This is a genomic window from Spongiibacter marinus (assembly GCF_016906995.1).
Classification (GTDB): Bacteria; Pseudomonadota; Gammaproteobacteria; order Pseudomonadales; family Spongiibacteraceae; genus Spongiibacter; species Spongiibacter marinus.
On sequence record NZ_JAFBBD010000009.1, the window covers coordinates 57042 to 114509 of the forward strand.

Genomic DNA, 57468 nt, shown 5'->3' on the forward strand with positions numbered 1-57468 from the left:
CTTGCAGCAGTGCCCGGCCAACCGCGATCAGGTCGAACTCGCCGTCGCTCATGCGCTGCTCGAGTTCGTCCATGCGCTGGTGCTGGTCGCGCTCAGATGACATCCCTTTGGCCAGTGTGTCGAGGAAGTCGCCCTCAAGGCCAACCGAGCCGACGCTGATAGTGGGTTTGCCGGTCAGCTTCTTCGCCCAGCCGGCAAAATTCAGTGACGACCCCTCAAACTCCGGCTCCCAAAAGCGGCGCTGTGAACAGTGGAAAATATCGGCCCCGGCGTCGCTGAGCGCCTCAAGCCAGGCGGCCATTTCCTCGGGGGTGTCGGCGAGTCGGGCCTGATAGTCCTGCTGCTTCCACTGGGAAATTCGCAGGATCAGCGCAAAGTCTTCACCCACCACTGCCCGCGCCGCTCTGAGAATCTCCACCGCAAAGCGACTGCGCTCTACCAGGGTTTTGCCGCCATATTTGTCGTCGCGCTGGTTGGTCGGCCCCCAAAAGAATTCATCAATCAGGTAGCCGTGGGCGCCGTGAAACTCAGCGGCGTCGCAGCCGATTTGCTTTGCGGCGAGGGCCGCTTGGGCAAAGGCATCAATGGTGTCGGCAATGTCGCTGTCGGACATGACGCGGCCACGGGTTTTTCCGGGTGAGGGAATCCCTGACGGGCTTTCTAATAGCGCGTCGTCAATGCGCTCGGCGCCGCCCGCGGCCCGCATCGCGCCCACGTGCCAAAGCTGGGGGGCAAAGTGGCCACCAGCATCGTGTACCGCTTCGACAACCTGCTGCCACGCGGCGAGCTCGGCTTCGCCGTGAAAACGGGGAACCTTGGCGTCGTTGAGCGCGCCGGGGCGGCCAATGCCCGTTCCCTCGGAGATGATCAGGCCGACGCCGCCTTCGGCGCGACGCTGGTAGTAGCCGCGCATGGCATCGGAGACAATACCGCCGGGCGAGTGCGAGCGCGTCATCGGTGCCATGGCCAGGCGATTGGGTAGCTGCAATGACTTGCAGGAGAAGGGGGTAAACAGAGCGTCGCGTGACATAATCTGGGTGGCCTCCACGGGGCTGATTCTCAAAATGTGTGTGGGCGCGAATTTAGTCGCGCGCGATACAAATTTGAGCTTAACACGCAACTGGCAATGGCGATAGCGCCACATCTGCACCGCAATGCTGGTTTTTTCACCAGTTTCATTGATTAGGGGGGAGGCTTCTGGTATAAAGTCGCGCTCAATTTGGGTCTGACCGCTGCGCGGTGTCAAGCGAGCCTGATTCGGGCACTGGTTTTCCCGGTGCTGCGGCCCATATTTTTTAAAGCGAAAGTTTTGAAGCAGAATTCATCGGGCTTTTTTGCGTAAAAAGCTTAAAGAGGCGAAGGAAAATCATGTCCAGAGTATGTCAAGTTACTGGTAAGCGTCCGGTAACCGGTAACAATGTATCCCACGCAAAAAACCGCACCCGTCGTCGTTTTTTGCCAAACCTGCACAGCCACCGTTTCTGGGTTGAAGCAGAAAAACGTTTCGTAACCTTGCGCGTATCTGCCAAGGGCATGCGTATCATCGACAAAAAGGGCATCGATGCAGTTCTGGCTGATCTGCGCGCCCGTGGCGAAAAATACTAAGGAGAACCATCATGGCGAAGAAAGGCGCTAGCGATAAAATCCGTCTGGTCTCCAGCGCGGGCACTGGTCACTTCTACACGACCACTAAAAACAAGCGTAACACTCCGGACAAGTTCGAATTTAAAAAATACGACCCGGTTGTTCGCAAGCACGTGATCTACAAAGAAGCCAAAATCAAGTAAGGCCTCTTCGCGAGATTGCAAAAAGCCGCGCTGGTCGCGGCTTTTTTTATGCCTGACGTTTTTGCCTCGGACTTTTGCGATAATACTGGCTTTGGCCACACCCAGATTAGCAACACAAGGATGCTGAATGACGCCACTACACTTTGAAGAGCTGCTCAACCTCGACGGCAAAAGTGTGGTGCTTGTGCCCAGTGATGCCAGTGCCCGCCAGTTACGCGAGCGCATTGCGGTGGCGCGGGGCGAGCACGATCAGGCCTTTTTGGAAACCATGAGCGTTGTTCCTGTTGCGCAGTGGTTGGCTGAACTGTGGGACGAGAGCCTGCCCAGTCGCCAGGTGTTGCGGCCCATTCAGCTGTTGGCAATCGCGCAGAAGATCATCGAAAGCAGCGAGTTCTTCCCAGCCAACTGTCTCAACAGCCTCGCCATTGTTCGCCAGTTTGTCGATGCTTTCCAAATTCACGCCGCCTACTGCCTTGGCAGTAACCGTGAAGACTACCTGTTTTCCGCCGAGTACCAGGCTTTTTTCCATTGGCGCAGCGCCATGCAGGAGGCGCTGGACGAGCTGGACGCGATGAGTGCGGAGCAGTTACCAGCAGCGCTGAGTGCCGCGTTACCCGAGGGGCTATTGCAGTTGCCGGCGCGTTTAATTCTCTCGCCCTTGCTGCATTTAACACCCGCCACGCACGCATTTGTCGAGCAGTGTCGCGCGCAGGGTGTGCAGTGTTTTCAGCTCGACGACACGCCGCCTGATGCAGTGCCGAGCTTGTACGGCGCGACCCAGCTTGAGCAAGAGTGCGACGCCATTGCCAATTGGTTGGCCGGGCAGCTATTGCAGCAGCCCGAAGCGAATCTGGCGGTGTTGGTCGCCGACATGAATAATTACCGCGCCCCGCTTGAGCGCGCTCTGCAACGCCGGGTATTTCCGCAGTCGCTCTATGTCGAGGGCGAGGCGCAGGAAGCGCCCTGGGCCTTTGAGGGCAGCGAGAGCCTATATGCGTATCCCCTCATTCGGGCGGCTTGGGATGTGATCTCTTTGCGCCAGGGCGCACTGCCCTTGGAGCAGCTGAGTCGCGTGTTGCGCAGCCGCTTTGTGGCGGACTGGCCAGCCATGCGCCAGCCGCGCGCACAGTATGATCGTTTCTGTCGCGACCGTTTAGCGGTGCAATGTCAGCTTGGCGAGATGCTGGCCTTGGCGCCGTACTTTGGCGAGGACGCCGGGGTCGATGTATTGCAGGCCTTGCACTCGCACATTGGCGCGCAGCCGTCGCGGCAGCTGCCCTCGGCCTGGGTGCGCAGTTTCGACCAAATGCTGTTGGCGGCGGGGTGGCCGAATGCTGACAGCGATGACCCCGTGGTTGCAGACTGTCGCCGCGGTTTTAGCCAGGCCATGGATGTGTTTCGCGCCTTGGATCGCCAGTTGGGGGAGGTTGCTCATAGCGATGCCCTGCACTGGCTGCAGCATATTCTGACCACCAAGCGCTTTGCCGTCAGCCGGCGAAGCCCGGCCCGCATAAGGGTCTTGCAGTACGAGGAGGCACTCGGCCTGCACTTCGACGGCGCCTGGATCGCTGGGCTCGATGATGCAGCGCTGCCGCGCCGCGCTGAACCGTCACCGTTTTTACCGCTGCACCTGCAGCGCCAGGCGCAGGTTGATGGCTGTGAGCCCGGTTTGTGTTTACAGCGCGATCGCGCCCTGCTTGCAGAGATATTGCGCAGCGCCCCGGTGTTGGTGTGCAGCTATGCAGGCGAAGACCCCAGCGGCACACCCCGGGCGCCCTGTAGCTTGCTGCCGGCGATGACCGCGGCAGAGGCGGCCGATGGGGAGTTGCCGGTTCGCTGTCAGGGGCAGTTAACACATCCGCAGTCAGATGCGGTACGCCCGGTGGCCCCGGAGCAGCGGGCGCGGTTGCGCGGCGGCAGTGGTTTGTTTAAAGAATACGCTCAGAGCCCCTTTCTGGCCTTTTTAAAATACCGTTTGCGCCTCAAGGAATTTCCCCGGCCCGCGGAGGGCCTGGATCATCGCCTGCAGGGGATTTTGGTTCACGACAGCCTGGAAAAAGTGTGGCAGCGCTTGGGGGGCAAGGCCGCGCTGGACGCACTGGACTTTGCCGGGATAGAGCGGCTGGTGGCGCAGTGTGTGGACGAGGCCTTGCAGGGCTCGGAAATTAACCCGCAACGCTTTGGCGAGTCGCTGATGCAACTTGAAAAGACACGCGTGGTGGCGCTGATTAGCCATTGGCTGGAATACAAGGAGAAAGCGCGCCTGCAGGACTTTGACGTCGTTGCCCTGGAAACAGCGATGGATACCCAGTTAATGGGAATTCCGCTAAAGCTTCGCATTGACCGCATTGATCGCATCGGCGACAAGCGCCTTGTTATCGATTACAAAACCGGCGGCATTGATGGCAAGGCGCTCAATAGTGACTCGTTGACTGAGCCGCAACTGCCTATTTATGCGCTGGCCGCGAGCGAAGATAGCCCCGTCGATGGGGTGATGCTGGCCCAGCTGCGCAGCCCTGACGATTTGAAAGTGCATATGCGCAGCAACTGGGCCAACAGTGTTATTGCCAAACAGGCCCACGGCAATGATGTCGACAGCCCCGAAAAGTGGCAGGCCGAACTTCGCGCCTGGGAAGGCGCCCTGCAAAGCATGGCGGAGGGCATTTTGGCGGGCAATATCGCCCACGATTACAGCACGCAATTGGATCGCAGCTTTAGTGCGTATCTGCTGCCGCTGCTGCGCGATAGCGCCACTTCGGAGGACGAAAAATGAGCGAACTACTCAGTCCTCCCGATCAATCCCAGCGCGAGCAGGCGGTTGATCCCGCTCGTTCGGTGCTGCTCAGTGCGCCCGCAGGCTCGGGAAAAACCGGCGTGCTGCTGTTGCGTTATCTGCGCTGCCTGCTCTGTGTGGAACGCCCAGAGCAAGTGGTGGCCATCACCTTCACCAATAAAGCGGCGGGCGAGATTAAAGAGCGGGTGATGGCGGCTTTGCAGTCGGCAGAGGCAATGCCGATCAACAGTGTGTTCGACCGCGATATTCGCGACGCCGTATTGGCGGTGCGTGAGCACCAGGCCCGCTTGGGCTGGAACCTGCTGGAAAATAGCGCCCGCCTGCGTATTGCCACCTTCGACAGCTTTTGTGGCAGCCTGGTGCGGCGCTTGCCACTGCTGTCAGGCTTGGGCGCCGCCGCCCCGGTTAGCGACAGCGAGGCGCTTTACCGCGAGGCAATTCTTGAGCTATTTCGTCAACTCGACGATCCACAGTGTCCGGCGCCGCTGCGCGAGGCGCTGGAGAGTTTGCTGCGCTACGGCAGCAATCGCATCGAAACCTTGCAGCCGTTGCTGTCGGCCCTGTTGGCCAAGCGCGACCAATGGCAGGAAGATATCCTCAGCGCTGACCTCGATGTGATGGACGAGGCACTAACGGCATTGGTGAGCGAGGCGTTTGAGCGCCACTGGACGCCGCTTAAGCATTTTGGCATCGACGAGCTGTTTGCCGCCTACCGGGAGTCGTCCGGTAGCTGCGATGCACACAGTTGGGCGGCGCAGCTGCCCCAGCCGGAGGCGATTACCGTAACGGATCTGCCGGTGTTGGCGGAGGTGGGCCGCAGTATTTGCAAAGGCAGCGGTGAGCTCTATAAGCCGGGATCGGTGCAGCATGCCAAATTTAAAAAGGGCCAGCCGGGAACCGAACAGGCAAAAGACTGGTTGACGCGCGCTCAGGAAAGCGAACCGGAGGCGCTGGCGGCGCACTGGCAGGCGCTGGCAACGCTGCCACCTGCTACCTTACCCGACGGTTCCCGCGAGCTGGTGGGGCATTTTTGCGTGGCGCTGCGCTACCTGCTGGCGCAGCTGCGGCTGGTGTTTGAACAGCGCGGCGGCGTCGACTTTGGTGAAATTGCCCTGCGCGCCATTCATGCCCTTCGCACCGGAAGTGCAGGGGAGGTCAGTGACGCCATGCTGGTCGAGGATCGCATTGAGCACATCCTTGTCGATGAAATGCAGGATACCTCGGTCAGTCAGATCGAACTGCTCAAGGCGCTGTGCCAAGACTGGGCGCCGGATGACGGGCGCTCGGTATTCTTCTGCGGCGACTTACAGCAATCCATCTACGCCTTTCGGGGCAGCTTAGTCAGCCTGTTTGATGACCTGCGCCAGTCCGCCGACTTTGCGGGAAAATCCCTCGACTTGCTGCAGCTGCGCGCCAACTTCCGATCATCGCCGACCTTGGTCAACTGGGTTAACGGCTGTTTTCGTGGCTTGTTTGCCGAGCGTGACAGTGCCTATGTAGAAGCGCTGCCACAGCGGCAAAATCTCGGACGACTGCAGGTTCACCCCATCGCGGTGGCTAAAGATGTCGATGCTAGCGCCAGTGCCGCCCGCCGCGAGGCTGCTGACGTGGTGGGAATTATCCAGCGTGTGCAGAGGGAAACGCCCGAGGCGAGTATTGCGATCCTGGTGCGCGGCCGCAGTCACTTACGGGAGATTACCCCAGCTCTCAAGGCCGCCAATATTGCCTTTTCTGGTCAGGATATCGACAGCCTGGCGCAATTGCCGGCGGTAATGGATCTGCTGTCTATGCTGCGGGCGCTGTGGCACGACGCCGATGAGGTTGCCTGGTCAGGCCTGTTGCGAGCGCCCTTCGTGGGCCTGAGCTGGGACGATCTATTGTGCCTGCGCGAAACCGAAATGCCTCTGCGCGACGCCCTCTACGCCAGTGCCGAGAACACCGCGCTCAGTGACGAGGGGCGGCGCGTTTGCACACGCCTCGTCGAGGCCCTGAATTGGCTGGACTCACGGCCGGAGAGCCGCGACCTGCGCTGGGCGCTGCGCAGCCTGTGGCACCGCTTGGGCGGGCCGGCCTGCATTGCGCCGCACCAGCAAGCTGATATCGACCGTGTGCTTGCGGTGCTCGACGAGCACGCGCCCTCGGGTATTCTCGAAGACATCGCGGCCTTTGAATCGTCGCTGGCACGGTTGTTCGCCGCGCCGCCGAGCAGCCGCGTGGAGTTGATGACCATTCACAAATCCAAGGGCCTGGAGTTTGATGTGGTGATCCTGCCGGGCCTGGGCAATCGCGGCCGCAATGATGACAGGCCACTATTGGCCTGGCAGCGCCTGCAACAGCACATGCTGTTTGCCCCCAAGCCGCAGCGCAGTGGCGGTGATGAGCAGCGGCTTTACGACTACCTGTGTGGCGTGCAGAAGCAGGCGCTCAGTGAAGAGTTGGATCGCCTGCTCTATGTGGCACTCACCCGCGCGAAGGTGGAACTGCACCTGTTTGGCGTGGCGAGAATGAACAGTAAAGACGACCTCAAGCCCGATGCGGCAAGTTTTCTGGCGCGGCTATGGCCGGTGGTGTCGGCTGACTTCGAAGCCGCCGAGTTGCTGCAGGAAGGCGATGAAGTGTCGCCGTTGCGAGTGCCGCTGGCACCGAGGTTACGCGACTTTTCTGTGACACTGCAGCCGCCCTGGCAGGCGGAGGTGTACCCGGAGTCGCCGCTGCAACGGGTGCAGCGCCAGACCGAAAACGCGGTGCTTGAAGACAATATTGAAGAGCGCGCTGTTGGTATTGTGTTCCACGAATTAATGGAGCGGCTCGGGCGCCAGCAAACGAGCCGGGTGCTGATAGATGACCGCGCCAGATTGACCGGCGCATTGCGACAGCGGCTGCGCCATCATTGCCACCCCGAGCCGGGCCTGGAAGACAGTCTGGCACGAGTGCTGCACTTACTCGACAACACACTGGCCTGTGAGCAGGGGCAGTGGATTCTGCAAAGTTACGACTGGCAGGCCAGTGAACAAACCATTCGTCGCTTGATGGCAGGACAGTGGCAAACACTCATTCTCGATCGCGCGTTTATCGACAATCGCGGCGAGCAACCGCGCTGTTGGATTATCGATTATAAAACCGCTGAGGCACGGGGCTCTCTGGAGAACTTTCTGGCGGCCCAGCGTGAGCGCTACAGGAATAAAATGCAGATATACCGAGAGGCCTTGCAGGCAACTGGGTTAGAATGTCCGATTTCGTCGGCGCTGTATTTTCCTGCTCATCAGCGCCTGCTTTGTTTGGATGGACAAGATGATTAAATTCTCTGGCTTGGGCAGCCTGGTGTTAACGGGCATTCTGGCAGCCAGTTTGTCGGCATGCAGCTCAATGGTAGACCGCCAGCAGGTGGAATTTGAGGGTGCCAGCCTTGCTGCCACGCCCGCCGTGGAGTCTCGGGGTGACGTTCGTTCCGCGCCGGCAGATGGTAGCGGCCTGACTACCGCGCAGGCGCGCAAAGCCCTGCTGGGTAAGTGGTATGGCATTGCCAATAGTAAAACCGGTATTCGCAAAGAGTGGTTAGTAGAGCGAGCCGAAGATGGCACCTACCGCACAGACTTTCGCAGCACGCACCCCGACGGTCGGGTAGAGAGCCAGGCCGAGGTGGGCTTTTGGGGCGTTTCGGGGGATGTGTACTTTCGTATTTTTCGCGGCTGGGTGATGGTTGACGGTATGAAGCTGGCCAACGCGAAGAACCCGTCGCACTACGACGCCTACCGTATTGATCACCTGAGCAGCGAATTGATGCGCTACCAACATGTGGACAACGGCCGCCGCTATATTATGAAGCGCATGCCGGAAAACTTCCGATTGCCGGTGGTGTTGGAACAGAAAAACACCGCGCCGCTGAAGTTCGAGTTTTAGCCAAACCGTCAGGCGATTGGCAGAGCGCGCTTTGGCAAGCTAAAATCGCCGACCTTAATTTAACCAACACGCGGAGCTGCGTAATGGGCAGAGCCTACCAAAACCGAAAAGAGTCTATGGCCAAGACGGCCGCCGCCAAAACCAAGGTCTACAGCAAGTATGGCCGCGAAATATACGTGGTGGCGAAGTCGGGAGGGGCAGACCCCGATGCCAACCTGGCTCTGCGCAGTTTGTTGGACCGCGCAAAGAAAGACCAAGTCCCCAGCCACGTTATCAAAAATGCCCTGGATAAAGCGCAGGGCGGTGCCGGCGAAGACTTCTCGCCTGCGCGCTACGAGGGCTTTGGTCCGGGCAACTGCATGGTGATTGTGGATTGTTTAACCGACAACCCAAACCGTACCTTTGGCGATGTGCGCCTGGCGTTTACCAAAACCAACTGCAAGATCGGTACTCAGGGCAGTGTCAGCCACATGTTTGACCACTCTGCGATCTTTGTTTTTGACGGTGACGACGAAGAGGCGGTGTTGGAGGCGCTAATGATGGCTGACGTGGACGTCAGCGATATTGAGTGCGAAGACGGCAAAATCAGTGTGTTTGCGCCGCATACGGAATTCTTTAAGACCAAACAGGCACTGCAAGAAACGTTTGAAGGCATCGATTTTGATGTCGAAGAAATTCAGTTTTTGCCCCAAACCACCGCGCCGATCAGCCAAGATGATATGCCCATGTTTGAAAAATTCATGGACATGCTCAACGAGCTGGACGATGTGCAAAATATCTACCACAGCGCCGAACTACCGGCTGACTAATCAGCCGGTAGGCGCAGTACCTGCACCTCGCTGCTAGTAATATCGGCGAGCGTGTAGGGTGCCAGGCTTTTCAGGAAAGCGCCCACGGCGTTGCCCAGCAGTCCTTGTAAGGCGCAGTCGCCCATAATTCTGCAGGGCTGCTCTGCACAGTTGATCGGCTGCAAAGTGGTTTCAAACTCTTTTACGATGTCCAGCAGCGCGATGTCCTCAGGGGCCTTAGCCAAACTCAGGCCGCCACCTTTCCCCCGCACAGATTCAACCTCACCCCTGCGCACCAGTTGCATGATGACCTTCGATACATGGTTCGGGGAGATGCTGTAAAAGTCGCAAATATCCTGAATCGTAACGCGCTGCCCCGGCGGCTGCCCCGCCAAAAATATCAGGCTGCGAAAGGCGTAGTCCGTATGTTTACTTAATTTCATCTATCAGCCCTTTACCTGACACTGGAGTCGTGGCTATTATAGCGCCTCAAAACATGCATTTACTATGCATCTTTAATTGGAGAGAGATAATGACAACATTATATGAGCGTATAGGTGGCGAAGCAGCGGTAGACAAGGCCGTGGATATTTTTTACGAAAAGGTGCTGGCAGATGAGCGCATCAATAGCTTCTTTGAAAATATTGATATGTTCGCCCAGGCCCGCAAACAGAAAGCCTTCTTAACCATGGTGTTTGGTGGCCCCAATGATTACACCGGTGAGGACATGCGCAACGCACACGCCGGTATGGGCTTGAACGATGAGCACTTCAACGCCGTTGTTGAAGACTTGGCCGCTACACTGTCAGAGCTGGGCGTGGGCGACAGTGATATTCAGGAAGTGGCCAATATTGCGGAAAGTGTGCGCGACGACGTACTGAACCGCTAATTAAAGCCGGGCCAGGGAAGAAAACACCACGCTTAGCAGTTCCGACTGTTTGCCCACGCCCAGCTTTTGGTAGCTGGATTTAATGTGGCTGCGCACGGTGCTTTCTTTCACGCCCAGTTGCTGGGCAATGGCTGCCGCCGAGCAGCCGTCTGCCAGGCCCTGAATAACGCTGGCCTCGCTAGCGGTAAGGCCGAATAGCTTGCGCAAGCCCTGGTGGCTCAATTGACTGCGCAAGGTGTTGGGTTTGAGCTGCAGCAGTGCGCCAAGCTCCTGGTAACCGGGCCGTATCGACGGAATCAGCCAGGGTTCCACACTCATTTGATAGCCATTGTCGCTGTCGCCAATTCGGGCAAAGCGGCGCGCTTGGCGTTGTTTATTGTCGGTAAACGCCATCAAGTCATTGAAAAGTTGCGCGGCGTGGCGATCCAGCTGTGGGTGGTTGAAACGCAGTTGACGACCGCGATGCAGGGCAATGCCACGTTTCAGTAGCGCTTCTGCCATGCTGTTGTGAGACAGCAGTTCGCCCCTTGGGCTGAGCAAGAAGGCCGCGCTATCGACAATTCTCCCTACCGCCTCCAGGCCCATGCGGGTAATTTCGCCATCGATATTGCGCTTGTGAATGGCCAGCGCGTTCTGAATATGGGGGACAAAGGCATCCAGAGAGGTCAGCTCGTCGCGACTAAAGGGCTGGTGACTGTGGCTGCGTTGCAGGGTAACGCGAAACGCCCGCCCCTGACTTGGGTCTTCTATATAAGCGCCGCAAGCATGGCGAACATCGGCGGGGCGTGCATAGTCGGCGTAGAACTCAGAGGCTAGCAAGGCTTTGTCCGACAGCTCCTGACTGCCGTGAAATTTTTTCGGCGGGCGTTTAATCAGCTCGGCCGACCAGACATCCCGCTTGAGGTAGTAATCGATATAGCTTTGCATATCGCTCTCGTCGATATGCCGGTTCAGCATAACGTCGCCGTTTTTTTCCTGCGTGTTTTCCAGCATTAAGGTGGTAGAGCGGGTGGGAATGTCGGATTCCAGCAAGGAGAAAAAGGCTAGCCAGCCGTCTGCCTGATCCGCGTGGCGATAGAGCTCTCCAATGAGCTGCGACAGTCTGTCGTTGTCCATATATGTTTCATTACGCCGGTGCATCCTTGGCATTGAACAGCGATTCCTTTCGCCGTCCCCAATTTTGGGGAGGTAGAGCCACGACTATATAGTTAGTCTTGGTGCTGGGCAAACCCGTCCCGCCACATTCACTGCTTGTTAGGTCGGCAGTGAGTGTCTGCGGCGAGAAGTGTGTCGCTTGCGAATGTCACAGGGACTTCGCCGTGGAACCGGGCCGGCCAGGAAGTTCGCCCATGGGAAGGGATGCCCACTTACGCTACTGGTTTTGTGATGAGCGCCTCTATCCCGGCGCTGAGTGTCATGGGGGCAGTCGCGCCGCGAGATGACGATAATAGATGTATACAACGTTCAGGATGTTTGTCCTGATGAAGTTGCCCGCCACTTGCGAGAAGTTAGCGTACTACGCAGCGGGGCAATGAATACCCTGCAAGCTCTACTGCCAGATATGGAGTTCAAAGGTTTTTAAGCTTTTCGGTGTCACCCGTTTAGCTATGAATAGCACTTGGGGCGTAGGTCCACAGGTGGTTGGAAATCCGCAACCCACAGCAAATGTGGGCCTGACATGACGATTGGTAAAGGCGAAATACCATGAGCAGATACAAACTGAAATTGAGCGTGGCGACGGCCTGCTGTGCGGCGCTAGTCGCATGTGGCGGAGGAGGGGGCTCTGGCTCAGGCTCGTCGTCGGGCATTGCTTTGACCGGTAGCCCGGTGAAAGGACCGATGGCTAACGCCGAGGTTAGGGCTTACCGCTTTGCGGCCGATGAGAGCCACTATCAGGGCGATGTCTTGGATGCTGGCAGTACCGATGACCAAGCGGAGATTACTGGCTTGGCCGTCGCCAATAACCACAGCGGGCCGATACTGCTCGAGATTCGCGCTGTCAGTGGTACTGTAGATCTTGCCTCCGGGGTGGCGCCGGTGCTTACAGTATTTCGCACTGTTCTCGCCGATACGGGAGCGCTGCAGAGCCCAGTCTACCCTTCGCCGTTGACCACTTTGGCTTACGACTTAGCAGTCGCCAATGCTGACACCTTAGCGTACGGAGGCAATGCCGACGGCGTTGTCAGCGAGGCTGAGTTTGTCGCTGGTTTTGAGTGGGCGTCACGGCAGGTGGTGAGTACCTTAGGCTTCGGGTTGGATACGGATACAGACCTCAATAGCACCGCGCCCATGCTCACCGCGCAGACTGTCGATTCGACTTCCCAGGCCAAGGCAGCATCTTACCGAACAGCCATCGAGGCCCTGAGCGCGATTGTGGTGAATATGCGCGCCACGGCCGTTGCCAACAACAGTGCCAGTACCGTTAGTACGGACCAGATGCTGGCGGGCTTGGTACAGGACCTTAGTGATGGCGAGCTTGATGGACAGCAGGCTGGTCAGGCGATAGCCGCATTTAGCGATGTGCCCGACGTAGTGGCTGAAATTACTGTGGATCCGTCAAGCTTACTGGTACCTGGTACGTCGACGTCGGTTGTTGATGTCGAGAGCATTTTGATCAGCGAGCGCAGCGCCACAGGCGTCAATGTTGACAGTAGTGCACTGGAAAGTGGTGGCGATGCCAATCGAGATCCGGAGCCTGCCAATACGGTTCCGGATACGGATGGAGATGGCATCGTCGACGATGATGACAACTGTCCTCTTGTGACTAACGGTGACCAAGCTGACCTGGATGAAGATCAGCAGGGCGATGTCTGCGACGATGACCGCGATGGTGATGGCGTGATTAATGCGGACGACGCTTTTCCTGATGACCGCACAGAAGCGGTTGATACTGATGACGACGGCACAGGTAACAATGCCGACAAGGATGATGACGGTGATGGCGTTGCCGATGCGAATGATGCCTTCCCACTGGATAGTACTGAGAGTGTTGACACCGACGGGGATGGAGTTGGTAACAATGCCGATTCAGATGACGACGATGACGGTGTTGCCGATGCTGATGATGCTTTTCCCTTGGATAGCAATGAATCCGTCGACAGCGACGGGGATGGCACCGGAGACAACAGCGATATCGACCGCGACGGTGACGGCATCGAAAACGAGATTGATAACTGCCCAAATGCTGCCAACGAAGATCAAGCCGACAGTGACGGGGACAATATCGGTGATATCTGCGATGACGACAATGGTCTGCCGCAGGCCCAGTGGGACGGTTTTAATTGGGATCAGGCTGTCTGGCAGTAGCAAGTGCCGCCAACAATATTACTTATAACGGATTACCTAAATTTAAAAGGTGGATACCATGAAAAAATTACTGACTACAAGTGCTGCCCTACTACTCACCGTGCCGATGGCGATGGCCGGTACGGTGGGCTCCAGTGATATAACAACTTTTGAAAGTGGTACGGCCGCAAGGGCCGCTGATGTTAATGCGACTATCTCGGCACTGGTTGCGGCGATCAATGATAATGCTGATCGATTAACGGCGCTGGAGCAGGCAACACCGGATAATTCAGTGGTCGGTAATAGCTACCAGTTACTGAGTATTAATAGCTCGATTGCGGCGGGAGGTGTGCCCCCGGAAGGCTCGTTCAATGCTCATGCCTTTACCAATGTCAGCAACGGTAGCTTGAAGGCGACAATCAGTTTTTCTGAGGGTGGCAGCGCTAATTTTTCGATCGCCGCTGGTGACGATGCAGAATATGAAGTGAATATTCCCGACAACAAACTGCGCAACTATTCTGATGAGCCAGCTGAGAGCCAGACTGTGACATACGTGCAAAATGGCAGCGTTGTTGTAGTCAGCTTCCCTGAGGATGGCACGGTATTCGATGTTGAGTTCCTCGTCAGTGGCGATGGCTCACTGCTGACATCGGCAAATAAAGAGTATGATGCAAACGCGTCATTTGATGATGGCTCTTCAGGTGAGCTCGCCTTCGTCGAACTAATTATCGGCACCCGCACTGGAAATTGATCTGAGCATCGGCGCAGCCTGTCATATCGAGATGCTGCGCCCGCCATCAACGGCAATAATCTGGCCGTTGATATAGCTATCGCTTTGGAGCAAAAACCAGACTGTGCCGGCAATATCTGCGGCGCTCCCCCAGCGTTGCAATGGCACGCGCTCACTCACATTTCGCTGTTCGATCTCACCAAAGGCATCGCTGGCTACAGGCGGCAATATTGCGCCGGGGGCAATGCCATTCACGCGTACGTCCGGTGCCAGCTCCACCGCCAGTGATCGCGTCATCATTGCCAAGCCAGCCTTGGCAATACTGTAGACCGGGTGGCCCTGCAGGGGTTTGTCGCCGTAGATATCGACAATATTCACAATGGCGCCGCGGTGCTTGCGCAGCGCCGGAACCAACGCCTGGCTGAGAAAGAATGCGCCTTTGACATTGCTACCCAGCAGGCTGTCCCAATCGGCCTCGCTTACCTCGCCCAGCGCCGTCGGGTAAAACCCCGAAGCATTGTTGACTAAGGCATCCAGCCGCTGCCATTGCGCGAGGGCGTCGCTGGCCAGGCGCTCCACGTCGGCGATCTTTTCCAGATCGGCGTACAGCATAACGGCCGCGTCGCTTCGCTGCTGATTGAGTTCTTCGAGCAGGGCCGTGCCAGCGGCGCTTTCGCGGCGGCAGTGAATAATCACGCGGTAGCCCTGCGTGTGCAGTTTGCGACAAATGGTTGCGCCTATGCGCTGACTGGCACCGGTAATCAGTGCGACGGGGGGCGGGTTCATAAGCTCTCCGGCGGGGTTGGCGCGGAATTATCGCAAGTCATGGCGCGCTTTATAAGGATTTTGTTGCGGAATCTCCGCTGTGTATTTGCGCCGTGCGGATGTCGCGCTATGCTCAGCGTTTTCCCATTGCGAGTATTGATCATGGTTGAGTGGATCGCGAGTCCCGAGGCTTGGGTTGCCCTGGCATCACTCGTTGCACTGGAGATCGTGCTGGGTATCGACAATATTATTTTTATCTCGATCCTGGTGGGTCGACTGCCGGCGGCGCAGCGTGAGAAAGCGCGTCGCCTGGGCTTGGCTCTGGCAATGTTGGCGCGCTTGGGGCTGTTGTTTAGTTTGGTTTGGATTATGGGCCTGATTGAGCCCTTGTTTGTGGCGTTCGGGCAAGAGATATCGGGGCGCGATATCATTCTGGTGGTCGGCGGCTTATTTCTGCTGGCGAAGTCCACCCACGAGATTCATGCGAGTCTGGAGATTAGCGACGAAACCAGCACGGCGCCAGTGTCGGCCAGTTTTGCGTCGGTGATGGTGCAGATCGCGATGCTGGATATGGTGTTCTCGCTGGACTCGGTGATCACCGCCGTGGGCCTCGTCGACCATATTTCCGTGATGGTGATCGCCATTGTGGTGTCGGTGGCGGTAATGCTGTTTGCGGCAAAACCCATCGGCAATTTTGTCGACAGTCACCCCACTATCAAAATGCTCGCCCTGTCATTTTTGCTGATGATTGGCCTGACGCTGATGGCCGAGGGCCTCGATGTCCACGTTCCCAAAGGCTATATCTATTTTGCGATGGCGTTTTCCTTTGCGGTGGAAATACTCAATATTCGCGTGCGCAAACGCAGTCAGATCGCCTTGAGCAAGCGCCTGAGCGAATAGCTGCCGGCGGGGCGGGTCTGCGACAATTGGTCGCATTTCGGCAAACCCTGTAGATAACTAGAATGTTCGCCTTTTTACGCACTTGGGGCGAACTATGTCATCTCGTTTACCTGCCAGCCTGCTGGCACTGCTGGCGGCGCTATCTAGTCAATGGGCGGCGGCGGAGCACAGCAAGCTCGAAACCGTATTGGTTACCGCCACTCGCGAGGCGCGTCAGCTACAGGATGTCGCCGCCAGCGTTGGTGTACTTGGTCAAGACGAGTTGGAAGCGGTAAACCCCGGCCACTCGGCCGAGCTATTAAATCGCATTCCGGGTGTCAATATTGTTCAGCTGGGCTCCAGTGGCGAGGGCGCTGCGGCGGCGATCCGTCAGCCTGTGTCGTACGGCCCGGTTTACCTCTATTTGGAGAACGGCGTGCCCACTCGCAGCGCGGGCTTCTTCAATCACAATGCCCTGTATGAGGTGAACACCGCACAGCGATACTCGGTGTGAAGGTGGACTGGTAATGGCGATGACACGCACTGCGCTGGTCGGCCTGCTGCTGCGCTGGCACATGCGGCTGGGGGCGCTGGTCTCCGCCGGTATTATTGCCTGGGGGCTGAGTGGTCTCGCCCACCCCATTATTTCTCGCCTGCAGCCGGTCGCCGATCAACATCGCTACCCCCTGAATGCAATGTCGGGTAGTGAACTACTGAGCCCGGCTGAGGCCTTGCAGCGCGCCGGTATTGCCGCGCCCGTTACGGCGCTGCGACTGGTTGACTGGGGTCAGGGCGCGCAGTATCGCGTCGCCCTTGCGGGGCAGGTTTTGTGGCTCGACGCCCGCAGCGCGGCGCTGCTGCCGCAAGCCGAACAGGCCTATGCAACGCAGCTGGCACGGCACTTTAGCGGCGACCAGGCCAGCCCGGTGGCGCAGCTGACGGAGCAGCGGCAGTTCAGTGAAGACTACCTGTTTATCAATCGCTTGCTGCCGGTGCAGCGCGTTGCCTTTGCGCGCGATGACGCACTGCGGGTGTATGTCGACACTGCCAGCGGGCGTCTGGCCGCGATGGTCGATGCCAATAAGGCGGCGGGGTCGGCGCTGTTTCGCAATCTGCACAACTGGGTGTTTATCCCCAATGAGCAGCTGCGACACGGGGCGATGTTGGTGTTTTTGTTCGGCGGCATTGTCGTCGGTGTAATGGGCGCTGGCCAATATGTTATGCAGGCGCGGTCCGGCCGCGGTTGGCGCAAGGGCAGCGCGGTGCGAACCTGGCACCGTCGCCTGGGCATTGTGGTGGCTTTAACAACGGTGACCTTCAGCGTCAGTGGCGCATGGCACCTGCTGCAAAAACACAACCCGGCGCCGCGCCAGGCAACGCCGAGCGCCGCCTTTTCACCCAGTGCATTGTCGCTGAACTGGGGCCTGCTGGGCGATGGCATCCGCCAGGCCGAATTGGTTGCGGTGCAGGGCCAGCCCTATTTTCGCGTATGGCAGTCCGGTGAACTCAGCTATGTGCATGCTGCCAGCAGTCAGGAGCTTGCCGGTGGTGAAGCGCAGCACGCCCGAGAGCTTGCCGGCTATTATTCCGGCAATGCCGAATTGGGCGAAGCAGTGTGGATTACCCGCTTTGAAGGCGAGTATGGCTTCATCAATAAGCGCCTGCCGGTGGTGGCTTTCGAGAATCTGCAAAATGGCGATCGCTACTATGTTGAGCCTCGCAGTGGCGTGTTGGCCGCCCATGTTCGCGATAGCGACCGCGCCAAAGGCTGGAGCTTTGCGTGGCTACATAAATGGCATTTTCTCGACGGCTTGGGGCGCGATGCACGCGATGCGGTGGCGGCGCTTTTCGCTTTGGGCATTGCCGCCAGTTTTGCGCTCGGTGTCTTCCTGTACTGTCGGCGACTGCGCCAGGGCAAGCCGGGCTGATGCTACCCGGCCGCCCGAATGCGGCGCTATACTCACGCTTTTGTTTGGGAGGCCTTCCCGTGACTCCGGCTATTGAACTCGCACGCAAGGCGGGTATTCGCCACTGCGTTCACGAATATCAACACGACCCCAGTGCCGCATCGTATGGCCTAGAAGCGGCGGACAAGCTGGGTTTACCGCCCGAGCGGGTGTTTAAAACGCTGGTGGCCGCGCTCGCCACCGGCGAATTGGTGGTCGCCGTGGTGCCTGTTGCCGCCATGTTGAATATGAAAAAGCTGGCAAAGGCAGCCGGGGCCAAAAAGGCGGCGATGGCGGAGGCAAAAGCGGTGGAGCGCAGTTCCGGTTACGTGCTCGGTGGGGTAAGCCCGCTGGGACAGAAAAAAGCGCTGCGCAGTTTTGTCGACGAGTCTGCCGCAGATTTACCGTCCATATACATCAGTGCCGGGCGTCGGGGGTTAGAAATCGAGTTGGCCGCCGACGACCTGCTGTCACTCTGCCGAGGGTGTTACGCGCCCCTCTGTTGAGGCCGGCGGCGCAAGGCAAAAGCGCGTTACCAAATTCTGAATTAACGCCACAGTGGGCTGTATCTGGTCGTGAGCAATAAATTCATCGGGCTGGTGGGCCTGGTCGATAGAGCCGGGCCCCATGACGATGGTTTGCAAACCCAGCTGCTGGAAGAATGGCGCTTCTGTCGCGAAGTTGACCACATCGGCGCTCTGCCCCGTGAGTTGTTCCGCAACCTTCACCAGCTCCGAGTCCGCAGGCTGTTCAAAGGCATCTACCCCGCCGATCAGTGAGCGCAAACCAATATTGATTTTGCGGCGCTCTGCAATGGGGCTGAGGTGTTGCTGAATGCGTTGGCGAACCTCGTCGGTATCCATGCCAGGAATTGCGCGAATATCAAAATGCAGCTCGCATTGCCCGCAAATACGGTTGGGGTTGTCGCCGCCGTGAATGCAGCCCAGGTTCATGGTGGGTGTGGGTACCGCAAAGCCGGGGTGGTGGTATTTCTCTTGCAACTCGCCGCGCAGGTTCAGCAGTTCGCCAATCACTTCGTGCATGGCCTCTAGCGCATTGTTGCCCAATAGCGGGTTCGAGCTATGGCCGCTGCGCCCGGTAATGGTAATGCCTTCCATTAATATGCCTTTGTGCGCGCGTATCGGTTTTAGCCCGGTAGGCTCGCCCACTACCGCGTAGCGCGCGCCCGAGATATCACTCTGCACCAGCGCGCGGGCACCGTCCATGCTGCTTTCTTCATCGGCGGTTGCCAGAATAATCAGCGGCGCTTTGAAGTCGTGGCTCAGCAAGCTACTCACGGCCTCAATCACCAGGGCAAAGAAGCCCTTCATGTCGGCGGTGCCCAAACCGTAAAAACGGTTGTCGCGATCGCTCAGTGCAAACGGGTCGGACTGCCAGCGCGCATCGTCATAGGGCACAGTGTCACTGTGCCCGGCCAGCACTAAACCGCCACTGCCGCTGCCGTAGCTGGCAATCAGATTAGCTTTGCCCGGTGTGGCCAGCGGCATAACGCGCACCTCGAAACCGAGGGGGCGCAACCAGTTGGCCAGCTGCTCGATCACAGCTTGATTGCCCATATCCCACTTCTCGCTTGTGGCGCTGATCGACGGCAGCGCGATCAGCTCGCGAAGCATATTTACCAATGGCGGGTGTTTCATGGTGTGGTTTGCACTCAACGGCAGTAAAGCCACCATTGTAGGCAGGAAAATGGGCAGCGAATAGGGTGTGAGGGGGGGAATCGGTCCAGCCACCACTGCCCAGCGCTATGGCCTCGGCAGTGGCGGCGAAGCGCTGGCTTAACCCAGCGTGGCTTTGAAAATGAAGAAGAAAATAATGGCCAGGCCGGCACCCGCGGGCAGGGTCACGATCCACGACATGAAGATATTGCGGATCACACGCAGATTCAGCGCCGCAATACCGCGTGCCAAGCCTACGCCCAACACGGCACCCACCAGTGTGTGAGTGGTTGAGATGGGCAGGCCGGTGGCCGATGCCAGCACAACGGTTGAGGCTGCACCCAGCTCGGCCGCAAAGCCGCGGCTCGGGGTCAGCTCGGTGATCTTGGTACCGACGGTGGCGATAACCTTGAAGCCGTAGGTCGCCAGACCGAACACAATACCGCCAGCACCCAGCAGCAATACCCACCAGGGCAGGGCTGCTTTTGCGGCGATTTCGCCGCCGGACTGAATAACGCTAACCACCGCTGCGACCGGCCCGATGGCGTTGGCCACATCGTTGGAGCCGTGGGCAAAGGCCATGGCGCAGGCAGTGAATACCATGAGTACCGCAAAGACGCGCTCGACGCTGGCAAAGCGCGAATGGCCAGTCGGGTCGGGCTCGTCCTTAATGCGGCGCAGGAACAGGTTGCCGATAAAGGTAATGATCAGGCCCGCTACCGCGGCGTACATCAGGCTTTGGCCAAAGGTCAGGCCCAAACCAATATGCTTGAGGCCTTTCACCATGGTGACCATGGAGATCATGAAGCCGACCAAGAACAGGTAATAAGGGATGTAGCGTTTCGCAGCTTCAAACGGCTTTTCGGCGCGCAAGATCAGGCTTTGCGCGCTGATAAACAGCCCGAAGGAAATTGTCCCCGCGAGCACCGGAGATACCACCCAGCTGGCGACAATTTGTCCGACTTTGCCCCAGGCGACGGCGTCGACATCAATACCCACGGCGGCAAAACCGACCAGTGCGCCAACAATGGAGTGGGTGGTGGAAACCGGCCAGCCCATCAAGCTGGCAACCAGCAGCCAGGTGCCAGCGGCAAGTAGCGCCGATAACATGCCGTAGACGAGTAATTCGGGACTGTCGGCGACATAGGCGGGGTCGAGTATGCCCTTGCGAATAGTCTGGGTGACTTCGCCACCGGCCAGGTAGGCACCGCAGAATTCAAACAGCATGGCGATAAGAATCGCCTGTTTAATGGTCAGCGCCTTGGCGCCAACCGAGGTACCCATCGCGTTGGCCACGTCGTTGGCACCAACGCCCCAGGCCATGAAAAATCCAAAGAGGCAGGCGAGAATCAGTAGCAGTTGCCCGTGTTCAGCAATGATAGACATGAGTCTTCCTTTAAAACGTTGGTAACCCTTGCTTAGCGGGCAATAATGATTTGCAGGCGCGAGCCTACCTTTTGTGATTTGTCCGACAGTTCGCCGATCAGCTCAATGATCTTATAGAGGAATATCACGTCCACCGGCGGCAATTCGCGCTCAATGCCGTAGAGGCTGGCGCGAATTTTGACTTGCAGTTGGTCGGCCTCGTATTCCAGTCGGTCGAGCTCCTCGATCATTTTCTCAACCAGTTTTACCTCGTGGCCGCGAAAACCGGTTTCCAGCAGTTCATCCAGCTCTTCGATGGCCTTCTTGGCCTGCGACGATGTGGCAATGGCTAGGTCGACGTAGCTGCGCATATCGTCGACAAGTGATGCCGGAATCTCCATGCGGCGACCGAGCATCAGGCCTGCGATATCTTTGGCGCAGTTGGCAATGCGGTCTTGCATGCTGATTAATTCGAGAAGGTCGGAGCGGGGAACGGGGAGGAAAAGATTGCTGGGGAGGTTGAGGCGGATTTGCTTCTTGATCAGGTCTGCCTCGTGCTCCAGCTTAACAATTTGCTGCTGAGCGGTTTCGGCGCCTTGCCAGTCTTTGTCGATAACCGCATTAATAAATGGCTGCAAGGCTATCGCACAGGCCTCGGCTTTCTTAATATGCTCCTGTATGGGTTCAAAGGGTGACTTACCAAACAGGTTGTTTAGCTTATTTAAGGGCACGTTAAGGCTCCTTTACGCACATGAGTAGTTGAGTGGCGGCGATTATACGGACGCAGTGTCGCCCCCTCCAGTTTTTTGCACGGTCGCCTCTCGCTGGCTGAGCGGCTTGCCGTACTATAAATACAAAATATGACAATTCGGAGCTTCAATGCCCAACTCGCTTAAAACACAGGGCCCCCTCGATACCGCAGTGCTACTCCGGCAGCTGGTTGACGACGGCCTGCTGGAGCCAAGCTCTGCCAAGCGCGCCGGTGTTAATCCACCGCGCAAAGGCGAGCGCCTCCAGCACCCGCTCAATTACCTAGCCAGCCAGCAACTTGCCGATGCGCGGCGCAGCGGGGCGACCCTTAGTATAGACACTCTATTGCAGTGGCTGAGCGATCGCTGCGGGCTGGGCTTTCAGCGCATTGATCCTTTAAAAATTGATGTGCCCTCGGTCACCGAGGTTATGTCCTTTGCCTTTGCTCAGCGCCATCGCATTCTGGCGGTGGCGTCCACGCCGGCCGAGGTGGTGATCGCCTGCGCCGAACCCTTCGTTGATGGCTGGGTGAGTGATTTGCAGCAGGTATTGAATCGCCCTATTCGCCGGGTGATTGCCGACGCTGATGCCATCGACCGCTATACCGTGGAGTTCTACAGCCTGGCGCGCTCGGTGCGCGGTGCCAGCACCGGGGAGCGCAGCAGCACGACCAACCTGGAGCAGCTGCTCGAAATCAGCAAACAAAAAGACCTGGATGCCAACGATAGCCACGTGGTGAATATTGTCGACTGGCTGCTGCAATACGCCTACGATCAGCGCGCCAGTGATATTCATATCGAGCCCCGCCGCGACCAGGGCAATGTGCGCTTTCGCATCGACGGCGTGTTGTGCACGGTATACCAGTTGCCCGCAACCGTGCTCACGGCGGTGGTCAGTCGCCTCAAGATTCTCGGCCGTATGGATGTGGCAGAAAAACGCCGCCCCCAGGACGGCCGCCTGAAAACCAAAAACCCCGCCGGGCAGGAAATAGAGCTGCGGCTGTCCACCCTGCCGACCGCTTTCGGCGAGAAGATGGTTATGCGTATCTTCGACCCCGAGGTCTTGCTGCGCAGCTTTGACGAACTCGGCCTGCGCGGCGACGACCTGCAGCGCTGGCAGTCGATGATCGGCGCGCCCCACGGCATAGTGTTGGTCACCGGCCCCACCGGCTCGGGTAAAACCACCACGCTCTATTCCAGCTTGCGCAAGATCGCCAGCCCCGAGGTGAATGTTTGCACCATTGAAGACCCCATCGAGATGGTCGAAGAGGCCTTTAATCAGATGCAGGTGCAGCACAATATCGGCCTGGACTTTGCCGGGGGCGTGCGCGCGCTGCTGCGCCAGGACCCGGACATTATTATGATCGGCGAGATCCGCGACCTGGAAACCGCCGAAATGGCCATTCAAGCGGCGCTTACCGGTCATTTGGTGATCTCTACCCTGCACACCAACGACGCACCCTCTGCGGTTACCCGTTTACTGGAGCTGGGCGTGCCCGCCTACCTGATTCGCGCCACCGTGCTCGGGGTGATGGCGCAGCGTTTGGTGCGCACACTGTGCCCGCACTGCAAAACCGCCGTCGACAGCAGTGAAGCCGACCCTGCCGGCAGTGAATGGGCCGCCTTGGCCGCGCCCTGGAAATTGTCGCCGCCTGCGCGCTACTTTGCCGCCACTGGCTGCCTGGAGTGTCGCAACACCGGCTACTACGGCCGTCAGGGCATTTATGAAATTCTCACCCTCGAAGGCGAGTTGCAGGCGGCGATTCAAGACGATGTGGCGCTGGACCAGATGCGCCTGTTGGCGATGAAAAAAGGTATGAAAACACTGCGCCTCAGTGGTGCGAGAAAGGTGGCCGCTGGCGAGACCACCATTGCAGAAATTATGCGCGTGGCGCCGCCGGTGCAGTCGCACTAGGGTGCGCACCGAATCCATAACTACCCGCCTGATGGGGATGATGTATGAGCACAGCATTAAACGTGCAAACCGATGAGTTACCTGCGCTACTTGCCGAGGGTTTAGATGCCCGTTGGCAGAGTTTTCTTCAGCGCTGCAGCGAGCCGCAGGCCCAGTGGTATCAGGAATTTACCCAGTCGGAGGCGCGCCCCAAACTGCTGCTGGCGATCGCTGCCAGCCCGATTTTTCTCGACTACTGCCAGCGTTTTCCACAGGCGCTGATCGACCTGCAGCAGCAGGGTTTATTGGATGCACCGCTGTCCGCCGGTGAGTTAACTGAGCAACTGGCGGCTGAGTGCGACGCCTGCAGCAATGCCGACGAGTTGGCCAAAACCCTGCGTCAGTTTCGCTACCGCCACTGGTTAAGATTGGTGTGGCGCGATCTGAACCGCCTTTGCGATATGGTCGCCACCACTGCCGAACTCTCGGCTCTGGCCGATGTATGTGTGCAGCAAGCGCTGGCTTTTTTGCACCGCGAGCTGTGCCGGGAATGGGGTGAGCCGCAGTCTGCCGACGGCCGCTCACAACAGCTCAGTGTGATTGCCATGGGCAAGCTGGGCGCCGGCGAATTGAACCTTTCGTCAGACATCGACCTGATCTTCAGCTATCCCGAGGCGGGCAGCACAGCGGGTGGCCCGCGCAGCGTCGACAATCAGGAATTCTTTATTCGCCTTGGGCAGCGTTTGATCAAGGCCTTGGATGCGCGCACCGCCGACGGCTTTGTGTTTCGCGTGGATATGCGGCTGCGGCCCTATGGCCAGAGCGGGCCGCTGGTGGTCAGCTTCGACGCCATGGAAGAGTACTACCAAGACCAGGGGCGGGACTGGGAGCGCTACGCGCTGATCAAGGCGCGCTGCATTGCCGGTGACGAAGCGGCAAATCAACGCCTGATGGCCAGCCTGCGGCCGTTTACCTACCGCCGCTATCTGGACTTTTCCGCTATTGAGTCGCTGCGCGATATGAAGGCGATGATCCAGCGCGAGGTCGCGCGTCGCAGTCTGCATAACAACATCAAACTCGGCGCGGGCGGTATCCGCGAAATTGAATTTATCGCCCAGTGTTTCCAGTTGATTCGCGGCGGTCAGGAAATCAGCCTGCAGCAGCGTCCACTGCGGATTATTCTCGATGAGTTGCGCGACATGGAGCTGTTGCCCGCCCCGGTGGTGGACGAGCTGCAGGCGGCCAATGTCTTCCTGCGCAACGCCGAGCATGCGATACAGGCCTGGCGCGACGAGCAAACTCAGCAGCTGCCCGATGCACCAGCGCCTCAGGCGGCGTTGGCGCTGAGCATGGGCTATGACAGCTGGGAGGCCTTCACGGCGGCACTGGCCGAACACCGCCAGCGTGTCGATGAGCACTTTGCCAATATTATTGCCGCGCCAGAGGAGGAGGGCAGCACCGATCGCGCAGCGATTCAACGCTGGGAAGTGTTGCTGAACGACCCCGACGCCGACTCATTGACCGAAGAGCTGCAAGCGGCGGGCTACAACGATGCCGCCGAAGTCGCCCGGCGCTTGCTGGCGCTGTTAACCGGCGCGGGTGTGCAGCGCATGCAGGGCAGTGCGCGGGAGCGCCTGGACGATTTCCTGCCGCTGTTGCTGGAGCAGGTTCAGGAGGCGGAAGACAGCGGCCGCGCCTTCCTGCGGTTGATCCCGTTGATAGAGGCCGTGCTGCGCCGCACCGCGTATCTGGTGTTGTTAATGGAAAACCCCGCCGCGCTGGGACGCTTGGTCAGGTTGTGCGATGCCAGCCCCTGGGTGTCGCGGCAGTTGGCGGCGCACCCGGTGTTGCTGGATGAATTGCTCGACGCCAGCAGCCTGTACTCAGTGCCCGACAAAGACGGTCTGCGCAGCGAGTTGCGCCAGCGCCTGCTGCGCATTCCCGAGGACGACCTGGAAGCGCAAATGGAAGCGCTGCGCTACTTCCGCCTGGCCCATGTTCTCAGGGTGGCGGCCTCGGAAATTACCGGCAGCCTGCCGCTGATGAAGGTCAGCGACTACCTGACGTTTATCGCCGAAACGGTAATGGAATTTGTCGTGGATATCGCCTGGCAGAATCTGGTGGAGAAGCACGGCACCCCCTGTGGCGATGACCCGCGCCGCCATTTTGTGATTCTTGCCTACGGCAAGATGGGCGGTATCGAGCTGGGCTATGGCTCAGACCTGGATTTGGTATTCGTGCACGACGTGCCCGCCGGCGTGGTCAGCGATGGCGAGCGCCCGCTGGATGGCACCATGTTCTATACCCGCCTGGGGCAGCGCATCATTCATATCCTTACCGCGCAAACCCGTCTCGGTCAGCTCTACGAAGTGGATATGCGCCTGCGGCCGTCGGGTAACTCGGGGCTGTTGGTAAGCTCCTTCTCGGCCTTTCGCGACTACCAGCGCGGTCAGGCCTGGACCTGGGAGCACCAGGCACTGGTGCGGGCGAGGGTGGTGGCCGGTGACCCGGTACTGGCCGAAAAATTTACCGAGCTGCGCGCCGATGTGTTGGGCAGCGAGCGCGATCTTGCCAAGCTGCGCGAAGACGTACTGAGTATGCGCGACAAGATGCGCCAGCACTTGTTGCCGTCAGGCGGTGAAAAAAACCACGAATTTGATATCAAACAAGGCCTTGGAGGTATCGTTGATATAGAATTTATGGTGCAATATGCCGTTTTAGCTTGGTCGCATCAGCACCCGCCACTGCACTACCACACCGACAATATTCGGATCCTGGAGTCCCTTCAACAAGAAGGTTTGATTCCCGAGGCTGATGCCCGGGCCTTGATCGAGGCCTATATCGCGTTTCGCAGCCAGTCGCACCGGGCCAGCTTGCAGGAACAAAAGGGACAACTCAGTGGTGAGGCCCTCGCAGAGGAACGCGGCGCCGTGCGTCGAATCTGGCAACAGATATTCGACGAGCAATAACCGCATAACAGTAATTTTCAGGAGTAAACGACAATGTCCATGGCCGATCGCGATGGTCTAATCTGGTTCGACGGTGAAATGGTGCCCTGGCGCGATGCCCGTGTACACGTACTCACCCACACGCTGCACTATGGCATGGGCGTATTTGAAGGCGTGCGCGCCTATCACGCTGGCGATCGTGGAACCTGCATCTTCCGCTTGAACGAGCACACCGACCGCCTGTTCCGCTCAGCCCATATCATGAATATGAGCATGCCCTTCGACAAAGACGTGATCAACGAAGCGCAGCGCCAAGTGGTCCGCGAAAACAATCTCGACGAAGCCTATCTGCGCCCGATGGTATTCCTCGGCTCGGAAGGCATGGGACTGCGCGCTGACAACCTGCGCACTCACGTTATTGTTGCTGCCTGGGACTGGCCCAGCTACATGAGCCCGGAAGCGCGTGACAAGGGTATTAAGGTGCGTTGCAGCTCTTACACCCGCCACCACGTCAACATTTCCATGTGTAAGGCGAAGGCCAATGGCCACTACATCAACTCGATGCTGGCGCTGCGCGAAGCGTTGGACAGCGGTTGTGAAGAGGCCTTGTTGCTGGACAACGAAGGCTACGTGGCCGAAGGCAGTGGTGAGAACATTTTCATCGTTCGCGATGGCAAACTCTACACGCCCGAGCTGACCAGCTGCCTGGACGGCATCACCCGCAACACCATCTTTGCCTTCTGCAAAGAGCTGGGTCTGGAAGTGGAAGAAAAGCGCATCACACGCGATGAAGTGTATGTTGCCGACGAAGCCTTCTTCACCGGTACCGCAGCGGAAGTTCTGCCTATTCGCGAGCTGGATGGCCGTCAAATCGGCAGTGGTGTACGCGGCCCGATCACCACCGAGCTGCAAAGCCGCTACTTTGACCAGGTCAAAGGTCGTCGCGAGCAATTCCCTGAGTGGTTAAGCCCCGTCGCTTAAGCCCCTGTGCGTGAGCTGCCCGGTCGGCTCACGCATTGCTTCTCCCCTTATTAGCTTTCCCCCTGCGGTGCCTGATAGCGGCATTCCCCGCGAATCTTCAATGCATTGAGCACCGCGTATTGTTCCAGCGTGATGTAGCCGTAGGGGCAATAGGCCTGCAAGCGGCTGTCGTTGCGCAGCATGCGCTGCGCCTGTTTCAGCAGCTCGTCGTCACTGGGTGGGCGTTTTTGTGGGCGATTCGGGTCCACCGTGTGGCGAATCGGTTTCACCGGCGGGAGGGCGATTCGCAGCTGGTATTCAAACAGCTTCAGGTCGCCACCGCGATTCAGCGGCGTGAATAATCCCCTGTCCTGCGGCGGGTTGGGCTGGCTGCTGCAAGCGGCGGTCAGGGCGCAGGCGATAAAAGCGCTGTAAATGGCACGCATCTTTATGGTTTTCCTGGCATTTTTGCGGGGCCTGGCAGTGTAACATGACAAACTGGTAATCCCTCTAGTGGGCCGCGAGACGGGCCGTCGGTGGATTTATCCACAAGCGATGGTTAGAATCCGTTCACTTACGAGGCGTCATGCCCCGCAATAGCTGCGGCGGCCCAAGGCCCGCACGCGAGCCGCCAGTGTGAATAGCGGTCGCGGCGATAAGAGGCCGGGCACGTCAGAAACAATCCTAACAAACAGCGATAACGGCTATGTCATCAGACCCAACCGCGCTTGCCCAGTCCGCCACCGCGGCGACCGGGTCGGCCCAAGTTATTCCCATTGAAGAGGCGCGTCCGCAGCGTCGTCTTCATATCTGTCTGCTCGGTTATCGCAGTGCGCCCTTTGGTGGCGGTCAGGGTATTTACCTCAAGTACCTCAGCAAGGCTCTGGTGGATGCCGGTCACGAGGTAGATGTGATCTCGGGGCAGCCCTATCCCCATCTCGACCCGCGGGTGAAGCTGATCAAAATGCCGGGCATGAATCTCTTTGAAACCGGCCTCGGTTCGCTGCGCCCCCATCACCTTAGCTCGCTCACCAATATCATCGAGTGGAGCAGCAAGCTGACCGGCGGTTTTGCCGAGCCCTACTGCTTTGGCCGCCGCGTGGTGAAGTACCTCAAGCGCCACGGTCGCCACTACGACATTATTCACGACAACCAAAGCCTCAGCTTTGGCATGCTCAAACTGCAAAAGCTCGGTTTTCCGCTGGTCACGACCATTCACCACCCCATTACCAGCGACCTGGATATTGCCCTGAAGGCTGCCAACTCCCTGGTTGACCGCGTGCTGATACGCCGCTGGCACAGTTTCATCCAAATGCAGCGCCAGGTTGCGCCGCAGTTGCACCACGTGGTCACCGTTTCTGAGCGCTCCCGCGAAGACATCGCCGCCGCCTTTGGCATGCAGCCCGCTGCGATCCAGCTGGTGCACTGTGGTATCGACACCGACGAATTCCGCCCGCTGCCCAGCGTGAAAAAAATACCGCGCCGCTTAATGGCAACCGTATCGGCCGATGCGCCATTGAAGGGCATGAGCTACCTGTTTGAAGCTGTGGCAAAACTGCTGCCGCGCTACCCCGACCTGCAGCTGTTAATGGTGGGCAAAATTCGCGAGGGTGGCGAGGCCGAAGCGCTGATCGAAAAGCTTGGCCTGCACAATCACATTGCCACCGCCTCGGGCATCAGCACCGAGCAATTGGTGCGCTATTACAATGAAGCCGAAGTCGCCGTCGTGCCCTCGGTTTACGAAGGCTTTGGCCTGCCCGCTGGCGAAGCCATGGCTTGCGGTACAGCGCTGGTGTCCACTACTGGCGGTGCGCTGCCAGAAGTCACCGGCGACGCGGCCCTGCAAGTGCCGGTGCGCGACGCCCAGGCTCTGGCCGATGGCATCGATGCGCTGCTGAGCAACGCCGAGCAACGGCGCGCTCTGGAAGTGGCTGGCCGCGAGCGCATGGAAGAATTGTTCTGCTGGAGCCGCGCCGCCCAGCAGATGCTGGACTATTACGAACAGGTATTACGCAGTGAAAACGGTTGATTTTAAACACTTTGCACTCCAGCCCGGCGACCGCCTGCTGGATCTGGGTTGCGGCGAAGGCCGCCACGTTATCTCTGCTTATGTGGAAGGTGAAGTCACGGCGGTAGGCGTCGACCTGTGCCTGAAAGACCTGCAAACCGCCCAGCAGCGCGCCGCTGATTTTGTTGATGGCAGCGACGACAAGCGCGCCTTTGGTCTCGCCAATGCCGATGCCATGAACCTGCCCTTTGCCGACAACAGCTTCGACAAAATCATCTGCTCAGAAGTGTTGGAGCACATCCCCGACTATCAGGCCGTGCTCAAAGAGATCGAGCGCATCCTTAAACCTGGCGGCCTGTTTTGCGCCAGCGTGCCGCGCGCCTGGCCAGAAAAAATCTGCTGGGCACTGAGCGATGCCTACCACCAAGTGGAAGGCGGTCACCTGCGTATTTTTAAAGCCAGCGAGCTGCGCAAGCAGATCCAGGGCCTGGGTTTCCGCTTCTACCGTCGGCACTGGGCACACGCCTTGCATTCCCCCTATTGGTGGCTGAAATGCGCCTTCTGGGAGCAGGACAACAACCCGCTGGTAAAGAGCTACCACAAACTGCTGGTCTGGGATCTGATGGATCGGCCGTGGATCACCCGCACCGTCGAGCGTGGCCTCAACCCGGTAATGGGCAAATCAGTGGTCATGTATTTTGAAAAAGGACAGGCAGCATGAGCGGACTGTTTCTCAGCAAGGGGTTGTACCCGGAAGACTTCTTCCGCGCCACCATTGAGTTTCTGAAGCGCGAGCAACAGGCCGACGGCAGCATCCCCTGGTTTGAGGGCGGTCACGCCGACCCCTGGGACCACGTCGAGTCCGCAATGGGGCTGAGTATTGGCGGCGAATACGACGCCGCCGAGCGCGCCTACTTCTGGCTGCGCGACAGCCAACTTGCCGACGGCAGCTGGTGGGCCGCCTATCGCAATGGCGAAGTGGATAACCGCGAACGCCGCGAAACCAACTTCGTTGCCTATATTGCCACTGGCGTTTGGCACCACTACCTCATTAGCCAGCGCCGCGAGTTCCTGCAAGCCATGTGGCCCTGCGTGCAGCGCGCCATCAATTTTGTGGTGGGCCAGCAAAGCCCCCACGGCGACATTAACTGGGCGGTCGATGCCGATGGCCAGTCGATGGAAGACGCGCTGGTCACCGGCTGCGCCTCCATCTACAAAAGCCTGGAATGTGCCTGGAATATCTCGGTTGTACTCGGCGAGCCCCGCGACGAATGGCGCGCCGCCCGCGCCGCCCTCGGCGATGCCATGCGCAACAAGCCCGAGCGCTTTGACCGTACCTGGGAAAGCAAAGCCCGCTACTCCATGGACTGGTTCTACCCCGTACTCACCGGTGTTGTGCCGCCAGCCAAAGGCAGCGCCCACCTGCAAAAACGCTGGGGCGAATTCGTTGAAGACGGCCTCGGTTGCCGTTGCGTGTCCGACGAGCCCTGGGTCACCGTTGCGGAATCCTGCGAGCTGACCATGGCCCTGCTCGCCGCCGGCGATCACGCGCGCGCCGTTAACGTTTACAGTTGGCTGCACCAATGGCGTGACGGCAACGGCGAATACTGGACAGGCTACCAAATGGTCGAAGACCTGCTGTGGCCCGATGAGCGCCCCACCTGGACCGCCGCCGCCATCCTGCTTGCCGCCGATGCGCTCACCGAGCACACCCCGGCCCATCACCTGTTTAAAGAAGTGCGTCTGCTGGAAGTTGAAGCAGAGCTGGCGGAAGAAGCCGAGCGCTACACCAGCGGGCGCTAATAGCGTTCGCGAAATTCCACCTCTGACCGCGATTGGGTTACGTGGCACCTTCCTGATGGCCCGAAAGGCTTATTCCTGCGCAGATCCCGCCGTGCTCGGCAGGGCGGACATGTTGCCTGTCGTGTAGGAGCGGGCCTGACCGCGACCGACCTAGCGCTTGTAGGAGTGCTTTGGGTACGCGTACTCCATTTTGGTCGCGGTCAGGCCCGCTCCTACATAGCCATGATGCGCGCACACTTCGAAAGAAAATAAGCCGGGCGCCCAGCAGGGCCGAAACGCTCACCATCAGCAAATCCCGCGAATATTCCTCTCTACCAATTCCCGCCATAGCCGCTCGTGATTCTCCAGCTCCAGGTGCTGAGAGGTGCTTTGCAGTTGCGCGGGCAGGTCGAGAAATTGGCCACTAATACTGGCCTGACTGGACGAGCTTTCGAACAGGGCAAAGCCGAGGGTCATCCACAGCAGTGACTGGGCGTGGCGCACGGCGAGACTGTCCTCTATCTGCATGGCTTTGATGGGCTCTGCCAGTGTGGCAATGGTGGCGACCATGGCTTCAGCGGGCAGGCTGTTGTTGAACTGGGGTAGCAGGCCGGGGAAGGCGAGTACTTGTTGGCGCAGTTGGTCGAGGAGTTTTTCCAGGCGTTGGGCGTGGCTTAACCCCGCAGGCAATGCACTGACATCCACGCTGAGTACGCTCTCGCCGATGGCGGTGAGCAGTTGTTGTTTGTTTTCAAAGTAGCGGTATAGGGAGGTGGGACTAATGCCCAGCTCTTTTGCCAGTTGCCGCAGGCTGAGTGCCGCGAGGTCTTGCTGTTGGGCAAGTTGCAGCGCCACAGCGAGAATCTGCTCTTTGCTGGTGCTGCTGGGGCGGCCAACGCGGCGCGTGTTACGGGTCATGGTTTATCCTTCTTTTTAAATATAGTAACACCGTTAACTAATTCGTGTTAGCATCGTGTCATTGGCGTTCAATAACATAACAATGAGGCCTCGTATGAGTAACGATCAGCGCCCCACACCGGTATTGGATAACCCGGAAGAAACCCGCAGCAAACTGGAAAGTTGGCTGTCTGCCCAGCTTGGCGACACGGTGAGTATCCCGTCGCTCAGTGTGCCCGAGGGTACGGGCATGTCGAATATCACTATGGTCTTCGATGCTCAGCACGGCGGCGCCGAGGCGGCTTATGTGGCGCGCATTGAGCCGCGTGGCGAGTACCTGGCCTTCCCCGAATATGACCTGGGTATTCAGTGCCGGGTAATGGAGATGCTGGCGGCCAATAGCGATATTCCGGTGCCCGAGATCGTTGCCAAGGAGCTTACCGGCGAGGTGCTGGGGCAGCCATTCTACATTATGAAAAAGACCGACGGGGTGATTCCGCCGGATATGCCGCCCTATCATATGGATGGCTGGTTAACCGAGGAGGCGCCGGAAACTCGCCGTCAGCTCTGGTTGGCGGGCCTGAAGCGCTTGGCGCAGGTGAACACGCTCGACATCAGTAGCCCGGCTATCCGGTCTGCCCTCAATGCCTGCGCCATTCCCCGCAGCCTCGATGAACAGCTGACGTACTGGGAAAATTATTACCAGTGGGGCTACCAGCGCAATGGCGAGCGGCTTCCCCACGATGTTGCCGCAAGCACCTTACAGTGGTTGCGTGATCATCAGCCCAAAGAGCAGGCGGTCGCCCTGTGCTGGGGTGATTCCCGAATGGCGAATGTGATTTTCAGCCCGGATAAAACTGACGTTGCCGCCTTGCTGGACTGGGAAATGGTCGCGCTGGGAGACCCCCTGCAAGATGTGGCGTGGTGGATTTACATGGATGAGTTGTTCAGCCACGGGCTGGATTTTCCACCGCTGGAGGGCTTCCCCAGCCGTCAGGAGTCAGCCGAGGCCTGGGCGCAGCTCAGCGGGTTTAATACCGACCAACTTCACTATTACCTGGTGTTTGCCGGCTTGCGTTTCGCGTTGTTGCTGGGGCGTATGTCGATAGGCATGGGCAACGAAGACAGCATTAACAGCCATTTCAGCAGCTGCTTTGAAGTGAAGTATCTGGAAAAAATTCTCTCGGAAAAATCGGCCTGAGGACGCGTAACCATGATCAGTAAACTCGACGATTACCCCATTCACCAAACCGCTGAGCCGGTCGCGCAAACCGCCACCAGTGACCGCTTCACCTATGACCGCTTCTGGTATAACGGCCACGCCAAAGACAGCGCATTTTATTTTGGCATCGGCCTTTGCCGGTATCCCAATTTGGGCATTGTAGACTGCAGTTTGAGCGTGGTGGTGGACGGCCGCCAGTACGCCTTTCACGGCTCCCGTCGCGCCTCTGACGAGCCGATGGATTTGGATGTTGGCCCCTTCAAACTCAGCATTTTAGAGCCGATGGGTCGCCACCGTTTGGTGATTGAACCCAACGACACCAATATCGAATGCGACCTGGTGTTCACCCCTAAAACCGGGGTGATTCCTGAGGGGCGGCAAACCCTGCGCAACGCCCGGCATGTGGTGATGGACGCCACCCGCATCGACCAGTTTGGCCACTGGCAGGGCAGCATTTCCGTTGAAGGTCGCAAGATTGCGGTAAACAGCGAGACCACCTTCGGCCTGAAGGATCGTTCCTGGGGGATTCGTCCGGTGGGCGCGCCGTATGAAGGCGGCGCACCGCTGGACAGTTTCCAGGCGGTGCACTTTATGTGGCTGCCCATTCACTGGGAAAACCGTTGCACGCTGGCCGGTTGGTTTGAAGACGATAGCGGCTACCAGTGGCACACCGACCAAGCCATCGCTCCCATTCATGCAGAGGGCGAGAGCATTCCGGTAAATGACCCGGCCATGACGCTGTGGCAGGGCTGCGTTGGCCACCAATTGAAATTTAAGCCCGGTACCCGTCAGGCCGAGTCGGGCACCTTCCTGATGAACCATAAAAACGGCGAGCAGATCGAAATTACTGTGCAGCCGGTATTGCTGCACCGCATGAAGGGGCTGGGCTATATGCACCCCGAGTGGGGGCACGGCAAATGGCATGGCGAACTCGTTATCGCGGGCGAGAGCTGGAACTGTGACGAGGCGCCGCCGCTGAACCTGGAGAATATTCATATTCAGCAAACGGTGGTTGCACGTTGTGGCGATGAAGTGGGCTATGGCGTATTGGAGCAGCTACATATTGGCCCCCACGCCGAACTGGGTTTTAAAGACTGGTTTGATGGCGCGGAATAAAGCGGCCGGAATCCGCTGGGCTTAAATCAAGTTGATGTAATAACGGTAGGATGAGTAAACGAGAGGCGCGCTGCCTGGAGGTATGGAGGTAGCGCGCCTTTTTTCGTTGCTTAGGCAGGTTTGTACAAACCCTTGCCGTTGATTTTTGGCAGGTCGTAAGCGGCGACCATTCCGGGCTCTTGTTCCACCACAGCGGGAATGGCATTGACGATGGCGGTAGCGGTTTGAATCACACCGCCCACCGCGTGGTCGCCGTGCTTGTCTTCCATGTCCATGCTGATGGTCATTTTGGGTTCACCTTCAATAATCACTTTGTAACCCTTGCCCTTGGGCCAGTCGGGGGCGATGTCGTCGGTGATGCGGGTGATGTGTTCCAGTACGATGGCGTCGCGGCCATCGACCACGGCGCGCACTTCAAAGCGCATGGCGCCGGTGGTGCCCTTCTTGAAGACGCCCATGGCATTTTCGGTGTCCTGCTCAAGGGGCAGGCGCTCGTGCACTTCGTACACGCGCTCTACCTCCAGGCCCAGGGCCGCCGCCACCGAACGCACCGAGCCGCCCCAGCCCAGCGACAGCATGCCGGGTGCAAACAGCACGCAGTCGTGATCGACCGGATAACCAAAGCCCATCACCTCGCGAATGGTGTCTTCCTGTTCGTAGGTGGCGTAGTTGATGATCTCCTGCATGCGTATGCTCGACCAGTGCTCGCTTAGGCCGGTGAACACCAGCGGCATGGTGTCGTTGGCAAAACCGGGATCAATACCATTGTTAAAGCAGGTGGCTTCGCCGATCTCGCAGGCTTCTTTGATCGGCTCGGCAATAAAGGCCACGTCGGGGTTGTCGGGGTATTGCAGCATAAACAGCGACGAGGCCACCACATTGATGCCCCGGCGCAGGCAGCGCGCCTGGTCTTTGGCCGCTTCCATCATGCGGGTCTCTGAGTGGGCGGTGTACACGACGCAGTCCGGGTTGAGGTCGAGTACCGCGTCAATGTCGGTGGAGGCCGCAACGCCACAGGGCGTGTCGAGCTCGGCCAGGGTGGCGGCATCGACACCGGCCTTGGCATCACTGCTGACAATGTGGCCAATCAGTTCCAGTTCGGGGTGATTCAGTACCGCGCGAATGGCGTATTTGCCAACGTTGCCGGTTCCCCAGGTAACCACTTTTAACGACATAGTATTTCCCCACTCTTTATTGTTAATGGCTGACGGGTATACGCGCCAGCGCTGTGCTTGGATAGCCAGCCGTCATGCTAGCAAGGGCGGCGGTGTGGCGAAGGCTGCGCTGGTATGACATAGAAAACCGCCGCTGGCTGTCGCGAGGGCAAGCAGGGCAGAATAGCGCGGTGGTTTAGCAATTTAGTATCAAACTGATCGGTGGTGACGAAACCATGCAAGGCTTGAAGACGCCGCGCTTGTGTATGCGGCAGTGGCGCGAAACGGATGCGGCGGCCTTCGCGGCGATGAATGCCGACCCTAAAGTAATGGAATTCTTTCCTCGTGGTTTATGCCGTGAAGAGAGCGACGCTCTGCTGGCTCAGTTGTCGGCGCAAAACGCGCAGCAGGGCTGGGGGATATGGGCTTTAGAGCGCAGTAGCGATGCGCGCCTGCTGGGCTTTGCGGGATTGAAGACGGTGGCAAGTGATTTACCGTTTGCGCCAGCCACCGAGATTGCCTGGCGTTTGGCCGCCGATGCCTGGGGGCAGGGCTACGCTTATGAAGCGGCGCAGGCCGCCCTGGATTATGGCTTCGCTACGTTGAACATGCCTGAAATTGTGGCGATGACAGCCGTTGTGAATACGCGCTCGCGCGCATTGATGGAGCGCCTGAACATGCGGCGCGGTGACGACTTCGAGCACCCGCAATTGGCCGTGGGCTCGCCGCTGCGCCGCCATTGTTTGTACACACTGGCGGCGCCCGCCTGACAAGCGTTTTAGTTGCCGGCCGGGCTGTCTTTCAGTTCCTTTTCAAGCTGGTGCGCCACATCCTGCGGGGAGCCTGTGTGGCGAGCCAGGAAGCGGTAGGCCATTGGCACCACAAACAAGGTAAACAAGGTGGCGGCACTCACCCCGGAGACCACCACCACGCCAATCACGTAGCGGCTTTCGCTGCCCGCACCAAAAGCCAGCAATAGCGGAATGGCGCCCATAATGGTGGTGATGGCGGTCATGATAATGGGGCGTAGGCGCTGTTCGGCGGCTTTACTAATTGCCTCTTCAAACTCAACACCGTCGTCGCGCAATTGGTTGGTGAACTCCACCAACAAGATGCCGTTTTTGGCGGCTAAGCCCACCAGCATAATCAGCGCCACCTGGCTGTAGATATTCAGGCTCTGCCCGGTGAGGTAGAGCCCGAGCAAGGCCCCGGCAATGGCCAGCGGCACGGTGAGAAGAATCACCAGTGGGTGAACAAAGCTTTCAAACTGGGCGGCAAGTACCAAATAAACCACAAGCAGCGCCAACACAAAGGTGAAGTAGACGGCATTGCCGGAGTCTTTGTAGTCCAGCGATTCGCCCTTGTAGTCGATGATGGCATCCGGCGCGACCTTGCGTGTGACCTCTTCCAAATAGCTCAGTGCCTCGCCCAGTGAATAGCCCTCTGCGAGGTTGGCATCCAGGGTGATGGCGCGCACGCGGTTATAGCGCCTGAGCACCGCCGCGTCGCCGCGCTCGCTAATGCTGACCAGGTTAGAAAGCGGAATGAGCTGGCCGCTGCTATTCGAGCGCACATAGATATTGCCGAGGTCGTTGGGCGTGTTTTGTTTGTCCGGCTCGCCCTCCAGCACCACGTTGTACTCTTCGCCATCGAGCATAAAGGTGGTAACTCGGCGGGAGCCGAGCAGGGTTTCCAGACTGCGGTTAATTTCCTGCGTACTGACGCCGAGGTCGGCAGCGCGGTCGCGCAGAATCGTTACTTCCAGTTGCGGCTTGGTTTCCCGGTAGTCGCTATCGATACCCAGCAGCTTCGGGTTATTGCGAGCCTCGTCCATAATGGCATCGCGCCACGCCGCGAGGTGCTGGAAGTCGCCACCGCCAATCACAAATTCCACGGGCTTGCTAAAGCCGCCACCCAGAGCCTGGGGCATGATTGGGAAGGTCGTCAGCGCGGTAAAGCCCTGCAAGCGTTTGCGAATATCGGCGACGATGGCAGTGTTGGGGCGGCGGGTTTCCCAGGGCGCCAGTACCATAATGGCAAAGGCTTCGTTGTAACTTTCAGCGCCGCCGCGACCGGCGGGGGCGCGCACCAGGAAGCGATTGACCTCGCCGCTTTCTACCAGCGGCATCAGGCGTCGTTCTATTTCTTCCATATGTTTGCTGACAAAGTCGAAGGACGAACCCTCGGGGCCGCGAATCATCATAAAGATCACGCCGCGGTCTTCCTTGGGGGCGAATTCTGCTGGGACTTTTTGCATCAGTACCACGCAGCCCAATACCGCTAAGCCCAAAATAGAGGCCGACAGCAGCGGCCGCTTCAGGCTGGCGTCGAGGCTGCGGCGATAGCGGGTTTCCATGCGGTGCAGCAGGCCCTCGACGAAGTCGGCGAGGCGGCCGTGAATGGCGTCTTGCTTGAGTAATTTCGAGCAGATAACCGGCGATAGCGTCAGCGCGATAATGCTGGAGAACACCACGGCGACAGCCATCGCGACGGCAAACTCGCCGAACAGTCGCCCGACATCGCCGTCGAGCATGGTGATGGGAATAAACACCGCGACCAACACCGCCGTGGTGGCGACCACGGCGAAGCCGACTTGGCGACTGCCGCGAAAGGCGGCCACTAACGGCGATTCACCGTTGAGCAAGCGGCGGTGAATATTTTCCAGCACTACGATACTGTCATCGACCACCAGGCCGATGGCCAGTACCAGCGCCAGCAGGGTTAGCAGGTTAATGGTGTAGCCCAGGGCGTAGAGCACGGTAAAGCTGGCGATCAGCGATACCGGTACGGTCACTGCAGGCACTAACATGGCGCGGAAGTCGCCGAGGAAAATAAAGATCACCAACACCACCAGGCTGGCGGCGATAAAGAGCGTGGAGTAGACCTCGTCGATGGCGCTGTCGATAAACACCGAGCTGTCGTAGCTGTCGTGCAACTCGGTGCCCGCCGGTAAGATGCTGCGCATAGCATTCACTTCGCGGTGCGCTGCCTTGGCCACTTCCAGTGTATTGGCGGTACTTTGCTTCACGATGCCGACGCCCACCTGCGGAATGCCATTGCCGCGAAACATGGTGCGGTATTCTTCGGCGTCCAGCTCAACCCGTGCCACTTCGCCTAGGCGCAAAATATTGCCGCTGTCATCGCGGCGCAGCACCAGTGTGGCGAAGTCGTCGGGGGCGAGGAACTGGCGCTCTATCTTGATAACAAAGTCGCGGTCGCGCGCCTTGAGTGTGCCGGCTGGCAGCTCGACATTTTCGCGCCGCAGGGCATTTTCGACATCGCCAATGGTCAGGTTGCGGGCGGCTAGCGCCTCGTGGTCCAGCCAAATGCGCATGGCATATTCCGGCCCGCCGCTCACCCGCACCCGCGCGACACCATCCAGCACCGACAGCCGATCCACCAGATAGCGCTGGGCATAGTCGGCCAGTTGCAGGGTATTCATTTTGGTGGAGGTGAGGTTAAACCACATGATCACCCTTTGGTCCGAGTCAGCTTTTTGTACCTCTGGCGCGTCGGCTTCTTCGGGCAGGTTGTTGCGCACACCGGCCACGCGATCGCGTACATCGTTGGCGGCGGCGTCGATATCGCGGCTCAGTTCAAACTCGATGCTAATCGTCGAAAAGCCATCCTGACTGGTCGACGATACGGTTTTGATCCCCTCAATGCCGGAGATACGATCCTCGATAACCTGGGTGATTTTCGACTCGACCACTTCGGCTGAGGCGCCGGTGTAGTTGGTGCTGACCGAGACGATGGGCGGGTCCACATCCGGGTACTCGCGCAGCGCCAGGCGCTCGAATGACAGGGCGCCAAAGGCGACCAGCAACAGGCTGATAACGGTGGCAAAGACGGGGCGCTTTACCGCAGTGTCTGACAGCAACATGGCTTATGACTCCTGCGGGGCGACGGGGCTGCCGGGGCGCAGCATCAGGAAACCTTCACTAATAAGCTGTTCGCCAGCACTGAGGCCGTTCATCACTTCCACGCCGTCAACCAGACGGGTGCCCAGTGTTACCTCGCGGCGCTCGGCCTTTTGTTCGCCGTCTACCAGCCAGACATAGTGGCGATTTTCGATACTCTGCAGAGCCGCGGCGGGCACCACAATACCCTCGCGCTTGTCTTTCAATAACGACACTCTCATTAGCATGCCGGGTTTTAATGTGGCGTCGCCATTGGGAATGTGGGCGCGCACCATTACGCTGCGCGACAGTGGGTCGATGCGCGGATTAATGGCGACGATCTTGCCCTGAAAGGTTTTATTTAAGGCGTCGCTGCGGGCATCCACCGGCATGCCCACCCTGAGTGAGCGCAGCAACAGGCTGGGCAGGTTGAGGTCGAGGCGCATGGTACTTAGGTCGTCGAGGCTGGTTATGCTGTCGCCCGGCGACACCAGCGCGCCGGGGCTCACATTGTGCAAACCGGTCACGCCGCCAAACGGTGCGCGCAGGGTGCGCTCATCAATTTTCGCCTGAACCTCGGCGATCTTGGCCTGGGCGCGGTCGCGGGCACTCAGGCGTTGGTCGTATTCGGTTTGCGCGGCCGACTGTGTGGCCAGCAGGTTTTTCAGACGACGGATTTCCCGCTGCTGCTCGGCCAGGTCGGCCTTCGCCGACGATAGCTGGGCCTGCTCTTCCGCTTGTTCCAGTGTTGCCAGTAAGTCACCTTGCTTCACGTATTGGCCTTCGTCGAAATGCAGGGCGCGCACTTTTTCGCTGACGGTGCTGGTTATGCGCACCGATTCCTTGGCCAGTAGCGAGCCGATGGCAGGCAGCCGCTCTTCAATGGTTTGCGGGGCGAGTGTTTGCACCTTTACTGCGGCGGCGGGACGCTGGCCGGGGGTGGCCGCCGAATTGGGCTCGCAGGCGCTAAGCGCGGCAAATAGAGGCAGGCAAAACGCAATTACGCGTGCGCGGGGCGCAGTGAACATGGTGAAGACTCCTGTCATTCCTGGTGTGCTACGCCCGAGATGAAGAGATGGATGTGTCGCGGGCAGTAGTAATGTAACACCGCAGCGAGAGAAATCCCTCGCGGCAGTGGATAAGAATTTTTAAAAAAGCGGGGAATCGCGGCGGGCAGGACGCCCGCCGGCAGACTTAGCGCTGTTGCAGTCGGGTTTCAGCGCGATCAGCGGCGGCGCGTACCTGCGCAGGTGCGGTGCCGCCAATATGGTTGCGGGCGTTGATAGAGCCTTCAAGCGTGAGCACGTCAAAGACGTCGTCTGCAATGTCGGCGCTGAACTGCTGCAGCTCTTCCAGACTCATTTCAGACAGGTCCTTGCTCTGTGCAATACCGTAGGCCACAGACTTGCCAACCACCTCGTGGGCGTCGCGGAAGGGCAGGCCTTTGCGCACCAGGTAGTCGGCCAAATCGGTCGCCGTAGAGAAACCGCGCATCGCGGCTTCGCGGGTAACGTCGGCATTCACGGTAATGGCAGGCACCATATCGGCGTAGGCTTTGAGGCTGTCTTTTAAGGTGTCGATCACATCGAACAGCGGCTCTTTATCTTCCTGATTGTCTTTGTTGTAGGCCAGCGGCTGCGACTTCATCAGCGTGAGCAGGCTGATCAGGTGACCGTTAACGCGGCCGACTTTGCCGCGAATCAGCTCGGGCACATCGGGGTTTTTCTTCTGCGGCATAATCGAGGAGCCGGTGCAGAAGCGGTCGGGCAGGTCGATAAAATTAAATTGCGCCGAGGTCCACAGCACCAGCTCTTCGCTGAAACGCGACAGGTGGGTCATGATCAGGCTGCCAGCGGCGGCAAATTCAATGGCGAAGTCGCGGTCGCTTACCGAGTCCAGGGAATTCTCGGTAGGGCGGTCAAAGCCCAACAGCTGTGCGCTGTATTCGCGGTCGATGGGGTAGGTGGTGCCCGCCAGTGCGGCGGCGCCAAGGGGGCTTTGATTCAGGCGCGCGGCGCAGTCCTGCAGGCGGCCAAAGTCGCGCTCCAGCATTTCATTCCAGGCCAGCATGTGGTGGCCAAAGCTCACGGGCTGGGCAGTTTGCAGGTGAGTAAAGCCGGGCATGATGGTGTCGGCTTCGCGGCGCGCCAGTGCCACCAGGCCCTGCTGCAGGCGGGTGATTTCGCTGCAGATGCTGCCAATCTCGTCGCGCAGGTACAGGCGAATATCGGTGGCGACCTGGTCATTGCGCGAGCGGCCGGTGTGCAGCTTCTTGCCGGTAATGCCGATCTTGTCGGTCAGGCGCGCTTCAATATTCATGTGCACGTCTTCAAGGCTTACCGACCAATTGAATTCGCCCGCTTCAATTTCGCTGCGAATCTCTTCCAGGCCGGTTTGGATCTGCTTGAGCTCGTCCTCGCTGAGTACGCCGACTTTCGCCAACATGGCCGCGTGGGCCAGCGAGCCGTTGATGTCGTGATGGTAGAGGCGTTGGTCAAAGCTCACCGACGCGGTGAAGCGCTCAACAAACTGGTCGGTGGCCTCGCTGAAACGCCCACCCCAAGGTTTGATAGCCGGCTCTTTGTCACTCATTGCAAACAGGTCCTGTGTCATTGGGCGCTGCGCGGGCAGCCCATCGGAAAAGCGGCAGAGTATAGCAGAAATTACCGCGCTCTCGCTGGCTGTCTGCGCCAGGGCTGCCACTCACCGCCGTAACGTTTATGTAATATAGCGTGGCCATAATTTCGCGTGCCGAAAACTCCTGTGAAGTAAGGATCCGCCATGACCCAGGCGACTGCGCCGCGCGCCAAATTAGTGGAGCAATTGTGGCAACTAAAAGCTGCTTTTGAGCAGGCCCAGGACGGCCGAAGTATTCATTTTGACACCTTGCTGCGCGACTCGGATTACCGTCGCGAGCTGATCAACGAAGCGGCGATGAGCCGTCATCGGGAGATGCGTGACCTCGGGCGCAGCCTCAGAGTGATCAACACTGACGGCGAGCTGCGTGCCTCCCAGCATTCGCGCAAACCCGTTAACCCCGACATTGCCGAGATGATGGACTGGCAGTCGCAGCAGCCAGCCGAAGAGGCCGTGCGTTCCCGGCGCTGGTGGCTGTGGTTGCTGCTGCCCGCGCTGTTGCTTGCCGTATCGCTATGGTGGGTATTGGGGCGCGGACACGAGCAGCTTGTCAGCGGCTCCCTGCACGGCGATCACGTGTGGACGGCGGATAAAACGTGGATTCTCGACGACATTGTCTATGTTGAGGCCGCTGCCACGCTAACGATCGAACCTGGTGCGGTGGTGCTGGGGCAGCCCGGCAGCGCCCTGGTGGTCACCCGCGATGGCCAAATTATGGCGCGCGGCCGCGCCGATGCGCCGATTGTCTTTACCAGCGCGCAGCCCGAAGGTGGGCGCAAGGCCGGCGACTGGGGCGGTCTGGTACTGCTCGGCAATGCGCCGGTAAATACCCTGGATGCGCAGGTAGAAGGGGTGCCGACCAGCGATACGCGAGGGATGTTCGGCGGTGTTGACAGTCGCGATAACTGCGGCGTGCTGGAATTTGTGCGCGTGGAGTTCGCGGGGTACGAGGTGTATGCCAATAACGAACTCAACGGCTTAACGCTGGGGGGCTGCGGCAGCAATACCATTGTGCGCCACGTGCAGGTGCATCGCGCTTCCGACGACGGCATAGAGATTTTTGGCGGCACGGTGGATATGAAGCACATCCTCATTAGTGGCGCTGCCGATGACTCGCTGGACTGGGATATGGGATGGCGCGGCCGCGTGCAGTTTCTGCAGGTGCTGCAGTATCCGGGTATGGGTGACAATGCCATCGAGGCAGACAACCGCAGTGGCCGCGAGGATGCCCAGCCAATCTCCGAGCCGCAGTTCTACAATGTGACGCTGCTGTCGCTTAACAGCGACGATAAATACCAGCGCGCCATGACTCTGCGGCGCGGCACCGGCGGCCACTTTCACAATATGATTATCAGCGGCTTCTCCGGTGAAACTATCGATATCAAAGGGCACGTCAGTGCCAGCCGGCTATCGACGGGAATGATGAGCTTTGGCGGCCTGCTGCTGTATAACAACGGTCGCGATGGTCGCAGTCACTTTATTGAAGAACTCGGCAAGCAAGACGACGACGGCGGCTTTGATGAAGCGGCGTATTTCGCCTCGCTGGCACGCCGCGACATTTCGCCAGAGTTCAGCGTGCCGGTTGACCCGGTTCGTGTTCCCGATTTTCGCGTTGGCAGTAAATCTCCCGCCGGGCAGGGGGCTGTCGCGGTTCCCGAAGGCGAATTTTGGGATCAGGGCGCCAACTATCTCGGCGCGGTGCGGCCGGGCAGCGCCAGCACCTGGATGAATGGCTGGACGGCATTTGCGCCAAACTGACGCGCGCCGATGAGTTGGGCGGTTTAGTCTGCCAGGCGGCTGGCGTATGATACGGCGCTGATGCTTTACACGGACCCACGCTAATCATGTCTGAACAGCCCTCGCGCACGCTGCGCATTGCCACCCGCGAAAGTCTGCTTGCTCTCTGGCAGGCGGAATATATCAAAGCCCGCTTGGAAGCCTGTCACCCGGGGCTACAGGTTGAACTGCTTGGCATGACCACCCGCGGCGACCAGCTGCTGGACTCGCCGCTGTCGAAAATTGGCGGCAAGGCGCTGTTCGTTAAAGAGCTGGAACAGGCACTGCTCGATGGCCGAGCGGATATTGCCGTGCACTCGATGAAAGATGTGCCGATGGAATTTCCCGAAGGCCTGGGGCTGGCAATTATCTGCGAGCGTGAAGATCCCCGCGATGCGTTTGTTAGCAACCATTACGCCGACGTCGACGCCCTGCCGCAAGGGGCGAGAGTGGGCACCAGCAGCCTGCGTCGCGAATGCCAGTTGCGCGCCCGGCGCCCCGACTTGCAGATCAGTAGCCTGCGCGGCAACGTGCAAACCCGCCTGCGCAAGTTAGACGACGGCGAGTTCGATGCCATTATTTTAGCCTCCGCCGGTTTGATTCGCCTGGAACTTCAGCAGCGGATCGCCTCCTTTATGAATGTTGAAGACAGCTTGCCCGCTTGCGGTCAGGGTGCGGTGGGCGTCGAAACCCGCTTGGATGACAACTGGGTACGTGAACTGCTGGCGCCGCTGCACGACGCAGACAGCGCGGCCAAAGTGATGGCCGAGCGCGCCATGAACACGCGCTTACAAGGTGGCTGCCAAGTGCCGATTGCCGGTTATGCCATTACTGACGACAGCCGCGACGACCACTTGTGGCTGCGTGCGCTGGTGGGCGAGCCCGATGGCAGCCGCGTATTGCGCGCAGAATTAAGCGCACCGGCGGCCGACCCAGAAGCTCTCGGTGTGGCAGTTGCCGAGGCACTGCTGGCTCAGGGTGCGGGTGACATTTTGGCGGCGGTTTACGGTGACCAGCAGCACTGATCTGCAGGGCCTGCGCATTCTTATCACCCGGCCCGAGGGCCGCAACGAAGAATTGCGCAGCGCCCTGGTTGCCGCTGGTGCTCAGGTCTGGGTGCAACCGCTGCTGCGCATCATTCCCCTGGACGAAAACGACGAGCGCTATCAGCACGCGCGTCGCTGCCTATTGGACCTGGACCTTTACCAGCACATTATTTTCATCAGCGTGAACGCGGTGGCCTGCGGTATGGCCTTGATCGATGATCTATGGCCGCAGTACCCGCTGGGTGTGCGCTGTCACGCCATCGGCGCTGCCACGGCCAAAGCACTCCATGACTGGCCGTGGCCTGCCGGCGCGCTTACGCCCTTGGAGGCGCAACAAGGCGGCGCGATGGACAGCGACAGCTTGCTGGCCAGCTCGGCGTTTAATGGGGTTGATGGGCAGCGAGTGTTGATTGTTCGCGGCTGCGGTGGCCGCGAGCAGTTGGCGCAAAAACTCCGTGAACGCAACGCGCGGGTAGACTATGCTGAGTGCTATCAGCGCTGTGGGCCGGGTGAGGCCGCCGATGATTTACAGTCGCAGTTAGAGGCGGCGTCGATTCAGTTGGTATGCCTGAACAGCGGCGACACATTACAGCAATTTACCCAGCGCATTGCCGCTGCGCGACGCGATCAGTACCACCTGGTTCTACCCAGTGCGCGAGTGCAGCAACTGGCCCAAGAGGCCGGTTTTAGACATACCCTTCTTGCAGAAAATGCCGGTACAGCAGCGACGCTGGCGGCGATAAAAACGTGGCAGAGAGAACACAATGTCGGAAACCCAAAATGACAACAAGGACGTGGCGGTAGCCGCCGACGATACCCCAACCACTTCAACGCCGTCGCAAAAAACACCTGCTGCCAAGAGCAAGTCTGGCAAAGCGGGCGCCGTGGCAACGCTGGCTCTGCTCGTGTCGCTATCCGCGCTGGCAGCGGCTGCCTGGCTGTATTACCAACTTATCTATCTCAATCAGCAGCAGAGCGCGCAATTCCTCAGCGATATCACTGCGCAGGTGCAGGGCCTTGATCAGCGCAGTCAATCGAGTGCGACAGCGCTGGACCGCCAACGCGAACGACTGACCGAACTCGACAGCGCACTGGATCAGCAGCGCGCGGTTGTTCAGCGACAAATTCAACAGCTGAGCGACAAAGTACAAAGCCTCAGTTCGGTCGACCGCAATGACTGGTTGCTGGCCGAGGCCGAGTATTTATTGCGACTGGCCAATCAACGCTTGCAGCTCAGTGGTGACAGTCGCGCCGCAGCGCAGTTGTTAGCCAGTGCCGATACTATTTTGCGCGAGCTGGACGATCCGGCGTTATACCCGGTGAGGGAAGCGCTGGCGGCAGAACTCGCTGCCTTGCAGGGCAGCTCCAGCTTTGATCTGGAGGGTGCCTACCTGCAATTGCAAGGTCTGGCGGACGCTGCCGAGTCGCTGGCGGTCTACGAGGCTCCGAGCTATCAAGCTGAGCCTCAGCCGGCGAGAGACGCCTCCTGGCAGGAGGGCTTGAAAGCAGGATTTGAACGCGCGTGGGCGAAGTTGCGCAGCTATGTGCGCATTCGTCAGCACGATGAAAAATTCAAGGCCGAGCTGGCGCCGGAGCAGGCGACCGCCCTGCGCGCCAGTTTGCGAATGATGCTGGAGCAGGCGCAATTGGCATTGTTGGCAGAGCGCCCCGCCCTGTACCGCCGCTCGCTGGATAAGGCGCTGGCGTGGCTGGAGCGCTACTACCCGCTGAATGACGGCAGTCAGGCGCTGGCTGCATCTTTGGAAGAACTGCGAGCGGCCGAGATTCGCGCCGAGCGTCCGGATATTTCTGCGTCGCTGCGGGCCCTGAAGGACTACAGCAAAACCCGCCGTTGGCAGCGCGAGGTGGGCCAATGATCCTGTTTCTCGCGGCACTGTTTGCGCTGGCCGCTGCCGCCGCGATTGCGGTGGCGATTCAGTACGACAGCGGCTATGTCTTGTTGGCCTATGGCCATACCACTGTTGAGATGACTCTGTGGGTAGCGCTGGCGCTGCTGGCGCTATTCTTGTTTGTGGTGTGGTTGCTGTTCAGCCTGTTGCGCCGCAGTGCACGCCTGTCTGACAAGTTGGGAGCTCTGCGCGGTCAGCGGCGTCAGCAACGCGAGCGTCAACGCAGTCACCGTGGGGTCATCGCCTATACCCAGGGCAACTGGTTGCAGGCCAAGCGTTTGCTGCTGTCGAGTGCCAGTAGCGACAAACCGCTGATTAATTATTTACTGGCAGCGCGTGCCTGCCAGCGCCTGGGCGATGAGCGCGGCGCACTCCAGGCGCTGAGCCAGGCAAAGAACTGCGGCACTCAAGCGGGTCTTGCGGCAGCCCTGACACAGGCGGAGTTGCAACTCGACAACGGCCAGTTGGAAGAGGCATTGGCAACCTTGAACCGCTTGGGTAAAAGTGCCGAGCGTCAACCCGCAACGCTGCTGCTGCTCGCGCGGGCCTATCGCGGCCTTGGTGATTGGCAGGCGTTATTGGCGCTATTGCCGGAATTGAACAAGCGGAAATTGCTTCAGGAGTCGGCGCGGCGAGAGCTGGAACTCGAAGCCCTGCGCGGCCAATTGCTGCGGTTGCGCCACGGTGGCGATGCCGAGCCGTTGCTTAAATGGTGGCAGCAGCTGGGGCGAAGCAGCCACCTTCGCAGTGAACTGCTGGAAGACATGGTGCCGGCGCTGCTGTCGCTGGGGCGTAGCAGCGAGGCCAGCAAATTAGTTCGCGCTGCCATTAAACAGCAGTGGCGCGACGAACTGGTGTTGTTGTTTGCGGGGATCAATGACGACCCCGCCCGACAGCTGCGCGTTGCCGAGTCCTGGCTGAAAGAACAACCCAACAACCCTCAGCTGCTGCTGGCATTGGCGCGTATTTGTCTGCGTAATGAGCTGTGGGGCAAAGCGCGCGAATACCTGGAAAGTGCTCATCGCATCGCGCCTTCGGCGACGGTATGCTTTGAATTATCGCGCTTGCTGGAACATCTCGGCGACGCCGAACTGGCGGCGTCGATGTTGCGCGAAGGGCTGCTTTTGCAGGGGCAGCAATTGCCGGATTTGCCAATGCCGCACTTGAGTCATCAGTCATGAATATCGATGCGCTGCGTAAAATGCTGGCGCGAGGCCAAGACAGCGCCATGCTGCGGTTCGGTTTGGGTAAAGCCTTGCTCGATGACAAACAGCCCGCTGAAGCGGCTGAGCACTTGCAGTGCTGTGTGGAACAGGACGCCGATTACTCGGCGGCTTGGAAACTGCTCGGCCGCGCTCACCAGCAGCGTGGCGATGTCGCCGCCGCCCGCGCGGCCTGGCAGCAGGCTCTGCAAGCCGCCGCGCGCAAGGGCGATAAACAAACCGAGCGCGAAGTGCAGGTATTTTTGAAAAAGCTCGATAAGTAGGCGCGGGCCTGACCGCGATTGATTCCAGCCCTACCGTTCGCTCCAGTCGCCCTCAGGCGGGCTGGCCAAAGCACTCGCTCCACTCACGGGCCACTCTGTCCTACGACACTCGCTTTGCCCGCGACACCTCTGCTGTTCATGTAGGAGCGGTTTTAACCGCGAATGAAGCTCTGAAAAAACGCATTGCTATACGTGCTGCCGAATGTGGTTCAGTACTCCGAATCTTCGCGACTAACAGCGTGCCCCGCGACCGCAGGGAGTGCCTTGGGTAAGTCGCTCCTACAAAAACACCACTTTGCAGTCGGGCGCGTAGGACAGCGTGCCCCATGACCGCAGGGAATGTTTTGGGTAGCGGGCCTGACCGCGACGCTTAGCTAATAAACGGGCCGCGCATCAGTTTCGGCAATACCCGGTTGATTACCTCGGCGATGTAGTCGAGGAAGAGGGTGCCCATACTGGATTTGAAATGCTGTGGGTCCTTGCTGGCGATGGCCAATACGCCGTCGATATTCCCCGGTTTAATGGGAATCAGCGCCGCCGAGCCAATGTGGTCGGCGTGTTTGCCAAACAGAAAACTTAACTCCTCGCCGCGCAATACACCGCACACGCCCTTGCCGCCACGCAACAAGCTGCCGATATGTTGCTGGGCGGTTTCCGGGCTGACCACCCGCAGTTGCGCGTTGCCCATTTTTGATGGGTCGCCGAATAAGGTCAGGCTGGCGTAGTCGATCATGTCGAAATCATTCACCAGGCGGCGGCACAGGGTGTTGCTCAATTCTTCCGGCCTACGGGCTTCCAGCATGCCGAGAATCAGCGCTTTGCTGCGCTCAAAAATCACGTCGTTGTGCTGGGCGTTGTCCAGCAGGTTGCTCATGCGTGAACGCATATCCATATTGCGCTCGCGCAACACTTCCACTTGGCGCTCCAGCAAACTGACGGCTTTGCCGCTGTGATGGGCCAGCTTTAACTCGGCCAGAATGTCTTCGTTCTGCAAAAAGAAACCGGGGTGGTTTCGCAGATAGCGCGCAACATCGTCTTCGCTGGGGAGACCGTCTTCTTTAGGTTTGGCTGTGTCCACAGTGCATCCTTATTATTGCTGGCTGGCGTGCCGCTAAAGCTGAATTTGCCCTTCAAAGACCGTGGTCGCGGGTCCCGTCATAATAACGGGCTGCCCGGGCTCCGGCCAGTCGATGCTGAGCTTGCCGCCCGGCAATGCGACATTCACCTGATTATCGAGCCGGCCCTGCACAATACCCGCGACAACGGCGGCGCAGGCGCCAGTGCCACAGGCTAGTGTTTCGCCAACACCGCGTTCAAAGACGCGCAGGCGGATATTTCGGCGGTCGACAACTTGCATAAAGCCGACGTTTACACGGTGGGGAAAGCGCGGGTGACTCTCGGCAATGGGGCCAACGCGCTCAACGGGCGCGGTGTCGACATTCTCCACGGGCAACACCACATGGGGGTTGCCCATCGACACGGCGCCGACCTGCCAGGTCTGGCCGTCGATTTCCAGTGCGTAATCGGTGGCCTGCTCGGCCGCGTCGAAGGGAATGTCCGCAGGGCTTAACACCGGGGCGCCCATATCCACGCGCACTTCGCGGTTTTCGGTAATTTCCAGTTCGATGATACCGGCGAGGGTTTCCACGCGAATGCGCGGTTTGCCGGTCAGGCGCTTGTCGCGCACAAAGCGTGCAAAGCAGCGTGCGCCGTTGCCGCACTGTTCCACCTCGCTGCCTTCGGCGTTGTAGATTCGATAGCGGAAATCCACCTCGGGTTGGGTGGGGATTTCCACCGCCAATACCTGGTCGCAACCAATGCCAAAATGGCGATCGGCAATTTTGCGAACGTGGTGGGGCTTGAGCTTGAAGCGCTGGGTAATGAGATCGACAACCACGAAATCATTGCCCAGGCCATGCATTTTGGTAAAGCGTAGCTGCATCGTATGTCCTGTGCGGCGCCTCGCCGGTGGCGCAGTTCAACGATGCGGGGGCCACTGCTGCTGGGCGGGCCAGCGTGCGGAGTTTACTCCGGCAGTACGGCTTCGCCACGCATCAGGTCGGCGACAGTTTCACGCGCGCGAATAAGGTAGTGTTGGTCGCCGTCGACCATCACTTCTGCGGCGCGTCCTCGGCTATTGTAATTGGAACTCATGGTAAATCCATAGGCGCCGCTCGATGCCAGTGCCAACAGGTCGCCACTTTCAATGCGCAACTCGCGGTCTTTGGCGAGAAAATCGCCGGTTTCACACACCGGTCCCACCACGTCGTACAGGCGGGCTTCGCCGTCGCTGCGCGGGTTAACGGGTAGTAGATCCATCCACGCCTGGTACAGCGAGGGGCGCAGCATGTCATTCATGGCCGCGTCGATTATGGCGAAATTCTTGTGCGGGTTGAGCTTCAAAAACTCCACCTTGGTCAGCAGCACACCGGCGTTGGCGGCGATAGAGCGGCCCGGCTCAAACATCAGTTTCACTGCCCGGTCGCCCAAGCGCTGGCGAATAGCGGCAATATAGTCGGCCGTGGAGGGGGGAACTTCGTCGCGATAGCGCACGCCCAGGCCACCACCCAGGTCCAAATGCTTGATCTGAATGCCCTGCGCTGCCAGCTCATCGAGCAGGGCCAGCAAGCGGTCGACAGTGTCCAGAAAGGGGCTGGTGTCGGTGAGCTGGGAGCCGATGTGGCAATCAACGCCCTTCACGTCCAGGTGTTCGAGGCTGGCGGCGCGCGCATAGACGGCAGGGGCGCGGGCAATATCGATACCGAATTTATTGTCGCGCAGGCCCGTGGAAATATAGGGGTGGGTATTGGCGTCGACATCGGGATTTACGCGGATAGAAACCGGCGCCTTGCTGCCAAATTCGCCAGCCACCTCGTTGAGGCGCTCTAATTCGGCCTCGGACTCAACGTTAAAGCAGTAAATACCCACTTCCAGCGCGCGGCGCATTTCCTCTGCGGTTTTGCCGACACCGGAAAACACAACGCGATCAGCCTGGCCCCCTGCGGCCAGTACCCGCTCCAGTTCGCCGACCGAGACAATGTCAAAACCGGCGCCGAGGCGGGCCAGAACATTCAATACGGCAATGTTGGAGTTGGCCTTTACCGCATAGCAGACCAGGTGATCCTGACCCTGCAGGGCGTCGCTGTATTCCGTAAAACGCTGCTCCAGATAGGCTCGCGAATACACATAGCAGGGGCTGCCATAGTGTTGGGCGATATCGCGCAGTGAAACGTCTTCGGCAAATAATTCGCCGTTCTGGTAGTGGAATGCAGTCATGCGTAATCTCTAATTCTGAGGGCTGGCGGGGGCGGCGTCTTCGCTGGGCAAGACCAGTGGCCCGGTTTGTCCGCACGCGGCTAGAGCGAGGCACAACAGTGCAGTGGCCCAGCCAAGGTGGATACGGCGTTGCGCGGTCATGAATACACCCCCGAAAAAATAAGCGCGTAGTATAGCGCTGCCCGCGCCTGGATGCACCGCAGCGCTCGTCGGTGACGAGCTGAGCTTGCTATACTGGCCGGCAAATTTTCAGGATGTGATGGCAATGAATGAAGTGGAATTTCACGATGTGCTCGACACCCTCTACGAGACGATTGAGGACGCCGTGGATAAGTTGTCGGTCGACGTAGACTGCGAGATCGCCGGCAGCGTGTTAACCCTGACATGCCCGGATGGCAGCGCCCTGATTTTTAGTCGGCAGGCGGCGAACCGGGAGCTGTGGCTGGCGGCGCGCAGCGGCGGTTATCACTTTAGTTGGGATGGCCAGCAATGGTTCTGTCAGCGCGAGCAGCAGTCGCTGAGTGAATTATTGCAGCGCTGTGCGCAGGATCAAATCGGCGAAGCGCTGGATATTTAGCGCCGCTACGTGGTTTGGAGCCTGTCGACTTCCCGCTGGATAAGCTCTTCCAAATAGCGTTTGTAACGCATGTACACCGTTGTTTGCTGCGGCGGTTTATTCCCCAGGTTCACACGGTCAATCGCAAAGTGCCGCTGTTTCGGATAGCGCTCCACCAGCTGCGTTGCCAGCCGGGTAAACAGCTTGGCTCCCTCATCGCGATAATACAGTTGCTGGTTGTTCCAGCGCACATCAAATACCGGGCGAGCGCGCTGACGGGCGTGGGCGGTGGCCTCCAGATACAGCGGCGATTGCTGTGCTGGCGGTGCCTGAAGGGGGCGACTCTGCCAGCGGCCGTCGTGCTGAATGAGCTTGTAGAGCCGCACCCGGTGGCGCAGCCCCTGCTCCTTGCGCGAATGCTGAAGAAATTGCAGCAGCTGATAGATGAGCGCGTCAGGGGTGCTGCTTTCGGCCGGCAGATAGATTAGCGAGCCGCGTTCATCGCGCAGAAAAATATCCACCAAGGTCGCGCGCAGGTGCACAAAAATATAGCAGTCGTCGCTGCGACAGGTGTCGATAATACTGGCAAGGGCAGAGTTGGGCAGGCAGTGGCGATCCATGCGCAGCGGGCTAAAGCGGCTTTGGCCGCGTTCCAGGCACTGAATAAGCTCGCTATAGCTGTCGGCATTGACCACATCCAGCTCGTTATTGCGCTGTTGCAGAATGTGAAAGCCATCGGCCAGTTTCAGAATATAGCGGGTATTGGCCTCGGTATTTTCAAAGCAGGGTTGAATGCCCGCAGCCAGGCCCATCAGTCGCCGCGCCAGCCGTTCACCCGGGTCATTGAAGCACAGTATGTCGATTTTCGGCGGCGAGCTGCCGCTGGCGGCGGCGACCGTCAGCTGTTGATAAGCATGTAGCGTGTCGAGCAGGGCCTCGCCGCCGGTAAAGGCCATCGATGACACTTCTCCCCAGCTGTTCAACACCACCATCTCCACATTGGCCACGGGATAGCAGCTGCTGTGCTGGCCAATGCCCTGGCTGCTGAGCTGGCTGAGGCTGTCCTGCCCGAGGTTAATGCAAAACAGGGTGTACAGCGGCACCTTGGGGCGAGTAAAAGCGGCGTGCTGGGCAGGGTCTGCGGCGGGCAGACGCTTGGGTAAGTGGGCGTGCAACCAGGTGGCCAGGCGGTTCAAATCGGCCTCGCTCACGCCCTGACTACGACTGCTAAGCCGCAGGCGACTATTCTCTTTGACCAAGCCATTGCAGTAACACCAACACAGCAGGCCGCTCAGGTGTTCGTCTTCCTTGAGAACGGCGCCGCTCTCGAAGTCGTGGCGGGCGCTGGCACTCACTGCCCAGCGGCGCTGATTACCAAAGCCCAGGGTGTGGAAATACAATTGCTGTTCGGAAAGGTCGGGGGCGATGCCGGGGTTGAGCCACTCTACCTTGTGCCGCTTGCGCTCGAAGGCGGCGTAGAGCTTGCGGCCGAGCAGGGTCATTTCCTCTGAGTTAATTAGCGCTGACTGCTGGCTGTGGGCAGCGAAATCTTGCAAAAACCGGTAGCTGTTGGTCAGCTCTGCCACCAAAAAGCGGTGCTCGTCGCGTACGCGCCGCAGTTTCCAGCGGTGGCGGGTGTCGAGGTTGAGTAAGGTTTCCGGCTGCCAGTGCCACTGGCTGGCGAGGGCGCTCATGCGTTGATGGCGCTCGACTTGCTTGCTCGCCGCCGGCCGCGACAGGTGCAGCCCGGTTTTGAAGTAAAAAGCGCGGCGCACCAGTTCCAGCCGGTCTTTCTCTCCGCGCTCTGACAGGTAGTGCTCCAGGCGTTGATATACAAGGATATAGGGGTCGAGCTGGTCGGCGTCGCATTCGCCGTTGTACACGCGCGCTTTTAAGGAAAGGCAGATCGGCTGCACGTTCGGGTAGTGGCGAGCGTAGGCCTCGGTGAGCAGCAGTTTCAACAGTGCTTTGTAAGGCGAAGCAATGGCCTTGTAGAGCTGCCACACACCCGCGCCAATAAATTCACCGGCGGGAATGGCGGCAACACCGCCGAAGTTAATCGATTCATCGGGGCCGATATGCTGTTGCGCGTGGAGCAGGGCGGTGTATTCGTCGTAATTTTCCTCTTCTTCCGGCGGCACCAGCCACCAGATTGGATAGCGACCGGCAACCACCACCACGCTGCGGTAGAACTCGTCCAGCAGCAAATAGTGCTGACTGGTACCCGCGCCCTCGGCGCTTAAGCGCTCGCGCTTGCCGCGCCGAAACTGCTCGTTGTCCATTAAGAAAAAGTGCAGCTCCAGGCCCAGCTCGGCGGCCCACTGACTAATATGCTCGGCTTTTTCCTGTAACTGCTTGCGCGCTTCATTGGGCAGGGCATTGCGATGGCACAGCCAAACATCCAGGTCGGAGTCTTCGGCCTGCGCGATACTGCCGCAGGAACCCATGATGAAGATGCTGTGGATCAGGTGTTGATCGGGAGGGCGGTAGTGAAAACCGCTGGCGATGTATTGTTGCGCGCGTTCCACCAGTTTGGGCGTTGGCTCAAAGCGGTCGATGCCGCAGGGCGTGTCTTTGCTGCTGTAGCCGGGCAGAGAGGGGTGGTTAACATGGAACAACAATGGAATCAGGTCGAACAGGATGCGCTGACGTTCCTGTAGGGCGGCGCGGGTGCGCAGCAGACGCTCGGCGTTCAGCTGCAGAAAACGCTCGCGAACATCGGCGATGCGTTGTCGGCTTATGCCGCGCTCAAAGAGCGATGTGGGAGCGTGTTTTGCCGACATAAAAGCCTGTAAAACCGTGGGTGACGGCTTTCACTGTAGCGTGAGCCAACGCAGATGTCATGGCGCGATGCGCTTGAGCAGCAAGTGACCTTGTGGGTCGAGCTGGGCTTGCCAGCCCTCGGCCAGCCAGGTTGTGGCCACCGCCTCGCAGATGAGCGCGGGCCCGGCCAGTACGTCGCCGGGCTGCAGCTGTTCGCGTTGGTAGCGGGGCACGGGCTGGCCGATGAAGGCAACGCGCTGGTGGCTGGGTTCGCGCTGCGCCTGCCCTTGGTGTGGTGGCAACGCCTGTAATGCGGCGGGGGCGCGCAGGGCAAGACGCAAGTTCACCAACTGTACCGGCAGCCCTAAACGGTGGCCGTAGCGCTTGGCGTGGGCGCGGTGAAAGGCCTCTTCGCAGTCTTCAATACTGCCGTCAAAGGGCAAATTCAAGGTGTAGGACTGCCCCTGATAACACAGGTCCAAACTGGCTTGTGCCTGTATGGCGTCGCTTGCTACCCCTTCATCGGTGAGGGCCTTCTGGCCTTCATCGCGAAGGTCGGCAAAGGCTTGCGCTAATGCATCGCTGGAAAGCGTGGCCAGGGCCTGGTTAAGCGTTCGGGAAAGTTGTCGCTCTCGCGGGGCCAGCAGCATTCCCAAAGCGGAAAATACCCCGCCATAGTTGGGAATAATGACCTCGTTGGTGCCCAGTGCCTCGGCCAGCGCGCAAACATGCAAACCGCCGGCACCGCCAAAGCAGCACAAACTAAACTCAGCGGGGTCGTAGCCGCGCTGCAGGGAAATGACCCGCAGGGCGCGCACCATGTGCTCGTTAGCAATATCAATAATGCCGGCGGCGGTGTCTTCCACCGACAAGTCAAGTTCACTGGCCAGTGTGGTGACGGCGGCAATTGCCGCGTCACGTTGCAGAGGCAGTTTTCCGCCCAGGCGGGCGTCATCGGGTAAGCGGCCGAGCACCACATTGGCATCGGTCACTGTAGCGCGCAGCCCGCCCTTGCCGTAGCAGGCGGGGCCGGGAGAGGCGCCCGCCGATTCCGGGCCAACGCGCAGCAGGCCGCCTTCATCCAAGTGGGCAATAGAGCCGCCGCCAGCGCCGATGGTGTGCATGTCCACCATCGGTACCGCGACGGGGTAAGGGCCGATATGGCCCTCGGTGGTCAGGGCAATATCGCCATTAATCAACGCGACATCGCTGGATGTGCCGCCCATATCAAACGTAATCAGTGCATGCCGGTTCAGTATCCGGCCGAGTTGGCGGGCCGCTGCCAAGCCCCCGGCGGGCCCGGAAAGTAATAAATTTACCGCGCGTTTTGCCGCGTTAGTGGCATCTAAGGTGCCACCGGACGATTGCATGATCGCCAGCGGCGTGCGTGGCATGGCCGCTTGCAAACGCTGCAAATAGCCCTGCACCTTTGGCCCCAGCCAGGCATTGAGCCAGGTGGCCATGCCGCGCTCATACTCCTTGTATTCCGGCAGTACTTCGCTGGAGCGGGAACAAAACAGGTGGTCGGGCAGGGCGGCGGCAATGGCTTTTTCGTCGGCGTCGTTAAGGAAGGAAAACAGTAGATTAATCGCCACCGCTTCGGGCTGTAGCTCGGCAAGTTGTTCGCGTAATTTCTCAAGCTCCGATGCGGACAAGGCCTTTAACGCTTTCCCCTGGGCATCCACCCGGCAGTCCACTTCCAAACACAGCTCGGCGGGAACCGGCGGCGCGACGGGTGCCGGGCACAAGTTATACAACTCGCGGCGGGTTTGTCGGCCAATGCTGAGCACATCGGCAAAGCCGCGGTTTGTTATATACGCCGTGCGCACGCCCTTGCCTTCCAGAGCGGCATTGGTGGCCACCGTGGAGCCATGGACCACGGTTAACGAACCATCTTGGATGCGGTCTTCCAGACCCAGTGCGTGAATACCCTGCAAGATTGCGCGCTCGGGTTGGTCCGGCGTCGACAAACATTTGTGCAAGCGTATGCCGCTGCCATCCACTGCAACAAAATCAGTAAACGTGCCGCCCGTATCGACGCCTAATAAACACAGTGATGACATAGGAATATGTGTATCCAAAAAAGCGATATTGTCGCGGCTTCAGCGCCATAAGTCATTATTGGATAGCGCAGGTCAGGACCGTTCCTGCACGTATGAGGCACGGATCATGTGGTGTGCTGGAACAAACCGGTGTTTTTGTAGGAGCCCGCCTGAGGGCGACCAGAACGAACGGTAGGGGTTGGATTAATCGCGGTCAGGCCCGCTCCTACACTGCGTAAAGCACGACTTTAGTCGCGAAGGTTTGGAGCGCGAAACCTCAAAAGATCATCAGCAATATTTTCGGTAGAATTGGCCCACGCAAATACGAGGTAGCGCTGTGCCAGAACTTCCAGAGGTCGAAACGGTATGCCGGGGCATTCGCCCCCACTTACAGGGGCGAGTTTTCACCCAGGCAACGGTGCGTCAACCGCAGCTGCGCTGGCCGGTGCCCGACAACCTTAATGAATTACTGCGCAACCAAACGGTTCACAGCGTGAATCGACGGGCGAAGTACGTACTGGTCGAACTGGATCAGGGCAGTCT

At 59.1% G+C, this 57468-nt stretch carries 50 protein-coding genes (2 of these 50 running past the window's edge); 31 read left to right on the forward strand and 19 right to left on the reverse strand.

Going from position 1 to position 57468, the window contains the following annotated elements; genetic code table 11:
* Window positions 1-1030, reverse strand: the 5' portion of a protein-coding gene (locus tag HNR64_RS14355) for an NADH:flavin oxidoreductase (protein ID WP_204997123.1). Its footprint begins 86 nt before the window's first position; the window shows 1030 of its 1116 coding nt (coding positions 1-1030); it begins with the start codon at window positions 1028-1030; the stop codon falls past the left edge of the window.
* A gap of 338 nt (window positions 1031-1368) precedes the next feature.
* Between HNR64_RS14355 and rpmB the strand changes: the two genes are divergently transcribed.
* From rpmB to HNR64_RS14385, 6 genes are all read left to right on the forward strand, one after another.
* Window positions 1369-1605: a 50S ribosomal protein L28 gene (gene rpmB, locus HNR64_RS14360; RefSeq protein WP_022959071.1), complete on the forward strand. Its 237-nt coding sequence runs from the start codon at window positions 1369-1371 to the stop codon at window positions 1603-1605.
* A gap of 11 nt (window positions 1606-1616) precedes the next feature.
* Window positions 1617-1787: a 50S ribosomal protein L33 gene (gene rpmG / locus HNR64_RS14365; RefSeq protein ID WP_022959072.1), complete on the forward strand. Its 171-nt coding sequence runs from the start codon at window positions 1617-1619 to the stop codon at window positions 1785-1787.
* Window positions 1788-1914: 127 nt separating this feature from the next.
* Window positions 1915-4560, forward strand: coding sequence for a PD-(D/E)XK nuclease family protein (locus tag HNR64_RS14370; RefSeq protein WP_204997125.1), 2646 nt, complete (start codon window positions 1915-1917; stop codon window positions 4558-4560).
* The gene (locus HNR64_RS14375; protein WP_204997126.1) at window positions 4557-7880 is read left to right on the forward strand and encodes a UvrD-helicase domain-containing protein; all 3324 of its coding nucleotides are present in this window, start codon (window positions 4557-4559) and stop codon (window positions 7878-7880) included. The genes HNR64_RS14370 and HNR64_RS14375 overlap by 4 nt, the downstream gene beginning before the upstream one ends.
* A complete protein-coding gene (locus tag HNR64_RS14380) occupies window positions 7873-8481 on the forward strand; it encodes a hypothetical protein (protein WP_204997128.1) in 609 nt (202 codons plus the stop codon). The genes HNR64_RS14375 and HNR64_RS14380 overlap by 8 nt, the downstream gene beginning before the upstream one ends.
* 83 nt (window positions 8482-8564) lie before the next feature.
* Window positions 8565-9290 (forward strand): YebC/PmpR family DNA-binding transcriptional regulator, encoded by a 726-nt coding sequence (locus HNR64_RS14385; protein ID WP_204997129.1) that lies wholly within the window; start codon window positions 8565-8567, stop codon window positions 9288-9290.
* Here the strand turns inward: HNR64_RS14385 and HNR64_RS14390 are convergent.
* Window positions 9287-9712 (reverse strand): RrF2 family transcriptional regulator, encoded by a 426-nt coding sequence (locus HNR64_RS14390; protein WP_204997130.1) that lies wholly within the window; start codon window positions 9710-9712, stop codon window positions 9287-9289. The genes HNR64_RS14385 and HNR64_RS14390 overlap by 4 nt on opposite strands.
* 89 nt (window positions 9713-9801) lie before the next feature.
* Here HNR64_RS14390 and HNR64_RS14395 point away from each other — a divergent pair, with 89 nt between their 5' ends.
* Entirely contained in the window at window positions 9802-10158 is a 357-nt protein-coding gene (locus HNR64_RS14395; protein WP_204997131.1) for a group I truncated hemoglobin, read from the forward strand.
* Here HNR64_RS14395 and HNR64_RS14400 read toward each other — a convergent pair whose 3' ends face one another.
* On the reverse strand, window positions 10159-11274 hold the full coding sequence (locus HNR64_RS14400) for a helix-turn-helix transcriptional regulator (RefSeq protein WP_204997132.1): 1116 nt from the start codon (window positions 11272-11274) through the stop codon (window positions 10159-10161).
* A gap of 322 nt (window positions 11275-11596) precedes the next feature.
* On the opposite strand from HNR64_RS14400, the gene HNR64_RS14405 reads away from it, so the two are divergent.
* From HNR64_RS14405 to HNR64_RS14415, 3 genes are all read left to right on the forward strand, one after another.
* Window positions 11597-11740, forward strand: coding sequence for a hypothetical protein (locus HNR64_RS14405; protein ID WP_204997133.1), 144 nt, complete (start codon window positions 11597-11599; stop codon window positions 11738-11740).
* A gap of 122 nt (window positions 11741-11862) precedes the next feature.
* A complete protein-coding gene (locus tag HNR64_RS14410; RefSeq protein WP_204997134.1) occupies window positions 11863-13464 on the forward strand; it encodes a thrombospondin type 3 repeat-containing protein in 1602 nt (533 codons plus the stop codon).
* 58 nt (window positions 13465-13522) lie between these two features.
* Window positions 13523-14194, forward strand: a complete 672-nt coding sequence (locus HNR64_RS14415) for a hypothetical protein (protein WP_204997135.1) — start codon at window positions 13523-13525, stop codon at window positions 14192-14194.
* A 21-nt stretch (window positions 14195-14215) separates the two neighbouring features.
* Here HNR64_RS14415 and HNR64_RS14420 read toward each other — a convergent pair whose 3' ends face one another.
* Complete coding sequence (locus HNR64_RS14420) at window positions 14216-14959, reverse strand: pteridine reductase (RefSeq protein WP_204997136.1); 744 nt, start codon at window positions 14957-14959, stop codon at window positions 14216-14218.
* Between the two features lie 108 nt (window positions 14960-15067).
* Between HNR64_RS14420 and HNR64_RS14425 the strand changes: the two genes are divergently transcribed.
* The 4 genes from HNR64_RS14425 (at window position 15068) to ybaK (ending at window position 18269) form a co-directional block, all read left to right on the forward strand.
* A complete protein-coding gene (locus tag HNR64_RS14425; protein ID WP_239547883.1) occupies window positions 15068-15838 on the forward strand; it encodes a TerC family protein in 771 nt (256 codons plus the stop codon).
* Window positions 15839-15932: 94 nt separating this feature from the next.
* Window positions 15933-16331, forward strand: a complete 399-nt coding sequence (locus HNR64_RS14430; RefSeq protein ID WP_204997137.1) for a TonB-dependent receptor plug domain-containing protein — start codon at window positions 15933-15935, stop codon at window positions 16329-16331.
* Window positions 16332-16344: 13 nt separating this feature from the next.
* Window positions 16345-17745, forward strand: a complete 1401-nt coding sequence (locus HNR64_RS14435) for a PepSY domain-containing protein (RefSeq protein WP_204997138.1) — start codon at window positions 16345-16347, stop codon at window positions 17743-17745.
* Window positions 17746-17804: 59 nt separating this feature from the next.
* Window positions 17805-18269, forward strand: coding sequence for a Cys-tRNA(Pro) deacylase (gene ybaK, locus HNR64_RS14440; protein ID WP_204997139.1), 465 nt, complete (start codon window positions 17805-17807; stop codon window positions 18267-18269).
* On the opposite strand, the gene argE is transcribed toward ybaK, so the two are convergent.
* The 3 genes from argE to HNR64_RS14455 form a co-directional block, all read right to left on the reverse strand.
* Window positions 18234-19421: an acetylornithine deacetylase gene (argE, locus tag HNR64_RS14445; protein ID WP_204997140.1), complete on the reverse strand. Its 1188-nt coding sequence runs from the start codon at window positions 19419-19421 to the stop codon at window positions 18234-18236. The genes ybaK and argE overlap by 36 nt on opposite strands.
* Before the next feature lie 138 nt (window positions 19422-19559).
* Complete coding sequence (locus tag HNR64_RS14450; RefSeq protein ID WP_204997141.1) at window positions 19560-20825, reverse strand: inorganic phosphate transporter; 1266 nt, start codon at window positions 20823-20825, stop codon at window positions 19560-19562.
* Between the two features lie 32 nt (window positions 20826-20857).
* Window positions 20858-21535, reverse strand: coding sequence for a TIGR00153 family protein (locus HNR64_RS14455; protein WP_204997142.1), 678 nt, complete (start codon window positions 21533-21535; stop codon window positions 20858-20860).
* Window positions 21536-21683: 148 nt separating this feature from the next.
* Between HNR64_RS14455 and tfpB the strand changes: the two genes are divergently transcribed.
* From tfpB to HNR64_RS14470, 3 genes are read left to right on the forward strand one after another with little or no spacing between them, the layout of a single operon-like run.
* Window positions 21684-23468, forward strand: a complete 1785-nt coding sequence (tfpB, locus tag HNR64_RS14460) for a type IV pilus assembly ATPase TfpB (protein ID WP_204997143.1) — start codon at window positions 21684-21686, stop codon at window positions 23466-23468.
* Between the two features lie 44 nt (window positions 23469-23512).
* The gene (gene glnE, locus HNR64_RS14465) at window positions 23513-26416 is read left to right on the forward strand and encodes a bifunctional [glutamate--ammonia ligase]-adenylyl-L-tyrosine phosphorylase/[glutamate--ammonia-ligase] adenylyltransferase (protein ID WP_204997144.1); all 2904 of its coding nucleotides are present in this window, start codon (window positions 23513-23515) and stop codon (window positions 26414-26416) included.
* Window positions 26417-26449: 33 nt separating this feature from the next.
* Entirely contained in the window at window positions 26450-27376 is a 927-nt protein-coding gene (locus tag HNR64_RS14470) for a branched-chain amino acid transaminase (RefSeq protein WP_204997145.1), read from the forward strand.
* Window positions 27377-27426: 50 nt separating this feature from the next.
* Here HNR64_RS14470 and HNR64_RS14475 read toward each other — a convergent pair whose 3' ends face one another.
* Window positions 27427-27801, reverse strand: a complete 375-nt coding sequence (locus HNR64_RS14475; protein WP_204997146.1) for a hypothetical protein — start codon at window positions 27799-27801, stop codon at window positions 27427-27429.
* Between the two features lie 260 nt (window positions 27802-28061).
* Here HNR64_RS14475 and HNR64_RS14480 point away from each other — a divergent pair, with 260 nt between their 5' ends.
* Genes HNR64_RS14480 through HNR64_RS14490 form a run of 3 tightly spaced genes read left to right on the forward strand, consistent with a single transcriptional unit; the run spans window position 28062 to window position 31166 of the window.
* A complete protein-coding gene (locus tag HNR64_RS14480) occupies window positions 28062-29384 on the forward strand; it encodes a glycosyltransferase family 4 protein (RefSeq protein ID WP_204997147.1) in 1323 nt (440 codons plus the stop codon).
* Entirely contained in the window at window positions 29371-30084 is a 714-nt protein-coding gene (locus HNR64_RS14485; protein WP_204997148.1) for a class I SAM-dependent methyltransferase, read from the forward strand. The genes HNR64_RS14480 and HNR64_RS14485 overlap by 14 nt, the downstream gene beginning before the upstream one ends.
* A complete protein-coding gene (locus HNR64_RS14490) occupies window positions 30081-31166 on the forward strand; it encodes a prenyltransferase/squalene oxidase repeat-containing protein (protein WP_204997149.1) in 1086 nt (361 codons plus the stop codon). The genes HNR64_RS14485 and HNR64_RS14490 overlap by 4 nt, the downstream gene beginning before the upstream one ends.
* A 285-nt stretch (window positions 31167-31451) precedes the next feature.
* On the opposite strand, the gene HNR64_RS14495 is transcribed toward HNR64_RS14490, so the two are convergent.
* The gene (locus HNR64_RS14495; protein WP_204997150.1) at window positions 31452-32063 is read right to left on the reverse strand and encodes a TetR/AcrR family transcriptional regulator; all 612 of its coding nucleotides are present in this window, start codon (window positions 32061-32063) and stop codon (window positions 31452-31454) included.
* 94 nt (window positions 32064-32157) lie between these two features.
* Here HNR64_RS14495 and HNR64_RS14500 point away from each other — a divergent pair, with 94 nt between their 5' ends.
* Window positions 32158-33243 (forward strand): phosphotransferase family protein, encoded by a 1086-nt coding sequence (locus HNR64_RS14500; RefSeq protein ID WP_204997151.1) that lies wholly within the window; start codon window positions 32158-32160, stop codon window positions 33241-33243.
* A 12-nt stretch (window positions 33244-33255) separates the two neighbouring features.
* Entirely contained in the window at window positions 33256-34380 is a 1125-nt protein-coding gene (locus HNR64_RS14505; protein WP_204997152.1) for an Rv3169 family protein, read from the forward strand.
* 110 nt (window positions 34381-34490) lie between these two features.
* On the opposite strand, the gene HNR64_RS14510 is transcribed toward HNR64_RS14505, so the two are convergent.
* On the reverse strand, window positions 34491-35555 hold the full coding sequence (locus HNR64_RS14510) for an NAD(P)H-dependent amine dehydrogenase family protein (protein WP_204997153.1): 1065 nt from the start codon (window positions 35553-35555) through the stop codon (window positions 34491-34493).
* Between the two features lie 215 nt (window positions 35556-35770).
* Here HNR64_RS14510 and HNR64_RS14515 point away from each other — a divergent pair, with 215 nt between their 5' ends.
* Window positions 35771-36304, forward strand: a complete 534-nt coding sequence (locus HNR64_RS14515; protein ID WP_204997154.1) for a GNAT family N-acetyltransferase — start codon at window positions 35771-35773, stop codon at window positions 36302-36304.
* An 8-nt stretch (window positions 36305-36312) separates the two neighbouring features.
* On the opposite strand, the gene HNR64_RS14520 is transcribed toward HNR64_RS14515, so the two are convergent.
* The 3 genes from HNR64_RS14520 to argH form a co-directional block, all read right to left on the reverse strand.
* Window positions 36313-39417 (reverse strand): efflux RND transporter permease subunit, encoded by a 3105-nt coding sequence (locus tag HNR64_RS14520; RefSeq protein WP_204997155.1) that lies wholly within the window; start codon window positions 39415-39417, stop codon window positions 36313-36315.
* Between the two features lie 3 nt (window positions 39418-39420).
* On the reverse strand, window positions 39421-40461 hold the full coding sequence (locus tag HNR64_RS14525) for an efflux RND transporter periplasmic adaptor subunit (protein WP_204997156.1): 1041 nt from the start codon (window positions 40459-40461) through the stop codon (window positions 39421-39423).
* Window positions 40462-40627: 166 nt separating this feature from the next.
* A complete protein-coding gene (gene argH, locus HNR64_RS14530) occupies window positions 40628-42025 on the reverse strand; it encodes an argininosuccinate lyase (RefSeq protein ID WP_204997157.1) in 1398 nt (465 codons plus the stop codon).
* Between the two features lie 189 nt (window positions 42026-42214).
* On the opposite strand from argH, the gene HNR64_RS14535 reads away from it, so the two are divergent.
* The 6 genes from HNR64_RS14535 to HNR64_RS14560 all read left to right on the forward strand — a co-directional run bounded on the left by HNR64_RS14535 (window position 42215) and on the right by HNR64_RS14560 (window position 48288).
* Window positions 42215-43828: a hypothetical protein gene (locus HNR64_RS14535; protein ID WP_204997158.1), complete on the forward strand. Its 1614-nt coding sequence runs from the start codon at window positions 42215-42217 to the stop codon at window positions 43826-43828.
* Between the two features lie 86 nt (window positions 43829-43914).
* Entirely contained in the window at window positions 43915-44871 is a 957-nt protein-coding gene (gene hemC / locus HNR64_RS14540) for a hydroxymethylbilane synthase (RefSeq protein WP_204997159.1), read from the forward strand.
* Window positions 44855-45676, forward strand: a complete 822-nt coding sequence (locus HNR64_RS14545) for a uroporphyrinogen-III synthase (RefSeq protein ID WP_204997160.1) — start codon at window positions 44855-44857, stop codon at window positions 45674-45676. Before hemC ends, HNR64_RS14545 begins: the two co-directional genes overlap by 17 nt.
* Window positions 45657-46769, forward strand: a complete 1113-nt coding sequence (locus HNR64_RS14550) for a uroporphyrinogen-III C-methyltransferase (RefSeq protein ID WP_204997161.1) — start codon at window positions 45657-45659, stop codon at window positions 46767-46769. Before HNR64_RS14545 ends, HNR64_RS14550 begins: the two co-directional genes overlap by 20 nt.
* A complete protein-coding gene (locus HNR64_RS14555) occupies window positions 46766-47983 on the forward strand; it encodes a heme biosynthesis HemY N-terminal domain-containing protein (RefSeq protein ID WP_204997162.1) in 1218 nt (405 codons plus the stop codon). Before HNR64_RS14550 ends, HNR64_RS14555 begins: the two co-directional genes overlap by 4 nt.
* Window positions 47980-48288 carry a tetratricopeptide repeat protein gene (locus HNR64_RS14560; protein ID WP_204997163.1) on the forward strand — a complete coding sequence of 103 codons (309 nt, stop codon included), beginning with the start codon at window positions 47980-47982 and terminating at the stop codon, window positions 48286-48288. The genes HNR64_RS14555 and HNR64_RS14560 overlap by 4 nt, the downstream gene beginning before the upstream one ends.
* A 370-nt stretch (window positions 48289-48658) precedes the next feature.
* Here the strand turns inward: HNR64_RS14560 and HNR64_RS14565 are convergent, their stop codons facing one another.
* The 4 genes from HNR64_RS14565 to lptM form a co-directional block, all read right to left on the reverse strand.
* The gene (locus tag HNR64_RS14565) at window positions 48659-49366 is read right to left on the reverse strand and encodes a DUF484 family protein (RefSeq protein ID WP_027874752.1); all 708 of its coding nucleotides are present in this window, start codon (window positions 49364-49366) and stop codon (window positions 48659-48661) included.
* Window positions 49367-49399: 33 nt separating this feature from the next.
* Window positions 49400-50230, reverse strand: a complete 831-nt coding sequence (dapF, locus tag HNR64_RS14570; protein ID WP_204997164.1) for a diaminopimelate epimerase — start codon at window positions 50228-50230, stop codon at window positions 49400-49402.
* 83 nt (window positions 50231-50313) lie between these two features.
* Window positions 50314-51564, reverse strand: a complete 1251-nt coding sequence (gene lysA, locus HNR64_RS14575) for a diaminopimelate decarboxylase (protein WP_204997165.1) — start codon at window positions 51562-51564, stop codon at window positions 50314-50316.
* Window positions 51565-51573: 9 nt separating this feature from the next.
* Window positions 51574-51705 carry an LPS translocon maturation chaperone LptM gene (gene lptM, locus HNR64_RS14580; protein WP_204997166.1) on the reverse strand — a complete coding sequence of 44 codons (132 nt, stop codon included), beginning with the start codon at window positions 51703-51705 and terminating at the stop codon, window positions 51574-51576.
* Between the two features lie 124 nt (window positions 51706-51829).
* On the opposite strand from lptM, the gene cyaY reads away from it, so the two are divergent.
* A complete protein-coding gene (cyaY, locus tag HNR64_RS14585; protein ID WP_204997167.1) occupies window positions 51830-52141 on the forward strand; it encodes an iron donor protein CyaY in 312 nt (103 codons plus the stop codon).
* A 5-nt stretch (window positions 52142-52146) separates the two neighbouring features.
* Here cyaY and HNR64_RS14590 read toward each other — a convergent pair whose 3' ends face one another.
* Both HNR64_RS14590 and HNR64_RS14595 read right to left on the reverse strand, forming a co-directional pair.
* On the reverse strand, window positions 52147-54903 hold the full coding sequence (locus HNR64_RS14590; protein WP_204997168.1) for a class I adenylate cyclase: 2757 nt from the start codon (window positions 54901-54903) through the stop codon (window positions 52147-52149).
* Window positions 54904-54960: 57 nt separating this feature from the next.
* Window positions 54961-56946, reverse strand: coding sequence for a hydantoinase/oxoprolinase family protein (locus tag HNR64_RS14595; RefSeq protein WP_204997169.1), 1986 nt, complete (start codon window positions 56944-56946; stop codon window positions 54961-54963).
* Between the two features lie 316 nt (window positions 56947-57262).
* Here HNR64_RS14595 and mutM point away from each other — a divergent pair, with 316 nt between their 5' ends.
* Window positions 57263-57468, forward strand: the 5' end (the start) of a protein-coding gene (gene mutM, locus HNR64_RS14600; RefSeq protein WP_204997170.1) for a bifunctional DNA-formamidopyrimidine glycosylase/DNA-(apurinic or apyrimidinic site) lyase. The gene runs 610 nt beyond the window's last position; 206 of the gene's 816 nt are visible here — the first part of the coding sequence; it begins with the start codon at window positions 57263-57265; its stop codon lies off the right edge, out of view.

Coding starts and splice junctions, on each gene's coding strand:
- HNR64_RS14560 (WP_204997163.1), top strand. CDS start 47,980: ATGAATATCGATGCGCTGCGTAAAATGCTGGCGCGAGGCCAAGACAGC.
- HNR64_RS14405 (WP_204997133.1), top strand. CDS start 11,597: ATGACGATAATAGATGTATACAACGTTCAGGATGTTTGTCCTGATGAA.
- HNR64_RS14500 (WP_204997151.1), top strand. CDS start 32,158: ATGAGTAACGATCAGCGCCCCACACCGGTATTGGATAACCCGGAAGAA.
- HNR64_RS14395 (WP_204997131.1), top strand. CDS start 9,802: ATGACAACATTATATGAGCGTATAGGTGGCGAAGCAGCGGTAGACAAG.
- HNR64_RS14475 (WP_204997146.1), bottom strand. CDS start 27,801: ATGCGTGCCATTTACAGCGCTTTTATCGCCTGCGCCCTGACCGCCGCT.
- tfpB (WP_204997143.1), top strand. CDS start 21,684: ATGCCCAACTCGCTTAAAACACAGGGCCCCCTCGATACCGCAGTGCTA.
- HNR64_RS14430 (WP_204997137.1), top strand. CDS start 15,933: ATGTCATCTCGTTTACCTGCCAGCCTGCTGGCACTGCTGGCGGCGCTA.
- HNR64_RS14425 (WP_239547883.1), top strand. CDS start 15,068: ATGCTCAGCGTTTTCCCATTGCGAGTATTGATCATGGTTGAGTGGATC.
- dapF (WP_204997164.1), bottom strand. CDS start 50,230: ATGCAGCTACGCTTTACCAAAATGCATGGCCTGGGCAATGATTTCGTG.
- HNR64_RS14435 (WP_204997138.1), top strand. CDS start 16,345: ATGGCGATGACACGCACTGCGCTGGTCGGCCTGCTGCTGCGCTGGCAC.
- HNR64_RS14510 (WP_204997153.1), bottom strand. CDS start 35,555: ATGTCGTTAAAAGTGGTTACCTGGGGAACCGGCAACGTTGGCAAATAC.
- HNR64_RS14375 (WP_204997126.1), top strand. CDS start 4,557: ATGAGCGAACTACTCAGTCCTCCCGATCAATCCCAGCGCGAGCAGGCG.
- HNR64_RS14390 (WP_204997130.1), bottom strand. CDS start 9,712: ATGAAATTAAGTAAACATACGGACTACGCCTTTCGCAGCCTGATATTT.
- argE (WP_204997140.1), bottom strand. CDS start 19,421: ATGAAACACCCGCCATTGGTAAATATGCTTCGCGAGCTGATCGCGCTG.
- glnE (WP_204997144.1), top strand. CDS start 23,513: ATGAGCACAGCATTAAACGTGCAAACCGATGAGTTACCTGCGCTACTT.
- HNR64_RS14490 (WP_204997149.1), top strand. CDS start 30,081: ATGAGCGGACTGTTTCTCAGCAAGGGGTTGTACCCGGAAGACTTCTTC.
- rpmB (WP_022959071.1), top strand. CDS start 1,369: ATGTCCAGAGTATGTCAAGTTACTGGTAAGCGTCCGGTAACCGGTAAC.
- lptM (WP_204997166.1), bottom strand. CDS start 51,705: ATGACCGCGCAACGCCGTATCCACCTTGGCTGGGCCACTGCACTGTTG.
- cyaY (WP_204997167.1), top strand. CDS start 51,830: ATGAATGAAGTGGAATTTCACGATGTGCTCGACACCCTCTACGAGACG.
- HNR64_RS14590 (WP_204997168.1), bottom strand. CDS start 54,903: ATGTCGGCAAAACACGCTCCCACATCGCTCTTTGAGCGCGGCATAAGC.
- HNR64_RS14415 (WP_204997135.1), top strand. CDS start 13,523: ATGAAAAAATTACTGACTACAAGTGCTGCCCTACTACTCACCGTGCCG.
- HNR64_RS14380 (WP_204997128.1), top strand. CDS start 7,873: ATGATTAAATTCTCTGGCTTGGGCAGCCTGGTGTTAACGGGCATTCTG.
- HNR64_RS14450 (WP_204997141.1), bottom strand. CDS start 20,825: ATGTCTATCATTGCTGAACACGGGCAACTGCTACTGATTCTCGCCTGC.
- HNR64_RS14410 (WP_204997134.1), top strand. CDS start 11,863: ATGAGCAGATACAAACTGAAATTGAGCGTGGCGACGGCCTGCTGTGCG.
- HNR64_RS14470 (WP_204997145.1), top strand. CDS start 26,450: ATGTCCATGGCCGATCGCGATGGTCTAATCTGGTTCGACGGTGAAATG.
- HNR64_RS14595 (WP_204997169.1), bottom strand. CDS start 56,946: ATGTCATCACTGTGTTTATTAGGCGTCGATACGGGCGGCACGTTTACT.
- HNR64_RS14525 (WP_204997156.1), bottom strand. CDS start 40,461: ATGTTCACTGCGCCCCGCGCACGCGTAATTGCGTTTTGCCTGCCTCTA.
- HNR64_RS14420 (WP_204997136.1), bottom strand. CDS start 14,959: ATGAACCCGCCCCCCGTCGCACTGATTACCGGTGCCAGTCAGCGCATA.
- HNR64_RS14515 (WP_204997154.1), top strand. CDS start 35,771: ATGCAAGGCTTGAAGACGCCGCGCTTGTGTATGCGGCAGTGGCGCGAA.
- HNR64_RS14480 (WP_204997147.1), top strand. CDS start 28,062: ATGTCATCAGACCCAACCGCGCTTGCCCAGTCCGCCACCGCGGCGACC.
- HNR64_RS14400 (WP_204997132.1), bottom strand. CDS start 11,274: ATGGACAACGACAGACTGTCGCAGCTCATTGGAGAGCTCTATCGCCAC.
- HNR64_RS14555 (WP_204997162.1), top strand. CDS start 46,766: ATGATCCTGTTTCTCGCGGCACTGTTTGCGCTGGCCGCTGCCGCCGCG.
- lysA (WP_204997165.1), bottom strand. CDS start 51,564: ATGACTGCATTCCACTACCAGAACGGCGAATTATTTGCCGAAGACGTT.
- argH (WP_204997157.1), bottom strand. CDS start 42,025: ATGAGTGACAAAGAGCCGGCTATCAAACCTTGGGGTGGGCGTTTCAGC.
- HNR64_RS14535 (WP_204997158.1), top strand. CDS start 42,215: ATGACCCAGGCGACTGCGCCGCGCGCCAAATTAGTGGAGCAATTGTGG.
- rpmG (WP_022959072.1), top strand. CDS start 1,617: ATGGCGAAGAAAGGCGCTAGCGATAAAATCCGTCTGGTCTCCAGCGCG.
- HNR64_RS14520 (WP_204997155.1), bottom strand. CDS start 39,417: ATGTTGCTGTCAGACACTGCGGTAAAGCGCCCCGTCTTTGCCACCGTT.
- HNR64_RS14385 (WP_204997129.1), top strand. CDS start 8,565: ATGGGCAGAGCCTACCAAAACCGAAAAGAGTCTATGGCCAAGACGGCC.
- HNR64_RS14370 (WP_204997125.1), top strand. CDS start 1,915: ATGACGCCACTACACTTTGAAGAGCTGCTCAACCTCGACGGCAAAAGT.
- hemC (WP_204997159.1), top strand. CDS start 43,915: ATGTCTGAACAGCCCTCGCGCACGCTGCGCATTGCCACCCGCGAAAGT.
- HNR64_RS14495 (WP_204997150.1), bottom strand. CDS start 32,063: ATGACCCGTAACACGCGCCGCGTTGGCCGCCCCAGCAGCACCAGCAAA.
- HNR64_RS14550 (WP_204997161.1), top strand. CDS start 45,657: ATGTCGGAAACCCAAAATGACAACAAGGACGTGGCGGTAGCCGCCGAC.
- HNR64_RS14505 (WP_204997152.1), top strand. CDS start 33,256: ATGATCAGTAAACTCGACGATTACCCCATTCACCAAACCGCTGAGCCG.